50 protein-coding genes, 1 tRNA gene and 2 pseudogenes (1 of these 53 running past the window's edge) are annotated in these 57227 nt (G+C 70.1%); 39 read left to right on the top strand and 14 right to left on the bottom strand.

Annotated features, from left to right (window positions below):
* The 16 genes from AC5YDV_RS03005 to pyk form a co-directional block, all read left to right on the top strand.
* Window positions 1–510, top strand: the 3' portion of a protein-coding gene (locus tag AC5YDV_RS03005; RefSeq protein ID WP_496192328.1) for a UDP-N-acetylmuramoyl-L-alanyl-D-glutamate--2,6-diaminopimelate ligase. The gene continues 978 nt to the left of window position 1, outside the view; the window shows 510 of its 1488 coding nt (coding positions 979–1488); its start codon lies beyond the left edge, outside the window; the stop codon is at window positions 508–510.
* Between the two features lie 10 nt (window positions 511–520).
* Complete coding sequence (locus AC5YDV_RS03000) at window positions 521–1966, top strand: UDP-N-acetylmuramoyl-tripeptide--D-alanyl-D-alanine ligase (RefSeq protein ID WP_496182199.1); 1446 nt, start codon at window positions 521–523, stop codon at window positions 1964–1966.
* A gap of 2 nt (window positions 1967–1968) precedes the next feature.
* Window positions 1969–3033: a phospho-N-acetylmuramoyl-pentapeptide-transferase gene (gene mraY, locus AC5YDV_RS02995; RefSeq protein ID WP_496182198.1), complete on the top strand. Its 1065-nt coding sequence runs from the start codon at window positions 1969–1971 to the stop codon at window positions 3031–3033.
* Entirely contained in the window at window positions 3015–4502 is a 1488-nt protein-coding gene (murD, locus tag AC5YDV_RS02990; RefSeq protein WP_496182114.1) for a UDP-N-acetylmuramoyl-L-alanine--D-glutamate ligase, read from the top strand. The genes mraY and murD overlap by 19 nt, the downstream gene beginning before the upstream one ends.
* A gap of 11 nt (window positions 4503–4513) precedes the next feature.
* Window positions 4514–5794, top strand: coding sequence for a putative lipid II flippase FtsW (ftsW, locus tag AC5YDV_RS02985; RefSeq protein WP_496182113.1), 1281 nt, complete (start codon window positions 4514–4516; stop codon window positions 5792–5794).
* Window positions 5795–5804: 10 nt separating this feature from the next.
* The gene (murG, locus tag AC5YDV_RS02980; protein ID WP_496182112.1) at window positions 5805–6920 is read left to right on the top strand and encodes an undecaprenyldiphospho-muramoylpentapeptide beta-N-acetylglucosaminyltransferase; all 1116 of its coding nucleotides are present in this window, start codon (window positions 5805–5807) and stop codon (window positions 6918–6920) included.
* Between the two features lies 1 nt (window position 6921).
* The gene (murC, locus tag AC5YDV_RS02975; RefSeq protein WP_496182111.1) at window positions 6922–8340 is read left to right on the top strand and encodes a UDP-N-acetylmuramate--L-alanine ligase; all 1419 of its coding nucleotides are present in this window, start codon (window positions 6922–6924) and stop codon (window positions 8338–8340) included.
* Complete coding sequence (locus tag AC5YDV_RS02970) at window positions 8337–9059, top strand: cell division protein FtsQ/DivIB (RefSeq protein WP_496182110.1); 723 nt, start codon at window positions 8337–8339, stop codon at window positions 9057–9059. The genes murC and AC5YDV_RS02970 overlap by 4 nt, the downstream gene beginning before the upstream one ends.
* A 205-nt stretch (window positions 9060–9264) precedes the next feature.
* Window positions 9265–10464, top strand: coding sequence for a cell division protein FtsZ (ftsZ, locus tag AC5YDV_RS02965; protein ID WP_496182109.1), 1200 nt, complete (start codon window positions 9265–9267; stop codon window positions 10462–10464).
* Between the two features lie 4 nt (window positions 10465–10468).
* The gene (locus AC5YDV_RS02960) at window positions 10469–11200 is read left to right on the top strand and encodes a purine nucleoside phosphorylase YfiH/LACC1 family protein (protein ID WP_496182108.1); all 732 of its coding nucleotides are present in this window, start codon (window positions 10469–10471) and stop codon (window positions 11198–11200) included.
* A 92-nt stretch (window positions 11201–11292) separates the two neighbouring features.
* On the top strand, window positions 11293–11796 hold the full coding sequence (locus tag AC5YDV_RS02955) for a cell division protein SepF (RefSeq protein WP_496182107.1): 504 nt from the start codon (window positions 11293–11295) through the stop codon (window positions 11794–11796).
* Window positions 11797–11950: 154 nt separating this feature from the next.
* Window positions 11951–13354 carry a DivIVA domain-containing protein gene (locus AC5YDV_RS02950; protein WP_496182106.1) on the top strand — a complete coding sequence of 468 codons (1404 nt, stop codon included), beginning with the start codon at window positions 11951–11953 and terminating at the stop codon, window positions 13352–13354.
* A 112-nt stretch (window positions 13355–13466) separates the two neighbouring features.
* A complete protein-coding gene (locus tag AC5YDV_RS02945) occupies window positions 13467–13883 on the top strand; it encodes a TraR/DksA family transcriptional regulator (protein WP_496182105.1) in 417 nt (138 codons plus the stop codon).
* Window positions 13847–14449 carry a signal peptidase II gene (gene lspA / locus AC5YDV_RS02940; RefSeq protein ID WP_496182104.1) on the top strand — a complete coding sequence of 201 codons (603 nt, stop codon included), beginning with the start codon at window positions 13847–13849 and terminating at the stop codon, window positions 14447–14449. The genes AC5YDV_RS02945 and lspA overlap by 37 nt, the downstream gene beginning before the upstream one ends.
* Window positions 14446–15360, top strand: a complete 915-nt coding sequence (locus tag AC5YDV_RS02935; RefSeq protein WP_496182103.1) for an RluA family pseudouridine synthase — start codon at window positions 14446–14448, stop codon at window positions 15358–15360. The genes lspA and AC5YDV_RS02935 overlap by 4 nt, the downstream gene beginning before the upstream one ends.
* Before the next feature lie 109 nt (window positions 15361–15469).
* Complete coding sequence (pyk, locus tag AC5YDV_RS02930) at window positions 15470–16903, top strand: pyruvate kinase (protein WP_496182197.1); 1434 nt, start codon at window positions 15470–15472, stop codon at window positions 16901–16903.
* Between the two features lie 5 nt (window positions 16904–16908).
* Here pyk and AC5YDV_RS02925 read toward each other — a convergent pair.
* Window positions 16909–16991: transfer RNA gene (locus AC5YDV_RS02925), tRNA-Leu, on the bottom strand.
* A 136-nt stretch (window positions 16992–17127) separates the two neighbouring features.
* Here AC5YDV_RS02925 and AC5YDV_RS02920 point away from each other — a divergent pair.
* Window positions 17128–17736: pseudogene (locus AC5YDV_RS02920) on the top strand (ANTAR domain-containing response regulator); the annotation flags it as partial.
* Window positions 17737–17808: 72 nt separating this feature from the next.
* On the opposite strand, the gene AC5YDV_RS02915 reads toward AC5YDV_RS02920, so the two are convergent.
* Window positions 17809–18210 carry a PaaI family thioesterase gene (locus AC5YDV_RS02915; RefSeq protein ID WP_496182102.1) on the bottom strand — a complete coding sequence of 134 codons (402 nt, stop codon included), beginning with the start codon at window positions 18208–18210 and terminating at the stop codon, window positions 17809–17811.
* A gap of 39 nt (window positions 18211–18249) precedes the next feature.
* On the opposite strand from AC5YDV_RS02915, the gene polA reads away from it, so the two are divergent.
* Entirely contained in the window at window positions 18250–20943 is a 2694-nt protein-coding gene (gene polA, locus AC5YDV_RS02910; protein ID WP_496182101.1) for a DNA polymerase I, read from the top strand.
* Window positions 20922–21488 (top strand): (d)CMP kinase, encoded by a 567-nt coding sequence (locus AC5YDV_RS02905; RefSeq protein WP_496182196.1) that lies wholly within the window; start codon window positions 20922–20924, stop codon window positions 21486–21488. The genes polA and AC5YDV_RS02905 overlap by 22 nt, the downstream gene beginning before the upstream one ends.
* A 16-nt stretch (window positions 21489–21504) precedes the next feature.
* Here the strand turns inward: AC5YDV_RS02905 and AC5YDV_RS02900 are convergent, their stop codons facing one another.
* Entirely contained in the window at window positions 21505–22083 is a 579-nt protein-coding gene (locus AC5YDV_RS02900; RefSeq protein WP_496182100.1) for a maltokinase N-terminal cap-like domain-containing protein, read from the bottom strand.
* Between the two features lie 53 nt (window positions 22084–22136).
* Here AC5YDV_RS02900 and nadE point away from each other — a divergent pair, with 53 nt between their 5' ends.
* The 3 genes from nadE to rpsA all read left to right on the top strand — a co-directional run bounded on the left by nadE (window position 22137) and on the right by rpsA (window position 26333).
* The gene (nadE, locus tag AC5YDV_RS02895) at window positions 22137–22961 is read left to right on the top strand and encodes an NAD(+) synthase (protein ID WP_496182099.1); all 825 of its coding nucleotides are present in this window, start codon (window positions 22137–22139) and stop codon (window positions 22959–22961) included.
* Between the two features lie 315 nt (window positions 22962–23276).
* Window positions 23277–24647, top strand: a complete 1371-nt coding sequence (locus AC5YDV_RS02890; protein ID WP_496182098.1) for a dicarboxylate/amino acid:cation symporter — start codon at window positions 23277–23279, stop codon at window positions 24645–24647.
* Window positions 24648–24872: 225 nt separating this feature from the next.
* Entirely contained in the window at window positions 24873–26333 is a 1461-nt protein-coding gene (rpsA, locus tag AC5YDV_RS02885) for a 30S ribosomal protein S1 (protein WP_496182097.1), read from the top strand.
* 82 nt (window positions 26334–26415) lie between these two features.
* On the opposite strand, the gene AC5YDV_RS02880 is transcribed toward rpsA, so the two are convergent.
* Window positions 26416–27459: a serine hydrolase domain-containing protein gene (locus AC5YDV_RS02880; RefSeq protein WP_496182096.1), complete on the bottom strand. Its 1044-nt coding sequence runs from the start codon at window positions 27457–27459 to the stop codon at window positions 26416–26418.
* A gap of 86 nt (window positions 27460–27545) precedes the next feature.
* Here AC5YDV_RS02880 and coaE point away from each other — a divergent pair, with 86 nt between their 5' ends.
* Window positions 27546–28166 carry a dephospho-CoA kinase gene (coaE, locus tag AC5YDV_RS02875; RefSeq protein WP_496182095.1) on the top strand — a complete coding sequence of 207 codons (621 nt, stop codon included), beginning with the start codon at window positions 27546–27548 and terminating at the stop codon, window positions 28164–28166.
* Between the two features lie 25 nt (window positions 28167–28191).
* Here the strand turns inward: coaE and AC5YDV_RS02870 are convergent, their stop codons facing one another.
* A complete protein-coding gene (locus tag AC5YDV_RS02870) occupies window positions 28192–28512 on the bottom strand; it encodes a zf-HC2 domain-containing protein (protein ID WP_496182094.1) in 321 nt (106 codons plus the stop codon).
* A 28-nt stretch (window positions 28513–28540) separates the two neighbouring features.
* Between AC5YDV_RS02870 and AC5YDV_RS02865 the strand changes: the two genes are divergently transcribed.
* From AC5YDV_RS02865 to uvrB, 4 genes are all read left to right on the top strand, one after another.
* The gene (locus AC5YDV_RS02865) at window positions 28541–29122 is read left to right on the top strand and encodes a sigma-70 family RNA polymerase sigma factor (RefSeq protein WP_496182093.1); all 582 of its coding nucleotides are present in this window, start codon (window positions 28541–28543) and stop codon (window positions 29120–29122) included.
* Between the two features lie 96 nt (window positions 29123–29218).
* On the top strand, window positions 29219–30067 hold the full coding sequence (gene modA / locus AC5YDV_RS02860) for a molybdate ABC transporter substrate-binding protein (protein ID WP_496182092.1): 849 nt from the start codon (window positions 29219–29221) through the stop codon (window positions 30065–30067).
* Window positions 30064–30855, top strand: coding sequence for an ABC transporter permease (locus tag AC5YDV_RS02855; RefSeq protein WP_496182091.1), 792 nt, complete (start codon window positions 30064–30066; stop codon window positions 30853–30855). Before modA ends, AC5YDV_RS02855 begins: the two co-directional genes overlap by 4 nt.
* Window positions 30856–30921: 66 nt before the next feature.
* Window positions 30922–33000: an excinuclease ABC subunit UvrB gene (uvrB, locus tag AC5YDV_RS02850; protein WP_496182090.1), complete on the top strand. Its 2079-nt coding sequence runs from the start codon at window positions 30922–30924 to the stop codon at window positions 32998–33000.
* A 9-nt stretch (window positions 33001–33009) separates the two neighbouring features.
* Here the strand turns inward: uvrB and AC5YDV_RS02845 are convergent, their stop codons facing one another.
* Together AC5YDV_RS02845 and AC5YDV_RS02840 are read right to left on the bottom strand one after the other, a co-directional pair.
* A complete protein-coding gene (locus AC5YDV_RS02845; RefSeq protein WP_496182089.1) occupies window positions 33010–33609 on the bottom strand; it encodes an MBL fold metallo-hydrolase in 600 nt (199 codons plus the stop codon).
* A gap of 31 nt (window positions 33610–33640) precedes the next feature.
* Window positions 33641–34354 (bottom strand): maleylpyruvate isomerase family mycothiol-dependent enzyme, encoded by a 714-nt coding sequence (locus tag AC5YDV_RS02840; RefSeq protein WP_496182088.1) that lies wholly within the window; start codon window positions 34352–34354, stop codon window positions 33641–33643.
* Between the two features lie 73 nt (window positions 34355–34427).
* Here AC5YDV_RS02840 and uvrA point away from each other — a divergent pair.
* A pseudogene (gene uvrA / locus AC5YDV_RS02835) lies at window positions 34428–37268 on the top strand (excinuclease ABC subunit UvrA); the annotation flags it as partial.
* Between the two features lie 13 nt (window positions 37269–37281).
* On the opposite strand, the gene AC5YDV_RS02830 reads toward uvrA, so the two are convergent.
* Entirely contained in the window at window positions 37282–37695 is a 414-nt protein-coding gene (locus tag AC5YDV_RS02830) for a Rieske (2Fe-2S) protein (RefSeq protein WP_496182087.1), read from the bottom strand.
* A 239-nt stretch (window positions 37696–37934) separates the two neighbouring features.
* On the opposite strand from AC5YDV_RS02830, the gene uvrC reads away from it, so the two are divergent.
* From uvrC to AC5YDV_RS02785, 9 genes are all read left to right on the top strand, one after another.
* Window positions 37935–39887 carry an excinuclease ABC subunit UvrC gene (uvrC, locus tag AC5YDV_RS02825; RefSeq protein WP_496182086.1) on the top strand — a complete coding sequence of 651 codons (1953 nt, stop codon included), beginning with the start codon at window positions 37935–37937 and terminating at the stop codon, window positions 39885–39887.
* Between the two features lie 12 nt (window positions 39888–39899).
* Entirely contained in the window at window positions 39900–40763 is an 864-nt protein-coding gene (gene rapZ, locus AC5YDV_RS02820) for an RNase adapter RapZ (RefSeq protein WP_496182085.1), read from the top strand.
* Window positions 40760–41716: a gluconeogenesis factor YvcK family protein gene (locus AC5YDV_RS02815; RefSeq protein WP_496182084.1), complete on the top strand. Its 957-nt coding sequence runs from the start codon at window positions 40760–40762 to the stop codon at window positions 41714–41716. The genes rapZ and AC5YDV_RS02815 overlap by 4 nt, the downstream gene beginning before the upstream one ends.
* A gap of 10 nt (window positions 41717–41726) precedes the next feature.
* Window positions 41727–42710 (top strand): DNA-binding protein WhiA, encoded by a 984-nt coding sequence (gene whiA, locus AC5YDV_RS02810; RefSeq protein WP_496182083.1) that lies wholly within the window; start codon window positions 41727–41729, stop codon window positions 42708–42710.
* A 171-nt stretch (window positions 42711–42881) separates the two neighbouring features.
* The gene (gap, locus tag AC5YDV_RS02805; RefSeq protein WP_496182082.1) at window positions 42882–43886 is read left to right on the top strand and encodes a type I glyceraldehyde-3-phosphate dehydrogenase; all 1005 of its coding nucleotides are present in this window, start codon (window positions 42882–42884) and stop codon (window positions 43884–43886) included.
* 39 nt (window positions 43887–43925) lie between these two features.
* On the top strand, window positions 43926–45128 hold the full coding sequence (locus tag AC5YDV_RS02800; RefSeq protein WP_496182081.1) for a phosphoglycerate kinase: 1203 nt from the start codon (window positions 43926–43928) through the stop codon (window positions 45126–45128).
* Window positions 45129–45152: 24 nt separating this feature from the next.
* Complete coding sequence (gene tpiA, locus AC5YDV_RS02795; RefSeq protein WP_496182195.1) at window positions 45153–45914, top strand: triose-phosphate isomerase; 762 nt, start codon at window positions 45153–45155, stop codon at window positions 45912–45914.
* Window positions 45915–46001: 87 nt separating this feature from the next.
* Window positions 46002–46265: a preprotein translocase subunit SecG gene (gene secG / locus AC5YDV_RS02790; protein ID WP_496182194.1), complete on the top strand. Its 264-nt coding sequence runs from the start codon at window positions 46002–46004 to the stop codon at window positions 46263–46265.
* Between the two features lie 46 nt (window positions 46266–46311).
* Window positions 46312–46668, top strand: coding sequence for an RNA polymerase-binding protein RbpA (locus AC5YDV_RS02785; RefSeq protein WP_496182080.1), 357 nt, complete (start codon window positions 46312–46314; stop codon window positions 46666–46668).
* A 37-nt stretch (window positions 46669–46705) separates the two neighbouring features.
* Here AC5YDV_RS02785 and pgl read toward each other — a convergent pair whose 3' ends face one another.
* Genes pgl through tal form a run of 4 tightly spaced genes read right to left on the bottom strand, consistent with a single transcriptional unit; the run spans window position 46706 to window position 51042 of the window.
* Entirely contained in the window at window positions 46706–47446 is a 741-nt protein-coding gene (gene pgl, locus AC5YDV_RS02780) for a 6-phosphogluconolactonase (protein WP_496192327.1), read from the bottom strand.
* Window positions 47436–48344, bottom strand: a complete 909-nt coding sequence (locus AC5YDV_RS02775; RefSeq protein WP_496182078.1) for a glucose-6-phosphate dehydrogenase assembly protein OpcA — start codon at window positions 48342–48344, stop codon at window positions 47436–47438. The genes pgl and AC5YDV_RS02775 overlap by 11 nt, the downstream gene beginning before the upstream one ends.
* A gap of 18 nt (window positions 48345–48362) precedes the next feature.
* Entirely contained in the window at window positions 48363–49901 is a 1539-nt protein-coding gene (zwf, locus tag AC5YDV_RS02770; RefSeq protein WP_496182077.1) for a glucose-6-phosphate dehydrogenase, read from the bottom strand.
* Window positions 49902–49938: 37 nt separating this feature from the next.
* On the bottom strand, window positions 49939–51042 hold the full coding sequence (tal, locus tag AC5YDV_RS02765) for a transaldolase (RefSeq protein WP_496182076.1): 1104 nt from the start codon (window positions 51040–51042) through the stop codon (window positions 49939–49941).
* 213 nt (window positions 51043–51255) lie between these two features.
* Between tal and AC5YDV_RS02760 the strand changes: the two genes are divergently transcribed.
* Complete coding sequence (locus tag AC5YDV_RS02760) at window positions 51256–52182, top strand: heme o synthase (RefSeq protein WP_496182075.1); 927 nt, start codon at window positions 51256–51258, stop codon at window positions 52180–52182.
* Between the two features lie 59 nt (window positions 52183–52241).
* On the opposite strand, the gene AC5YDV_RS02755 is transcribed toward AC5YDV_RS02760, so the two are convergent.
* Entirely contained in the window at window positions 52242–53687 is a 1446-nt protein-coding gene (locus tag AC5YDV_RS02755; RefSeq protein ID WP_496182074.1) for a TlpA family protein disulfide reductase, read from the bottom strand.
* Between the two features lie 183 nt (window positions 53688–53870).
* On the opposite strand from AC5YDV_RS02755, the gene AC5YDV_RS02750 reads away from it, so the two are divergent.
* A complete protein-coding gene (locus AC5YDV_RS02750; RefSeq protein WP_496182073.1) occupies window positions 53871–55943 on the top strand; it encodes a PhoX family protein in 2073 nt (690 codons plus the stop codon).
* Between the two features lie 245 nt (window positions 55944–56188).
* On the opposite strand, the gene AC5YDV_RS02745 is transcribed toward AC5YDV_RS02750, so the two are convergent.
* The gene (locus tag AC5YDV_RS02745) at window positions 56189–56866 is read right to left on the bottom strand and encodes a transmembrane-type terpene cyclase (protein WP_496182072.1); all 678 of its coding nucleotides are present in this window, start codon (window positions 56864–56866) and stop codon (window positions 56189–56191) included.
* Window positions 56867–57227: the final 361 nt, after the last annotated feature.

Raw genomic sequence — 57227 nt, 5'->3', positions numbered from 1 at the left:
CCGGTGGCGGACGCCGCGGCCGGGCTCGCCGACGCGCAGGTGCCCGGGCGCATGCAGCGCGTCGACCTGGGCCCGGACGCCCCGCACGCCGTCGTGGACTTCGCCCACACGCCGCAGGCGGTGGCCGCCGCGCTGGCCGCGTTGCCGCGCACCGGTCGTCGCATCGCCGTCCTCGGGGCCGGCGGGGACCGGGACACCACCAAGCGGGTCCCGATGGGCCGGGCCGCCGCCGAGGCGTCCGACATCGTGGTGGTGACGGACGACAACCCGCGCAGCGAGGAGCCCGCCGCGATCCGCGCCGCCGTGCTCGCGGGCGCGCGTGAGGTCGGCGGCACCGAGGTCGTGGACGGCGGGGACCGGCGATCCGCCATCGCCACCGCGCTGCGCCTGGCCCGTCCCGGGGACTGGGTCGCCGTCCTCGGCAAGGGACACGAGACCGGCCAGGACGTCGCCGGCACCATCAGTCCGTTCGACGACGTCGCGGTGATCCGCGAGATCTGGGGGAATTGACGTGGAACCGATCACGCTCACGGACCTGGCCGCGGCCGCGGGGGGACGTCTCGTGCGGGCGTCCGACCCCGGGACGCTCGTGGGGCCGGACGTCGTCATCGACTCCCGGCTGGTGTCGCCGGGTTCGCTCTTCGTGGCCTTCGCGGGGGACCGGGTGGACGGACACGACTTCGTGGCGGCTGCGGCGTCCGCCGGTGCGGGTGCCGCGCTGGTCACGCGTGAGGTGGACGCCGACCTGCCGCAGGTGGTCGTGGACGAGTCGGTCGAAAGCCTCTCCCGGCTCGCCCGGACCATCGTCGACGCGGCGGCCGCACGCGGGCTCGTGGTCGTCGGGGTGACCGGGTCGTCCGGGAAGACCTCGACCAAGGACCTCATCGCGCAGGTGCTGTCCGCGTCCGGGCCGACGGTCGGGCCGCCCGGGTCGTTCAACAACGAGATCGGCGCGCCGCTGACCGCGTGCCGCGTGGACGCCGGGACCGCCTTCCTCGTCAGCGAGATGGGGGCGCGCGGCATCGGCCACATCCGCCACCTGACCGAGATCACCCCGCCCGCCATCGGAGCCGTGCTGAACGTGGGGCACGCCCACGTCGGGGAGTTCGGCTCGGTCGAGGGCACCGCCCGCGCCAAGGGGGAGCTCGTCGAGGCGCTGGACGCCGACGGCTGGGCCGTCCTGAACGCCGACGACCCGCTGGTCTCCGCGATGTCCGCCCGGACGCCCGCCCGCATCGCGGCGTTCAGCCTGGCGGGGGAGCCCGGGGACGTCGGGGGCCGGACGGCCGAACTCCGCGTGTGGGCCGAGGACATCACCGCCGACGAACTGCAGCGGTTCTCGTTCGTGCTGCGCGCGTCGCGCGCTGGGGCCGACACCGACCTCCGGGCGCCGGTCACCCTCCGCGTCCTCGGCCGCCACAACGTGGCCAATGCGCTCGCCGCGGCGGCGGTCGGCCTCGCCGCCGGCCTCGAGCTGGACGCCGTGGCCACGGCCCTCAGCGCCGCCACGTCGCTGTCCCGCTGGCGCATGGAACTCACGACGCGGGCCGACGGCCTCGCGATCCTCAACGACTCCTACAACGCCAACCCCGACTCGACGGCGGCCGCCCTGCGCAGCCTCGCCGGCATGCGCCGTGCCGGTGGACGCCTCGTGGCGGCGCTGGGCGACATGCTCGAACTCGGCGACACCGCGATCGACGCCCACCGCGAGGTGGGGGAGCTGGCCGCCGAGCTCGGCATCGACGAGGTGCTGACGATCGGCGAGTTTGGCAACCGGACACTGGAGGGAGTTGCCGCGCGCGGCGGTCACGGCCAGTATCAGGAGAGCAAGGACCAACTCATCGCCTCCCTGCGCGCTCTGCTCGGCCCACGCGACGTGGTGCTGGTGAAGGCGTCCCGAGGCTTGGCACTGGACACCGTGGCTGCCGCCCTGGCGGCGCAGGACGAAGGAGACGCGCACCCGTGATCATGATGCTGCTGGCCGGGGCGCTCGGCCTGCTGGGCACGCTGGTGGGTACGCGCCTGGCCATCCACGTCCTCGTCAGCAAGGGGTACGGGCAGTACGTCCGCGACGACGGCCCGAAGGAACACCTCAAGAAGGCGGGCACCCCGACGATGGGGGGCATCGCCATCATCCTGTCGGTCCTGCTGGCGTACGCCCTCGCCCACCTGATCCTGTGGCGTCCGCCCACGGCGTCCGGCCTGCTGCTGCTGGGCCTGTTCACGGCCCTGGGCTTCGTGGGTTTCCTGGACGACTGGCTCAAGATCTCCCGGGCCCGCAGCCTGGGCCTCAACAGCCGGGCCAAGCTGATCCTCCAGACGATCATCGCCATCGCGTTCGGCTGGGCGATCTTCCAGTTCCCCAACCAGCGGGGGCTCACGCCCGGTTCGACGTTCGTGTCCTTCCTGCGGGACATCCCGTGGCTGGACCTCGGCCCCTGGTTGGGCCTGGCCTGGGTGGTGTTCATCATCGCGGCCCTCTCCAACGGCGTGAACCTGTCCGACGGGCTCGACGGCCTGGCCACCGGCCTGAGCACGATGGTGTTCGCCGCGTACGCGCTGGTGAACCTGTGGCAGTACAGCCAGTGGTGCGCACGCCTCTCCACGGCGGGACCGCAGTGCTACGACGTGCGCGACCCCAACGACCTCGCGGCCATCTCGATGGCGCTGGCGGGCGCGTGCTTCGGCTTCCTGTGGTGGAACGCCTCCCCGGCGAAGATCTTCATGGGTGACTCCGGGTCGCTCGCGCTCGGCGGCGCCGTGGCCGGTCTCGCCATCCTCACCCGCACCGAACTCCTCGTCACCATCCTCGGCGGCATGTTCGTCGTGATCACCCTGTCGGTGATCCTGCAGGTGGGCTACTTCAAGGTGACCAAGGGCAAGCGCCTGTTCAAGATGGCGCCCCTGCACCACCACTTCGAACTGGTGGGTTGGGCCGAGCAGACGGTGGTCGTCCGCTTCTGGATCATCTGCGGCCTTCTCGTCGCCCTGGGCACGGGTATCTTCTACGCCGAGTGGGTGAGCGCCCAGTGAGCCTCGACTGGATGCCCACGGCCGACCGCCTGTCCCCCTGGGGGGAGGCCACCGTCGTGGTGGCCGGCCTCGGGACGTCCGGGTACGCCGCCGCCGACGGACTCATGGCACTGGGTGCCGGCCGCATCGTCGTCCTCGACGAGGCCGACACGGACGCCAACCGCGAAAAGGCGGACCTGCTGCGCGCCCTCGATGTCGAGGTCACCCTCGGCGCGGGGGCCACGGCGACGCTGCCCGAGGGCGTCGACCTGGTCGTCACCTCGCCCGGCTGGCGACCGATCGCGCCGCTGCTGGCCCAGGCCGCCGAGCGGGGCGTCCCGATCTGGGGCGAGGTCGAGCTGGCGTGGCGCATGATGCAGCCCGATCGGGTCGTCCCGTGGCTCGGGGTCACCGGCACCAACGGCAAGACCACGACCACGAACATGCTGGAGGCGATCCTGCTCGCCGCCGGGCTGAAGACGTCCGCGGTCGGCAACGTGGGGCGTCCGATCATCGAGGCGATCCTCGACGAGGTGGAGTACGACGTGCTGGCGGTCGAGCTGTCCAGCTTCCAGTTGCACTGGACCGAGTCCGTGGCGCTCCACTCGGCGGCGGTGCTGAACCTGCACGCCGACCACCTCGAGTGGTACGCCCACGAGGACGACCCCTACGCGGCGTACGCCGCGGACAAGGCCAAGATCTACGAGCGGGTCACGCACTCCTGCGTCTACAACGCCGCCGACCCGGCCACCGAGCGCATGGTGGAGGAGGCGGACGTGGCCGAGGGGGCCCGTGCGATCGGGTTCCGCCTCGAGATCCCCGCGCCGTCGATGCTCGGTGTCGTGGACGACCTGATCGTCGACCGCGCCTTCATCGAGCAGCGCCGCGACTCGGCGATGCCGCTGGCCGAGCTGACGGACGTCCGCCCGTTCGCGCCCCACAACGTGGAGAACGCCCTGGCGGCGGCGGCGCTCGCCCGCAGCTTCGGCGTCCCGCCCCAGGCGGTGGCCCAGGGCCTGCGCGACCTCGAGATCGGCGACCATCGCATCCAGACCGTCGCCCAGGCCGGTGGGATCACCTGGGTGGACGACTCCAAGGCGACGAACCCGCACGCGGCGGCGTCCTCGATGCGGGCGTTCGACTCGATCGTCTGGATCGCCGGCGGGCAGGCCAAGGGGACGAGCTTCGACGACCTCGTCACCACCTACGGTCCCAAGCTCAAGGGCGCGGTCCTGCTCGGCGTCGACCGCGTGGTCATCGCTGAGGCGCTGGCCCGACACGCGCCCGACGTCCCCGTGATCGTCATCGACTCGGGCGAGACTGGAGCCATGGCCGAGGCCGTGGCGGCCGCGGCGGGCCTGGCTTCCCCGGGCGACACGGTCCTGATGGCGCCCGGATGTGCCAGCAAGGACATGTGGTCGGGGTACGACGCCCGTGGACGCGACTTCACCGACGCGGCCCGACGCATGGCCGGCCGGCGGCAGGAGTAAGGAGGACGATCGTGGCGACCCTGACCCCCACCAGGCCAGCCCGACCGTCCGGACGCCGGCGTGACCAACGCCAGACCTCACTGGTCGACACCGCCTCGGGCTGGCTGAGCCATCCGATGGCGGACACCTACCTGGTGCTCGTCCCGACCATGATCCTGGTCATCCTCGGCGTGCTCATGGTCTGGTCAGCCTCGACCGTCTTCGCGTACCGGCAGTTCGACGACGCCTACTACTTCATGCAGCGCCACCTGGTGTTCCTCGCGTTCTCGGTCGTCGTCGGGTGGATCGCCTCGCGCGTCCCCACCGAGAAGCTGCGGTCGTGGGCCTGGGTGATCTACCTCGGCGCCGGCCTGTTGCTCGTCCTCACGTTCACGCCCCTCGGCTACGGCGTGGGCGGCAACAAGAACTGGCTGAACTTCGGTGGCCCGGGGCAGATGCTGCGCCTGCAACCGGCCGAACTCGCCAAGATCGCCCTCATCGTGTGGGGCAGCGCCCTGCTGGCGAACAAGCGCAAGCTCCTGGATCAGCCCAAGCACCTGCTGGTCCCGTACCTGCCGTTGTCCCTGGTGATGATCGGGCTCGTCGTCATGCAGCGCGACCTCGGCACGGCGATGATCATGGGCGCGATGGTGCTGGCCATCCTGTGGTGCGTCGGGGCGCCCCTGCGCGTGCTCTTCGCGCTGGTGATGTCGGTCGGGGCCTCCGTCGCGGTGCTCGTCGCGATGAACCAGTCCCGGGTCGCGCGCATCCTCGGCTTCCTCGACCCGACCGCCGACCCGACGGGCATCAACCACCAGCCGTTGCAGGCGCTCTACGGCCTGGCCACCGGGGGGTGGCTCGGCGTCGGGCTGGGGCGGAGCCGACAGAAGTGGGGGAGCCTCTCGGAGGCGCACACCGACTACGTGCTCGCGATCATCGGCGAGGAGCTCGGCGTCTTCGGCACCCTGCTGGTCCTCGTGCTCTTCGTGGTCCTCGCGTGGGGTGGCGTCCGCATCGCGCTGCGGAGTTCCACCTTCTTCAACCGGCTGCTGGCGTCCGGCATCACCACTTGGCTGGCGCTGCAGGCGCTGGTCAACGTGATGGTCGTGCTGCGCCTCGTCCCCGTGCTGGGTGTGCCGCTGCCTTTCCTCTCCTATGGTGGATCCGCGCTGCTCGCCAACGTGAGCGCCGTCGGCATCCTCATCGCGTGTGCCCGTGAGGAGCCGGCCGCCACGACGTGGCTGGCCAAGCGCGCCAAGGCCAAGGGGCCTCGGCGCCGCATCTCGGCGGTCCTCCCGGGTCGCCGTCCGTAGAAGGAGACCCATGGTTCCGTCCGGTTCGACCCTGTCGATCGTCCTGGCCGGCGGTGGCACCGCTGGGCACACGTCCCCGCTGATCGCCACCGCCGAGCGCCTGCGCGAGCAGGCCCCGGGGGTCCGGCTCACGGCGGTGGGCACGGCCAAGGGCCTGGAGACGCGGGTGATCCCCGCCGCGGGCCTCGACCTGCGGCTGATCCCGCCGGTGCCCCTGCCCCGGAAGCTCACCCCCGAGCTGGTCGCCGTGCCCGGACGCCTCGCCGGCGCCGTCCAACAGGCCATGCTCATCCTCAAGGAACTCGACGCGGACGCCGTGGTCGGCTTCGGCGGGTACGTGTCGCTTCCGGTCTACCTCGCGGCGCTGGTCCGCCGCGTCCCCGTGGTCCTGCACGAGCAGAACGCCGTGCCGGGGCTGGCCAACAAGATCGCCGCGGCGTTCGCCCGCGTCGTGGCGGTGTCGTTCCCGAACACGCCGCTGCGCGGGGCGCGCTATGTCGGGCTCCCGGTGCGGGCCGCCATCGCCGACCTCGACCGGAACGCGGCGCGCGAGCGGGCCCGCGCCGACCTCGGGTTCGAGACCGATCGCCCGTTGTTGCTCGTCTCGGGGGGTTCGCAGGGCGCGGTCGCGATCAACAACGCCACCGAGGCCGCCCGCGACCAACTCCTCGCGACCGGCATCGACGTGCTGCACGTCCTGGGACCGAAGAACCTCACCGACGCCCACCGCGTCGTCACCCACCCGGTCACGGGTGCGCGCTACGTGCCGGTCGGCTACGTGGACGCCATGGAGCAGGCCTACGCCGCCGCGGACCTGATGGTCGGCCGCTCGGGTGCCGGCACCGTCGTCGAGACCGCGACCGTCGGCCTGCCCGTGGTGTTCGTCCCCCTGCCGCACGGCAACGGGGAGCAGGCCCGCAACGCCGACTTCATCATCGAGGCCGGCGCCGGGGTGCTCGTCCCCAACGCCGAGCTGGACGGCCCGCGCCTGCTCGCCGAGGCGCTCCCGCTGCTGACCGATCCGGAGCGCCTGGCCGCCATGCGCGGCAAGCTCGCCGGGCTGGTGCCGGCCGACGCGGCCGCCGACCTGGCGCGGATCGTCCTCGACATCGCGCGGGAGGGCTGAGATGGGCCTGGTGGAACCGGTCGAACTCGTGCCGGCGGCCGAGGTCGGGCCCGTGCACTTCATCGCCATCGGCGGAGCCGGTATGAGTGGCATCGCGCAGGCCTACGCCGACCTCGGCGTGTCCGTCTCCGGCTCCGACCGGGACGACTCGGACGCCCTGGCCAAACTCGCCGCCTCCGGCGTCCGGACCCACGTGGGCCATGCCGCCGACCAGCTCGGCGACGCCCGGACGGTCGTGGTCTCCTCGGCGATCAAGCCCGGGAACCCCGAGCTCGACGAGGCCCACCGCCGCGGCCTGCGCGTGTGGCACCGTTCCGCGGCCCTGGGCGCCCTCATGCTCGGACGCCGCGGCGTCGCCATCACGGGCACGCACGGCAAGACCACGACCACGGGCATGGTCGCCACCATGCTGACCGCCGTCGGCGCCGACCCGGGCTACGTCATCGGCTCGCCCTTGGCCGCCACGGGGGAGAGCGCCGCGCTCGGCACCGGCGAGGCGTTCGTGGTCGAGGCCGACGAGTCGGACGGCTCCTTCCTGCAGTACCCCGCGCAGGTGGTGGTGATCACCAACATCGAGGTCGACCACCTCGACAACTGGGGGACGCCCGCCGCGTACGTCGACGGCTTCGTCCGTCTGGGTGGGGCCGACGCGGTCGAGGTGGTCATCATGACCGCCGACGAGCGCACGTCGCGCGAGGTCGCGGCCGTCCTGCGGGACCGCGGCAAGACCGTCGTCACCTACGGCGAGGCCCCGGACGCCGACATCCGGCTCACCGGTCTCGAACTCACCCCCGACACGACCGCCGCGACGCTGACCGCGGACGGCGACACCGGACGCCTCGCCCTGGCGGTCCCCGGACGGTTCAACCTGCACAACGCCGCGGCCGCCTACGCGGTGGGCCGCACCTTCGGGCTGGCGGGCCCTGCCCTCCGTGCAGCGCTCGGGGAGTTCACCGGAACGCGGCGGCGCTTCGAGGCGAAGGGGGAGGCGCACGGCGTCCGCGTGTTCGACGACTACGCCCACCACCCGACCGAGGTGGCGGCGGTGCTGCGAGCGGCGCGGCCCCGCGTGGCGGACGGGGGACGCCTGGTCGCCTGCTTCCAGCCGCACCTGTTCAGCCGTACGCGGGACTTCCTCGACGAGTTCGCCGCCGCGCTGACCCTGGCCGACGTGATCGTGGTCGCCGGGATCTATCCCGCCCGCGAGCTCGCCGAGGACTTCCCGGGCGTCACCGCGTCCGCTCTCTCCGAGCGGGTCCGGTCGCTGGGGCGCGACGTGACGGTGGTGGAGGACCTCGTGGACGTCGCCCCTGCGCTCGACGGCCTCGTCCGCTCCGGCGACCTCGTCCTCACGATCGGCGCCGGCAGTGTCACCGCGGTGGGCCCCGACCTCGTCTCCCGCCTGCGGGAGCGCGGGTGACCGAACCGCTGGTCGACGTCACCGGGGCCCGACGACGTCGGGCCCGCGCACGCCTGCGCCGGCGCCTCCAGGTGGGTGGGGCGGTGGTCGGCGTGCTGGCGCTCGTCGGCGGCGCGCTGTGGGTGGTGTTCGGCTCCTCGCTGCTGGCGGCGCAGGAGGTTCGCGTCACCGGGACCGCCATCCTGACCCCCGACCAGGTGGTCCGGGCAGCGGCGATCCCGCTGGGCGGTCCGCTGGCGCAGGTGGACATTGCCGGGGCGGAGCAGCGACTGCGGGACGCCCTGCCGGCCGTGGCGTCCGCGCGGGTGGTGCGTGCCTGGCCGAACACCGTGGAGGTCGAGGTGACCGAGGCGACACCGCGCGTCGTGATCCCCCTTCCGGGCACCTGGGTGTGGGTGTCCGGCGACGGCCGTTCCTTCCACGCGACGCCCGAGCGTCCCCCCGGCATCCCGGAGGCCCAGGGCGACCTGGCGGACGCGGACGTGCTCCAGACCGTGGTGCGGGTCGCGGACGAGTTGCCCCCCGAGGTGGCCGCCCAGACCACGGCGATCCGAGCCGGGTCGGTGGACTCCGTCGTGCTCGTGCTCACCGAGGGACGGCACGTCGTCTGGGGCAGTGCCGAGGACGGCGCCCTCAAGGCGGACGTCCTGGTCCCGCTGTTGAAGGTGAGGGCGTCCGAGTACGACGTGTCCGCACCCACCCATCCGACGACGCGCTGAGTCGAACCCTCGAGGGTTCGGGCCCAACTCTCAACCCGAGGTTGAGGGGCTCGCCGGGCAAGAGGGGGGTGATGGATCATGACCTTGTCGACTGCATAATCTGGACGCCAGCCCCGGTGCCTGCGTCGTTTGCCTTCCCACTCGGAACGCCGAGGTGGGGGCTGCAAGACCTTTGGCAACGCTCCAGACAGAACGGGTACCGAACGTGGCTAATGCATCCCAGAATTACCTGGCGATCATCAAGGTCGTCGGCGTCGGCGGCGGCGGGGTCAACGCCGTCAATCGGATGATCGAGGCCGGCCTGCGTGGCGTGGAGTTCGTCGCCGTGAACACCGACGCCCAGGCCCTGCTGATGAGCGATGCGGACGTGAAGCTCGACATCGGCCGCGACCTGACGCGCGGCCTGGGTGCCGGCGCCGACCCTGACAAGGGGCGCCAAGCGGCCGAGGACCACTCCGACGAGATCGAGGAGGTCCTCAAGGGGGCCGACATGGTCTTCGTCACCGCGGGCGAGGGCGGTGGAACCGGCACCGGCGGTGCGCCCGTCGTGGCGCGCATCGCCCGCTCGCTCGGCGCACTGACGATCGGCGTCGTGACCCGCCCGTTCTCCTTCGAGGGTCGACGTCGCTCGAACCAGGCCGAGGACGGCATCACGAAGCTCCGCGAAGAGGTCGACACGCTCATCGTGATCCCCAACGACAAGTTGCTGGAGATGACCGACCACCACGTGGCGATCCTGGATGCCTTCAAGCAGGCCGACCAGGTGCTGATGCAGGGCGTGTCGGGCATCACCGACCTCATCACCACGCCAGGCCTGATCAACCTCGACTTCGCCGACGTCAAGGCGGTCATGAGCAACGCCGGCTCGGCGCTCATGGGCATCGGCTCGGCCCGTGGCGAGGATCGCGCCCGCGCGGCGGCCGAGATGGCCGTCAGCTCCCCGCTGCTCGAGGCGTCCATCGACGGCGCCCACGGCGTCCTGCTGTCGATCGCCGGTGGCTCGGACCTGGGCCTCTTCGAGGTCTCGGCCGCGGCCAACCTCATCGAGGAGGCCGCCCACGAGGACGCCAACATCATCTTCGGCACGGTCATCGACGACGCGCTCGGCGACGAGGTGCGGGTCACGGTCATCGCGGCCGGGTTCGACGGGGGCTCGCCGCCCCGCCGCCAGCCCGGCATCACGCGCCAGCCCGACCTGCGCAAGACCCAGCAACCGGCGACCCAGCAGCCTGCGACCCAGCAGCCGGGGGCCCAGCGCCAGCCCGAGCCGCAGTACCGCCAGGCTGAGCCGCAGCAGCGCCAGGAGGTGCCGGTGCAGCCGCCGGTCCACCAGCAGCACCGGCCGGCCCACCGTCCCGAGCCCATCGACGACGACGAGCTCGACGTCCCTGACTTCTTGAAGTAGGCCGATGTTCGTCCACCGCCGTGACCCTGACGCCCACCTCGGCGTCGGGGTCGCGTTCACCTCGGCCGACCTCGACCTGGGCGATCGCCAGGACCCGGCCGCGCGCGCCGCGGCCTACGCCCGCCTGTCGGACGCGCTGGGCGTCCCGGTCGCCATCGCCGCCCAGGTGCACGGCACGAACGTCCTGAGGGTCGGTGAGGTGGGCACGACGTCGGGTCTCATCGACCTCACGGGCCACCGGGCCGACGCCCTGGTCACGCGCGAGGCCGGCGTGGCGGTGGCCGTCCGTGTCGCGGACTGCGTGCCGCTGTGCATCGCCGCGGTGGACGCCTCGGCCGTGGCCGCCGTGCACGCCGGGCGTCGAGGCCTGCTGGACGGCGTCATCCCGTCCGCCGTCACCGCGTTGCGTGAGCTGACGGACGCCGACCTCGTGGCGTGGATCGGCCCGCACGTGTGCGGCACGTGCTACGAGGTGCCCCACGAGATGGCGGTGGACGCCTCCCGGCGCCTGGGCGTGCCCGTCCCCGTCACCCGGTGGGGGACCGAGGGGATCGACCTGGGCGCAGCCACGCGTCTCCAGTTGGAGGATCTCGGGGTGAGGATCACGGACGTGTCGGAGTGCACCCTGGAGGACGGCCACCTGCACTCCCATCGCCGCGACGCGGACACGGCCGGCCGCATGGTGGGCCTGGTCTGGATCGCGCCGGCTGAGAACGCTGGTCGGGCAGGGGTGTGATGCCCGCCCCGTCGCTCCTGACATGGGCGTGCCGCCCCGGACCCGGCGGGTCCCCGCGCTAATGTTGTCCCGATCCCTGAACGGAGGAACCCATGGCCGAAGGTTTCAAGAAGGCCGCCGTCTGGCTGGGGCTCATGTCGGACGCTCCCTACACCGACGAGGAGCGTGACGACGAGCTCACCGAAGCTGTGCAGCCGATGCGTGACGACCGTCGCGAGCGGCGCGACGACCGCCGCGAGGAACGCGCGGTCGCAGCGCAGGACGCCAGCGTCACGGCCCTGGAGCCACGCAGGCCGGCCCCGGTGCCACGCACCGCGGACCTGAGCCGCATCGTGACCGTCCATCCACGGACGTACAACGAGGCCCGCACCATCGGCGAGCACTTCCGTGACGGTGTCCCCGTGATCATGAACCTGTCCGACATGGAGGACGCCGACGCCAAGCGCCTGGTGGACTTCGCCGCCGGACTGATCTTCGGCCTCCACGGCACGATCGAGCGCGTGACGAGCAAGGTCTTCCTGCTCTCGCCGGCGGACGTCAACGTGACCGCAGAGGACAAGGAGCGCATCGCAGGAGGCTTCTTCAACCAGAGTTGATCGCGCCGACAAGGCGCGCAGGGGGCCCGCGGAACTTTCACCGGTTCTGCGGGCTTCTTGGCGCAGGGAAAGCGGGTGGACTACCCTGAGGGTTCGGGTGCCCTTGGGCATGCGACTGTTCTGATGTCCCCTGTCCATCACGTGAGGTGAACCGATGACCTTGACCATCGAGCAGGTGCGCGACACGCGTTTCCACCTGGCCCGGCGCAACGGCTACGACCCGCAGGACGTCGACACCTTCGTCGACAAGGTCGAGACGACGCTCATCGCGCTGGCCGAGGAGAACGCGACCCTGCAGCAGCAGGTGGCGACGCTGTCGTCCGGTGGCTCCCAGGGGGACGACGAGCTGCGTGCCCGCCTGGAGAAGCGCGATGGTGAGGTGGAGTCCCTGCGTCGTGAGTTGCAGGAGGCCCGGGCCCAGTTGCAGGGCAAGGACGAGCAGCTGCGGTCGGCCGCTGAGGGCCGGGACGCGAGTGCCCGCGAACTCATCGAGGGCAAGGATGCCGAGCTCCGCGCCAAGGACGACGCCCTGCGGGCGAAAGACGAGGAACTGCGGCAACTGAACGAAGCCCTCCGTGGCAAGGAGGAGGAACTCGGTCGCAAGAACGAGGAAGTCCAGCACCTCAACCAGTCCCTGGCCGGTGGCGGGGACGAGGCGCAGCACCTCCGTTGGGAGCTGGAGCAGCGCCAGAACGAGATCAACGGCCTCCGCGGCGAGCTCGATGACCTGCGCCAGCAGCTGGCCCAGCGCGACGACGAGCTCAACGGCCTCCGCGGTGAGGTCGAGTCCCTGCGCAAGGCCGCCGAGGCCCCCGCTCCCGTCGCCTTCGCCGCAGGCGAGGGTGCCCAGGAAATCGTTGTCAGGACCGCCGCCGAGGCCTCCCCGGCCGTCACCCGTCTCCTGCAGATGGCGACCGAGCAGGCCGAGCGTCTCGTCTTCGAGGCGCAGGAGGAGGCGCGGCGACTCACCGCCGACGCCGGCGCCGAGGCCGAGCGGGTCACCACCGAGGCCAACGCCAACGCCGAGCGCGTCACCACCGAGGCGAACGCCTTCGCCGAGCGGGTGACCACCGAGGCCCAGCAGAACGCCGAGCGCGTCAACGCCGAGGCTGAACAGTCGGCGCGCCAGATCGTCGCGGATGCCCAGGGCCGGAGCGAGCAGCTCACGAACGAGGCCCGCACGACGGCCGAGAAGGTCACCAACGAGGCCAACGCGACGGCCGAGAAGGTCACGAACGACGCCAACGCGCACGCCGAGTGGGTGACCTCGGAGGCGACCGCTCGGGCTGAGCAGGTCGACAAGGATGCCGTGGCGCGGCGGGCTGAGCTGTTCAGCGCGCTCGAGGCCGAGCGCGATGTCCTGACGAAGCGCGTCGACCACCTGCGGGCCTTCGAGGGCAAGTTCCGCGAGACCTTCCTGAACGACCTCGAGCGTCAGATCGAAGCCCTGCGGTCCGGCAAGTTCGCTCCGGAGCACCTCCCGGACCTGCTGCGCGAGGGCGTCCGCGGCACGTCGGCCACCCCGCGCCTGGACGCGTTGCTGAACAAGGACCTCTGAGCGAAGCACCGGTCGCGGCCTGTGGCCGCGACCGGAATCTTCGCCCATTTCCTCTTCCTGGTCCCTGTGGTGGTACTGTCTGCGCTCACGATCACCTGAAGGGGGTGGCAACATGGCCAAGACCGCCGATGGCGACGTCAGCGTTCCCGTCCTCGAGGGCGAGGATCCGTGGACGGCTGAAGAGCTCGCCGAGGTCCGCGAGGACCTGGTCCTCGACATCCAGCGCATGCAGCGCGCCATCCAGACCGCGGAAAAGGGTCTGGAGAGGCTGTTCGACGACGGCACCGAGGGGGCCGGTCGTGATCCCGCCGATGTGGGCTCCACGAACTTCGAGCGGGACCAGGAGATGTCGCTGGTCCAGAATGCGCGCGACCTCCTCGACCAGGCCACCAACGCGCTGCGGTTGTTCGACGCCGGTCAGTACGGCTGGTGCGAGGTCTGCGGGCAGCCCATCGGCAAGGACCGCCTCATGGTCTTCCCGCGCGCGACGATGTGCGTGAGCTGCAAGCAGCGGGAGGAGCGGCGCTGAACGTCCCGTCACCCCGGGGTGTCCTGTCGGCTCGCGCCGCCGGGGCCCTGGCGCTGTCCATCGGCGTGGTGGGGTTCGGCATCGACCTGCTCACCAAGGAGTTGGCCCTCGCGTACCTCGACCCGACCGACCCGCCGGTGCTCCTCGGCGGGCTGCTCCGCCTCCAACTGATCCGGAACCCCGGCGCTGCCTTCAGCATGGGGGAGGACTTCACGGTCGTCCTCACGCTCGTGGCGATCACGGCCCTGGTCCTGGTGCTCGCGTGGCTGGTGCCGCGGACGCGGCACGTGGGCTGGGCGGTCGGGCTCGGCCTGCTGCTGGCCGGCATCCTGGGCAACCTCACCGACCGGCTCACGCGCCCCCCGGCGCCGCTGCACGGTCACGTGATCGACTTCCTGCAGGTGCCGAACTTCGCGATCTTCAACGTCGCCGACATGTGCATCACGTTCGCCGCGATCACCATCATCTGGCTCGTGGTGATCACGCAGGTCGACCTGGCCGGCGCCTCCACCAAGGAGTCGAAGGACCCGGACGAGCTGCCCACCCGGGCCCCGGGCGACGCGTGAGCGTCCACCTCGTTCCGGACGGGCTGGCCGGCGAGCGCGTGGACGCCGCCGCCTCCCGCATGACCGGCATCAGTCGCACCCGCTTGGCCGAGCTGCTCACCGACGGGCTCGTGCGGCTCAATGGGCAGGTGGTCTCCAAGTCGGCCCGCGTGTCCGGCGGGGACATGTTGGAGTTGGAGATCCCCGCCCCCCGGGTGGCCACGGTCACCCCGCGCGAGGTCGAGGGCATCCGCATCGTCCACGACGACGCCCACATCGTCGTGATCGACAAGCCGGCCGGCGTCGCGGCGCACCCGTCGCTGGGCTGGGACGGGCCGGACGTGGTGTCGCACCTCGCCGCCGCCGGCTTCCGCATCTCGACGTCGGGCGCGCCGGAGCGCCAGGGCATCGTCCAGCGGCTGGACGTGGGAACGTCGGGCCTCATGGTCATCGCCAAGAGCGAGCCCGCCTACACCGCGCTCAAGCGGGCCTTCCGCGAGCGGGAGGTCTCGAAGATCTACCACGCGCTCGTCCAGGGGCACCCGGACCCCTTCACCGGCACGGTGGACGCGCCCATCGGGCGTCACCCCGGGCACGACTGGAAGATGGCCATCGTCGACGGTGGGCGCCACTCGATCACCCACTACGACACCATCGAGGCGTTCCGCTCGACCACCCTCCTCCAGGTGCACCTGGAGACGGGGCGCACGCACCAGATCCGGGTGCACATGGCGGCGCTGCGCCACCCCTGCGTCGGCGACCCGCTGTACGGCTCCGACCCGGCGCTCTCAGCCCGTCTCGGGCTCGACCGGCAGTGGCTGCACGCCGTCGAACTCGGGCTCGAGCACCCCGCCACGGGAGACTGGGTCGTGTTCACCTCGGAGTACCCCGAGGACCTCGCCCGGGCACTGGATCTCGCCGCGGCGATGTGAGCTCCACGGGACCCGGCCCGCGATCCCCACCCGGTTGCCAGCGATTGCCAACGGATGTCACCCACGGGAAATGTCGAGGAAACGGCCGTGCGCTAGTGTCGGCCGCGTGGTGAACCTGAAGAACGATGGACTGCCCGCACGCCGCGCGAAGATCGTGTGCACGCTCGGCCCCGCGACCGACACCTTCGAGGCTGTCATGGAGCTGGTGGAAGCCGGAATGAACGTCGCGCGGCTCAACATGAGCCACGGCGACCACGAGACCCACCTGCGCCGGCTGAACGCCGTGCGCCAGGCCGCGCAGGCGGCGGGACGGCCCATCGGTGTCTTCGCCGACCTCCAGGGCCCCAAGATCCGTCTGGGCAAGTTCGCGAACGGTTCCGAGGTCATCGAGGTGGGTGACCGCTTCACCATCACCACGGAGGACGTGTTGGGCACCAAGGAGCGTGCCGGTACGACCCTCCACACGCTCACCGACGACGTGACCCCGGGCGACCAGATCCTCATCAACGACGGCGCCATCGAACTGCGCGCCCTCGAGGTCAACGACACCGATGTCGTCACGGAGGTGGTCGTCGGGGGCAAGGTCAGTGACCACAAGGGCATCAACCTGCCCGGCGTCGCGGTCTCCGTCCCCGCCCTGACAGAGAAGGACGCCGAGGACCTGCGCTGGGCGCTGACCAACGGTGTCGACTTCGTCGCCCTGTCGTTCGTCCGCAACGCCACCGACATCAACGACGTGCACGCGATCATGGACGAGTTCGGCAAGCGCCTGCCGGTCATCGCCAAGATCGAGAAGCCGCAGGCCGTCGAGAACCTGCAGGACATCGTCATGGCCTTCGACGCGATCATGGTGGCCCGCGGTGATCTCGGTGTCGAGCTGCCGCTGGAGGACGTCCCGGGCGTCCAGAAGCGCATCATCACGGCGGCGCGCCTCGTCGCGAAGCCCGTGATCGTCGCGACCCAGATGCTCGAGTCGATGATCTCCGCCCCGCGCCCGACGCGCGCCGAGGCGTCCGACGTCGCCAACGCGATCCTCGACGGCGCGGATGCCGTCATGCTGTCCGGTGAGACCGCGGTCGGCGACTGGCCGATCGTGACCGTCGACACGATGGGCCGGATCGTCCGCAAGATCGAGTCGCTGGGCATCGACAAGATCGCCCCGATCGACTGGGATCCGCACACCACGTCCGGCATCATCGCCAAGGCCGCGGTGGAGGTGGCCGAGCGCGTCGGCGCGAAGTACCTCGTCGCCTTCACCAAGACCGGCGACACGGCCATGCGCCTGACCCGCCTGCGTTCCTCGATCCCGGTGTGCACGTTCAGCCCCAACATCGAGACGGCCCAGCGGATGACGCTCGCGTGGGGCATCAAGGCCTTCACCACGCCGGAGTTCCTCTCCATCGACTCGATGGTCGACGCGGTACAGAACTCGCTGTTGGGCACGGGCCTGGTCGAGAGCGGCGACAGAATCGTCATCGTCGCGGGCAACCCGCGGCACTCCGCCGGCAAGACCAACTCGCTGCGGGTCGCCCAGATCCCCTGATCCGGTACCGGGAAGGGGATTCGAACCCCTACGGGCTTGCGCCCAGACGGGTTTGAGCCGTCCGCGTATACCATTCCGCCACCCCGGCGCGTGAAGCGCGTGAAACATAGTGCCACAAATGGGCGCGGAGGGTGCACACGGCCCATGGTGTGTGGACGTACGAGGTGTAGTGTTCCGATCCGAACGGACGAGAACATGACGACGAAGATGGCGACAAGGAAGTGGTGATCCCCGTGAGTGGCAAGGTGTCCCCGAACGATCGTCCGCGAGTTCTCGTGGCCGAGGACGAGGCGCTCATCCGACTCGACCTGGTCGAGCTGCTGACGGGCGAGGGCTACGACGTGGTCGGCGAGGCGGGTGACGGTGAGGAGGCCCTCCGGCTGGCCCGTGAGCTTGAGCCCGACCTCGTGGTCATGGACGTCAAGATGCCGAAGATGGACGGCATCACCGCGGCCACCGCGATCGCGGAGGACCGCATCGCCCCCGTCGTCATGCTGACGGCGTTCAGCCAGCGCGAGTTGGTCGACCGGGCCCGGGACGCCGGCGCCATGGCCTACGTCGTCAAGCCGTTCGACGCCTCCGACGTGGTGCCCGCGATCGAACTCGCCATGGCACGCTTCGCCGAGATCCGCCAACTGGACGACGAGGTCGCCGACCTCGAGGAGCGGCTGGCCTCCCGCAAGGCCGTCGACCAGGCCAAGGGCCTGCTGCAGGAGGGGCTGGGCCTGTCCGAGGCCGAGGCGTTCCGGTGGATCCAGAAGACGGCCATGGACCTGCGCAAGTCGATGCGCGAGGTCGCCGAGGGCGTCATCGACCACAGCAAGGCCGGCAAGGGGCCCAAGGGCGACAAGAAGCCGAAGAAGGCCAAGAAGGTCGAGCTGGACGAGGAGTTGGACGAGGCCTGATCAGGTCTTCGCCCTGCGCAGGGCACACGTGACGCGGGCGGTGCAGATGCGCCGCCCGTCCTCGTCGGTGATCACGACCTCCCAGGTGCCGAGTGTGCCGCCGATGCGGATCGCGCGCGCCTCGCCGGTGATCCAGCCGTGGCGGGCCGACTCGTGGTGGGTGGCGTTGAGCTCGATGCCGAACGCCGCCCCGTTCGGCCCCGCGGCCGCCACCGCGGCCAGGGACGCCAGCGACTCCGCCAGCACGCAGGAGGCGCCGCCGTGCAGCACGCCGTAGGGCTGGGTGTTGCCCTCCACCGGCATGCGGCCGCGGGCCAACTCGGGGCTCAACTCCAGCAGTTCGATGCCCATGCGCGCGTTGAGGCCCTGGTCGGAGATCGCCTGCCACTCACTCAGCTCCATGCGGGCCATCCTGTCAGACCCACGGGCTAGGCTGCTCGGGTGACCCAGACCACCGCACCAGCGGCGTCGCCGCGCCTGTTGCTCATCGACGGCCACTCCGTGGCGTACCGCGCGTTCTTCGCCCTCCCGGTGGAGAACTTCGCGACCGCGACGGGGCAGCACACCAACGCGGTCTTCGGGTTCACCTCCATGTTGATCAACGTGCTGCGCGACGAGCAGCCCACCCACCTCGCCGTGGCGTTCGACGTGAGCCGGCAGACGTTCCGCACGGAGTCCTACCCCGAGTACAAGGCGAACCGATCGGCGTCCCCGGAGGAGTTCAAGGGCCAGGTCGCCCTCGTCAAGGAGGTGCTGGACGCGCTGCGCATCGTGCACGTCGAGGTCGACGGGTACGAGGCGGACGACATCATCGCGACGCTCGCGCGCCAGGCGCAGGGCGCGGGGTGGGAGACCCTGATCTGCACCGGTGACCGCGACACGCTGCAGTTGGTGGATGGCACGACCACCGTCCTCTACCCGCGCAAGGGCGTGAGTGACCTGGCGCGCATGACGCCCACCTCGGTGGAGGAGAAGTACCTCGTGGCCCCCACCCGGTATCCCGAGTTGGCGGCGCTGGTGGGGGAGACCTCAGACAACCTGCCCGGCGTGCCGGGCGTCGGGCCCAAGACGGCCGCGAAGTGGCTGGGCGAGTACGACGGTCTGGAGAACCTCCTGGCCCATTCCGGGGAGCTGCGCGGCAAGGCGGGGGAGTCGCTGCGCGACCGCATCGAGGACGTCCGGCGCAACCGTCGCCTCAACGCGCTGGTGGGCGACCTGGAGCTGCCCGTCGCGCTCGGCGACCTGGAGCGTCGGGACTGGGACCGGGAAGCCGTCCACACCCTGTTCGACAGCCTCGAGTTCCGGGTCCTCCGCGAGCGCCTGCTCGAATCCCTGCCGCAGGAGGTCCCCGAGCCCGAGGGCGGCTTCGACGTGGCCGGGGCCGTCCTGGAGCCGGGTGCGCTGGCCGCGTGGCTCGACGAGCATGCGACCGGGCTCGTGGGCATCCAGCCCGAGGGGCACTGGCACGGCGGGCAGGGCGACGTGACCGGGCTCGCGCTGGCGTCCCTCGACGGTGCCGCCGCCTGGGTGCGCACGACGGAGCTGACTCCCGAGGACGACGCCGTGCTGGCCGCCTGGCTGGCCGACCCCGACCGCCCGAAGGCGATGCACGACGCCAAGGGGCCGATCCAGGCCCTGTGGTCGCGGGGCTGGGAGCTGGCGGGGCTGGCGTCCGACACGATGCTCGCTGCCTACCTGCTCCGCCCCGACCAGCGCACCTACGACCTGGCGGACCTGACGGTCCGCCACCTCCGTCGTGAGCTCGCGGCCGATGGGGCCGCGTCCGTCGATGACTCCCAGTTGGCCCTCGACTTCGGCGACCCCGACGAGGGGCAGGCCGCCATGGTCCGGGCGCGAGCGGTGGCCGAGTTGGCCGGCGCGCTGGACGGCGAGCTGGCGGCCGCCGGCGGGGCGTCCCTGCTGCAGGAGGTGGAGCTGCCGCTGCAGCGCACCCTCGCCGTGATGGAGCGGAACGGCATCGCGCTCGACATGGCGTCCCTGGACGGGCTGTGGGCCGAGTTCGACGTCGAGGTGCGTCGCGCCGAGCAGGAGGCGTACGACGCGATCGGCAAGCCGATCAACCTCGGCTCGCCCAAGCAGTTGCAGGTCGTCCTGTTCGACGAGCTGAACATGCCCAAGACGCGCAGGACGCGCACGGGCTACACCACCGACGCGGACGCGCTGGAGGGGCTGTACGAGAAGACGGAGCACCCGTTCCTCGCCGCGCTGTTGCGGCACCGCGACCAGATCAGGCTGCGCCAGACCGTGGAGGGGCTGCAGAAGTCCGTGGCGGACGACGGACGCGTGCACACCACGTACCTGCAGACCGTCGCCGCGACGGGGCGCCTGAGCTCCACGGATCCGAACCTGCAGAACATCCCGATCCGCACGGAGGCGGGGCGGCGCATCCGTGAGGCCTTCGTGGTGGGCACGGGGTTCGAGTCGCTGATGACCGCCGACTACTCCCAGATCGAGATGCGCATCATGGCCCACGCCTCCGAGGACGCCGGGCTGATCGACGCATTCAATTCCGGGGCGGACTTCCACACCGTCATGGCAGCGCGCGTGTTCGGAGTCGAACCGGGCGCGGTCGACGGCGCCATGCGCGCCAAGATCAAGGCGATGAACTACGGCCTGGCCTACGGGTTGAGCGCGTTCGGCCTGTCGGGGCAGCTCCGCATCTCCGTGTCCGAGGCGAAGGGCCTGATGGAGGAGTACTTCGAGCGGTTCGGCCACGTCCGCGACTACCTGTCCGGCATCGTCGACGACGCCCGCCGGACCGGTTTCACCGAGACGATCCTCGGCCGTCGCCGCTACCTGCCTGACCTGACGTCCTCCAACCGGCAGCGCCGCGAGATGGCCGAGCGCATGGCGCTCAACGCGCCCATCCAGGGTTCGGCGGCCGACATCATCAAGGTCGCGATGCTGGACGTGGAATCGGGCATCGCCCGAGCCGGGCTGTCCTCGCGGATGCTGTTGCAGGTGCACGACGAACTCGTGTTCGAGGTCGCGCCCGGTGAGGCGGAGGCGCTCGAGGCGATCGTGCGCGAGCAGATGGGCCACGCGGTCGAGTTGGCCGTCCCGCTGGACGTGAGCGTCGGTGTGGGCCGGAGCTGGCACGAGGCGGCCCACTGACCGGGCAGCCGGAGGACCGGGATCTCGTCGTCGCCGCCGCGCTGGCGTCCGAGCCGCGTTGCGGCGGCGTCCGGGTCGTCGCGATCGACGGGCCATCCGGCTCCGGCAAGTCCACGCTGGCGGACGCCGTGGCGTCCGACCTCGACTGTCCAATCATGCGTCTCGACCTGCTCTACCCGGGGTGGGAAGGCCTGGCGGAGGGCGTCCGACTGCTGCACGAGCAGGTGTTGGTGCCGCTCTCCCAGGGCCGGCGCGCCCACTTCCGCATTTGGGACTGGGCCGCCGACGACTGGGGTGCCGAACGGTACCTGGACCCGACGCCGCTCCTCGTGGTCGAGGGGTGCGGTTCCGCCACGGGGGCGGCCGGGGAGTTCGCGTCCGTGCGCGTGTGGTTGGAGGCCCCCGCCGACGTCCGCCGCATGCGCGCCCTGGCGCGGGACGGCGAGGTGTACGCGCCCTGGTGGGAGACCTGGGCCGCCCAGGAGCGGGCTCTGTTCGGCGCAGACCGGACGCGCGAACGCGCCGACCTGCACCTCGGCGGTTGAGCCGCCGGGGCGGCCCTCAGCGGAGGACGGCCAGGACGTCCTCGCGTTCCGCGCCCTCGTGGGTCCACGTGGCCACCAGCATGCCCCGGGCGGCGTGCGTGTCCTCGTGCTCGGCGTCCAGGACGCGGATGAGCCGCACCTGGCCCAGCGCGTCCACGCCGGGGGTGACGCCGGAGCCGGCGGCCTTGACGTCCTCGGGCAGGAGTTCCTGGGTCTCGATGTTGCGCATCTGGGACGACGTGTCGCCCTCGCGGATGATCCGCACCAGTTCGGCGACGTAGACCGGGTCGGTGGGGGCGTCGTAGCAGTAGCGGGTGCCGAGCATGCCGTGTTCCAGCGTCCCGATGAGCTCACCCTCGGCCAGTTCGGCGGCCCGCCACGTGACCGGCACGTGGAACACCTGCCCCTTCGAGGCGATCAGCATCGAGTCGAGCCCCACCTCGCCGTCGGGGTCGACGAACCGGAAGTGCCCGACGCGCGTCAGGTCGGCGGCGTCGCCTGTGAACCATTCCTGCTGCTCCAGCCACGGAGCCAGGAGCTCGAGCTTGGTCGGCTGGAGGCTGGTCTGGGTGTAGATGTCCGCGGTACGGCTCATGGCGTGATCTCCGTTGTGTCGGTGGTGGCTCCACGCTAGGCCACAATGGGCCCATGCGTGAGCTGCAACAGACCATTGTCGACGAGTTCGGCGTGAAGCCCGAGATCGACCCGGCCGCCGAGGTCGAGGCACGCGTCCAGTTCCTGGTCGACTACCTCACCACGGTCGGCGCCAAGGGCTACGTCCTCGGGATCTCCGGTGGCTTGGACTCGACCCTGGCCGGACGTATGGCCCAGTTGGCCGTGGAGCGCGTCCGCGCGTCCGGTCGCGAGGCGACGTTCGTCGCCATGCGGTTGCCGTACAAGGTGCAGCAGGACGAGTCGGACGCCGCCGCCGCGATCGCCTTCATCGACGCCGACGAGACCATCACATTCAACATCGCCGCGGGTGTCGATGCCTTCGAGGCCGAGTACGACGCCGCGGTGGGCCAACCCATCGGCGACTTCAACAAGGGCAACATCAAGGCACGCCTGCGCATGGTCGCCCAGTACGCCGTGGCGGGAGAGCGTGGCCTCATGGTGATCGGCACCGACCACGGGGCGGAGTCGGTGACGGGGTTCTTCACCAAGTTCGGTGACGGTGCGGCCGACATCCTGCCGCTGTTCGGGCTCGACAAGCGCCAGAACCGGGAACTCCTGCGCTCGTTGGGGGCGTCCGAGCGGCTGTGGGCCAAGGTCCCCACCGCGGACCTGCTGGACGACAAGCCCGGCCGCACCGACGAGGACGAACTGGGCCTGCGCTACGTGGACATCGACGCGTACCTGGAGGGCCGCGAGGTGCCGGAGGCGGCGGCGGAGCGCATCGAGACCATCTGGCGTCGCACCCGGCACAAGCGCACCACCCCCGTCACGCCGTTCGACACGTGGTGGCGGTCCTGACCGGATCGGCAGCGGCTGGACAAGTTGAGCGGTTGCGCGGTCCGCGGTTGCACGCGACTTGAGGGCGGACCTGACAACGGCGTAAGGTTCAAATGTCAACCTGTTTGAGGAGGTGCTGCATGCCGGGCTTCTGGCGTCGACTGGACGTCGACTTCTGCCTGCGCAGCACCTGTGGGTGTCGGGGCTGATCCTCGCCCGCAACCCCGTTCCACCGCGCCTCCCGGCGCCCACGCATCGATTCGTACCCGCCGCGCCCTGAGGCGTGTGCGGATGCCCGCTGCGTGAACCCCCATCACCACCGCGAAAGGCACACCCATGTCCTCCTCCGCAGCGGCGTCGACCGACGCCGCCACAAGGGCCCCGAAGGCCCGCAAGAAGTTCCCGTTCTGGGCCCAGGTCCTCGTCGGCCTCGCCGCCGGCGTCGTCCTCGGCTGGCTCGCCCGCACCTACGACGTGGCGTGGCTCAAGGAGCTCCTCAGCACCGTCGGCACGATCTTCGTGCAGCTGCTGCGCGTCATCGTCGTCCCGCTCGTCCTGACCGCCCTCATCGTGTCGATCACCCAGCTGCGCCACGTCGCCAACGCTGCCAAGCTGGCCGTCCAGACGCTGGTCTGGTTCGCCATCACGGCCTTGATCTCGGTGTTGATCGGCATCGGCCTGGGCGTCCTGACCAACCCGGGCGCCTCGGCATCCATCGGCACCGAGGGTGCCAGGGCCGTCGCGACCCAGGGCACGTGGCTCGACTTCATCAAGGGCCTCGTCCCGGTCAACATCCTCGGCATCGAGGCGTCCAGCAGGTTCAACGCCGACGCCTCCACCGTCGCGACCAGCCTGAACTTCAATGTCCTGCAGCTCGTCGTCCTCGGCATCGTGCTGGGCGCCGCCGCGCTCGCGGTGGGCAAGAAGGCCGACCCGTTCGTCGAGCTCGCCACCTCGCTGCTCGCCGTGTTCCAGAAGCTCGTCTGGTGGGTGATCCTGCTGGCCCCGATCGGCACGGCCGCGCTCATCGGTCGCGCCGTGGCCACCTACGGCTGGGACCTGATTGCGCCGCTGGGCATCTTCACCCTCGACGTGTACCTCGGTTGCGCCTTGGTCACGTTCGGCCTGTACCCGATCCTGCTCAAGGTGCACGGACTGTCGGTCCGCCGCTGGTTCGCCGGCGCGTGGGAGTCGATCACGCTGGCCTTCGTCACCCGTAGCTCGATCGGCACCCTGCCCGTCACCCAGAGCAACACGATCAACAAGCTGGGCGTGCCCCAGACGTACGCGTCGTTCGCCGTCCCGCTGGGCGCCACCACCAAGATGGACGGTTGCGCCGCCATCTACCCGGCCCTGGCGGCGATCACCGTCGCGCAGTTGTTCGGCATCGAGCTGGGCCTGCAGCACTACGTCCTGATCGCCTTCGTCGCCGTCGTCGGATCGGCCGCCACGGCGGGCCTCACCGGCGCGATCGTCATGCTGACCCTCACGCTGTCGACCCTGGGCCTGCCCCTGGAGGGCGTCGGCCTGCTGCTCGCCATCGACCCGATCCTCGACATGGCCCGCACCGCGACCAACGTGGCCGGCCAGTCGCTGATCCCGACCATCGTGGCCAAGCGCAACGGCATCCTCGACGAGGACGTCTACAACGGCCGCACCCCGGCGGACGCCGCGGCGTCCGGCCAGCCGGAGCTCGCCCACGCCTGACCCGGTCCGAGTGCCCGTCCGTGCGACGCCTCGAACTCCTGGGGATTCGAACTCCTGGAGACGGAACGACGCACGGGCGGGCACCCGGGCAGCCTTTGCCTCATCCCTCGTCCACGCAGTAGTCTGGTGACCCGGTGCAGTCTGCCCATCTCCGGACGGAGTGGGGTGGGTGCCAAGGGCTGCACCAGTCCACCAGAACATCATCCACAATCGGAGCCCTACTACATGACCTCCACTCCTGAGGCCGCTCAGGTCGCAGTCGACGATTTCCAGACCGCCGAAGAATTCGCGCAGGCCGTCGACGCCACAATCAAGTACTTCAACGACGGTGACATCGTCACCGGCACCGTCGTCAAGGTCGACCGGGACGAGGTCCTCCTCGACATCGGTTACAAGACCGAAGGTGTCATTCCTTCCAAGGAACTCTCCATCAAGCACGACGTCGACCCGTTCGACGTGGTTTCCGTGGGTGATGTGATCGAGGCCCTCGTCCAGACGAAGGAGGACAAGGAAGGCCGCCTGATCCTCTCCAAGAAGCGTGCGCAGTACGAGCGCGCCTGGGGCACGATCGAGAAGGTCAAGGAAGAGGACGGTGTCGTCACCGGCCGCGTCATCGAGGTCGTCAAGGGCGGCCTCATCGTCGACATCGGCCTGCGTGGCTTCCTGCCCGCGTCGCTGGTCGAGATGCGCCGCGTCCGCGACCTCCAGCCCTACGTGGGCCAGGAGCTCGAGGCCAAGATCATCGAGCTGGACAAGAACCGCAACAACGTGGTCCTGTCCCGCCGTGCGTGGCTGGAGCAGACGCAGTCCGAGGTGCGCCACACGTTCCTCAACCAGCTGCAGAAGGGCCAGATCCGCAAGGGTGTCGTGTCCTCGATCGTCAACTTCGGTGCGTTCGTCGACCTGGGCGGCGTGGACGGCCTCGTGCACGTGTCCGAGCTGTCCTGGAAGCACATCGACCACCCGTCCGAGGTCGTCGAGGTGGGCCTGGAGGTCACCGTCGAGGTGCTCGACGTCGACATGGACCGCGAGCGCGTCTCCCTGTCGCTGAAGGCCACCCAGGAGGATCCCTGGCAGACCTTCGCCCGCACCCACCAGATCGGTCACATCGTGCCCGGCAAGGTCACCAAGCTGGTGCCGTTCGGTGCGTTCGTCCGCGTGGGCGACGGCATCGAGGGCCTCGTGCACGTCTCCGAGCTGGCCGAGCGCCACGTCGAGATCCCCGAGCAGGTCGTCGCGGTCAACGACGACGTCATGGTCAAGATCATCGACATCGACCTCGAGCGTCGCCGCATCTCCCTGTCGCTCAAGCAGGCCAACGAGGGCGTCGACATCGCCTCGGAGGACTTCGACCCGTCGCTGTACGGCATGACCGCCAACTACGACGACCAGGGCAACTACATCTACCCCGAGGGCTTCGATCCGGAGCTCCAGGAGTGGAAGCCCGGCTACGAGGAGCAGCAGCGCGCCTGGGAGCAGCAGTACGCCGAGGCGCAGGCCCGCTGGATGGCCCACAAGGAGCAGGTCGCCCAGGCCGAGGCCGCCGAGTCGCAGGCCGCCGTCGAGGCCGTCTCGACTGCGTCCTACTCGGCCGGCGGCTCGAGCGACGCGGCCCCCGAGGGTTCGCTGGCGTCCGACGAGGCCCTGCAGGCACTCCGCGACAAGCTGACCGGCGGCGCCAACTGAGGCACCGGTTGCTGAACCACGAACGGCGCTCCCACCTCACGGTGGGGGCGCCGTTCGGCGTTTCCGGTGGGAAGTCCCTCCACTACCCGCGGCGCAGGAGGGCCAGCACCTCGATGAACAGGCGGAAGCTGGTGGCCATCCGGCGGGTGTCGCCGAGGTTGATCACGATGTCGGTGCCGGTGGTCGGGTCGTGCCACAGGTGGGCCGCGGTGATCCCGATGTGGCCCACCAAGCGCGGGTAACCGCGCAGCCACGGGGCGAATCCCTCGATCATCGCCGTCATCGTGCCCGCGCCGTACGCGAGCCCCGGTCGGAACTTGTTCCGGGGGCGGGACATGACGGCCATCGACTCGGGTGCCACGAGGGTCCCGTCGTGCAGGGCCGCGCCGAGGCGCGCCAGGTCGGACGCCGTCGCGGCCATCCCCCCGCCTGCCCAGTCGATGGTGAGGCTCGGGGCCGCGCTCACGTCGGTTCGGTCCAGCAGGAGGGGTGCCAACGTGGTGGTGCCGTCCGCCGGCGTGCTGCGGAAGGGGTAGAACGCGCTCGCCAGGCGCACCCGGTCGAAGATCCGGCGGTGGGCGAGGGTGACGAAGTCCTCGCCGGTGGTCTCCTCGAGGATGCGTCCGAGCAGGACGAAGCCGGTGTCGCTGTAGGAGAACTTATGCCCGGCGCGTCCGACCGGGACCTGACGCTCGCGGCTCACCCGCAGGAGGTCGTCGGGCGTCCAGATCCGCTGGGGCTCGGCGATGGCCTGCCTGTAGGCCTTGACGCCGCTGGTCACCCTGCCCTCGAAGTAGTCCGCGACCCCGGAGGTGTGGGTGAGCAGGTGCTCGACGGTGGCGGGCGCACCCGGCAGGAACAGGCCCGCGATCTCGCCCGCGGGCAGGACGTCGGCGACCGGCGTGTCGAGGCGCAGCCTGCCGTCCTCCACGCACTGCAGGACCAGGGCGGCGGTGATGATCTTGCCCACGCTCGCCGCGTGGAAGGGCTCTGCCGCGGGTCCCGCGTGGTAGGTGAGGTCGAGCCGGGGCGCACGAACGAAGACGTGGGGCGTGCGGCCGAGCTTCCGCTCCAGGCGGGAGAGGCGGGGGGCGAGGGCTTCGGTGAAGCGGGCGGAGGCGTCCATCCGACAAGATCCTATGGCACCAGCGCCCACCGGCCGCTCGACCGGCTGCGGGACTGCGCCGCCTCGGCTGATGGCACGATGGACGCATGACCCCACCGCGCTCCATCGCCCTCACCGGCGGCATCGGATCCGGCAAGTCGACCGTCGCGGACCTCCTCGCGGCCAAGGGTGCCGTCATCATCGACTCCGATGTCCTGGCCCGCGAGGTCGTCGAGCCGGGCACGGGCGGGCTGGTCGCCGTGGTCGAGCGCTTCGGCGACGGCGTCCTCACCGAGGACGGGTCGCTGGACCGGCCGGCGCTGGGCCGGCTGGTGTTCGCCGACGACGCGGCGCGCGCGGACCTCAACGCGATCGTCCACCCCCGCGTCCGGGCCCGTGCCCGCCAGCTGCGGGCCGCGGCCCTGGCGTCCGACCCGGACGCCGTGGTCATCGACGTCATCCCCCTGTTGGTGGAGACGGGGCTGGCGGATCGCTACGACGTCGTGATCGTGGTGGACGTCCCGGTCGAGGCCCAGGTCGAGCGGGTCATGGCCCGCAACGGGCTCAGCCGAGAGGACGTCGAGGCGCGCATCGCCGCCCAGGCGTCGCGCGCGGAGCGACTGGCGGCGGCGGACGTCGTCATCGACAATGCCCGCACCCTCTCCGCGCTGCTGGACCAGGTGGACGCCGCATGGGCCCACCTCACCGGGACGGACCGCGGGGCTTAGGCCTCCCGCGTGGGACGCCGCCGCCTCAGCCGGCTGCGACGCCGGGTTTGCACGTGCAGGTCGGACACTGGCAGTCGGTGCAGGCGCACGGGCCACCGGTGCGGCACGCACAGATGTGGGCCTCGGAGGCGTTCACGAGCATGCTGGTGAGGTCAGGCGCGCGCAGGCCGTCCTCGCGCAGCTCGCGGGTCATGGACCGGGCCCGGGCGAGCCACTCGCGACACTCCCCGCAACTCGTCAGGTGGGCGTCCAGCTGCGCGGCTGGGACGGACGACGGCTCACCGTCGATCCGGGCCGACAGCGCGCGTCGCCAGCGGCGGGGCTGCGGGCAGGGCGGCTGGGGCACGTCCTGAGCCTAGCGCTAGGGTGCTGACGTGCCCCGTGTGCCCGCCAGCGATCGCTCCCGCCGCGATGCGGAGGTGACGGCGCTCGCGCTGGCCGCCGGTCGCGGCGACCGGCCGGCTTTGGGGGAGTTCATCCGGCTCACCCAGGCCGACGTGTGGAGGTTCGTCGCCCACCTGGCAGGCACGGACGCCGCCGACGACCTCACCCAGGACACCTACCTGCGCGCGATGGACGCCCTCCCCACGTTCCGGGGGGAGGCGCCGGCGCGCGTGTGGCTGCTGACGATCGCTCGTCGGACGGCCGCCGACCGCGTCCGTCGCCAGATCGCCCGGCCGACGGTGCCCTGCGCGGCCGCCGACTGCGGTCAGCGCGTGCTCGGTGACGCGTCCGCTGCGGTGGAGATCTCGGCGATGCTCGCATCGCTCGACCCGGATCGCCGAGAGGCACTCGTCCTCACGCAGGTGGTGGGCTACACGTACGCCGAGGCGGCGGAGATCGCCGGTGTGCCGGTGGGCACGATCCGGTCCCGGGTCGCGCGAGCCCGTGCGGACCTGGTGGAGCACTGGTCGGACGCCGCCACCCACGTGGAATCGCTCCTCCGCGCGGGCTGACGCGCCCGGGCCCGCCGAAAAACTCTGCGTCGCGATCGACGGGAACTTCTGCGCCGCGGCGGACGACTCCTGGGGTGAACCTGAGGAGGAATCATCGTGTCCCTTTCCCGTCGAGGCCTGTTGGCCGCGCTCGCCCTCGTCCCTCTGGCGCCCCTCGCCGCGTGCAGCCAGCCGGCCACGACGCCCGCCCCGGCGGCGTCCACCCCGGCGGCGAGCGCCGCCTCCGGAGCCGGCGCGGTGCCCACGGCGTCCGGCGAGGTCGTGGTCTACCTGCCCGGCGCCATGGCCACCCAGTCGAAGGCGCTCGCGGCCGCGTTCGCGGCCAGCGGGGCGACGGCGTCCATCGAGGTGGGCCACACCCCGATCCAGCGCGAGCAACTCACCAAGGGCGCCACACCGGACGTGTGGATCGCCGCGAACCCGGCCGACATGAAGTCCACCGCCGAGGCAGGGCTCGTCGTCGCCGACCAGGTCCAGGACCTCGCCCGCACCGAACTCGTCGTCGTGGTCGCGCCCGGCAACCCCGGCCAGGTGCGGAAGGTCCAGGACCTGGCGAACCCGGGGGTGGACGTGCTCCTGGCCGCCGAGACGCTGCCGATCTGGATGACCACCGCCAAGGCGTTCGCCTCGATCGAGGCGGCGACCTCCGGCTTCACCGAGAAGGTGGAGGCCAACACGGTGAGCCGCGAGATGGGCGTCCAACCGATCATCACGAAGGTCACGAAGGGCGAGGCGGACGCCGGCATCGTCTTCGTCACCGACGTTGGGCCCGACGCGGAGACCGTGGCCATCCCGGATGAGCTCAACGCCCGACTCACCCTGTCGATCGCCCCGGTCAAGGCCGGGAAGAACCCCGCCGGTGCGGAGGCGTTCATCACGTTCATGACGTCCGGGGAGGGCAGGACCATCCTTGACGAGGCCGGATACCTGCCGCCCTCCGCGTGACGACGCGGGCCCGACCGCGGGAGGTCCTCCCGTTCGCCATCCCGGCGGCCCTGCTGGTCGGGCTCCTCGCCGTCCCCCTGGCCGGGCTGGTCTGGCTCGCCGTCAGCGGTGACCTCGGCCAGTACCTGCGCGACCCGGCCGTGCATGCCGCCGTGCGCCTGTCCGTGGGCACGTCGGCCGTCAGCGCCGCGCTCATCGTCGCCTTCGGGACGCCGCTGGCCTACGCCTTGGCGCGATGGCGGTTCCCCGGCCGGACGGTGGTCCAGTTGCTGGTCGACCTGCCCATCGTGCTGCCGCCCATGGTGGCCGGCATCGCCCTGCTGGAGGTGTTCGGGCGCAACGGCTGGCTGGGGAACCCGTTGGCGGCCGTGGGGGTGTCGCTGCCCTTCACCACGACCGCCGTGGTGGTCTCCCAGGTGTTCGTGGCCGGACCGTTCTACGTGCGCGCCGCCCGGGTGGGCTTCGCCGACATCGATCCGACGATCGCCGAGGCGGCTGTCGTCGACGGGGCCTCCGAGGTGAAGCTGTTCGCGCACATCATGGTCCCGGGCGCGCGTCGGGCGATCATGAGCGGGCTGGTCCTGGCCTGGGCGCGCGCGCTGGGGGAGTTCGGCGCCACGATCTTCTTCGCCGGCAACCGCGAGGGGGTCACGCAGACCATGCCGCTGGCGATCTTCATCGGGTTCGAGTCGAACCTCAGCCTGGCGGTCGGCCTCTCGTTCGTGCTGTTGGTCACCAGCGTGGTGGTGCTGATGGTGGCGTGGGTGCTCGACGGCCGGTTCGAGTGACCTTCGTCCGCACGACCTGACGGGGCCCCACGCTGATTGTCCGAGGCGCCGCCTACGCTGGGAACCATGCGTCCCACCACCGACATCCAGCGCCGCGTGGCCCCGTTCAAGGTCCACGCCGACTTCGAGCCCGGCGGCGACCAGCCGACCGCGATCGCCGAGTTGGAGCGCCGCATCATGGCCGGGGAGCAGGACGTCGTGCTGCTGGGTGCCACCGGCACGGGCAAGACGGCCACGGTGGCCTGGCTCGCCGAGCGGCTCCAGCGTCCGATGCTCGTGATGCAGCCCAACAAGACGCTGGCGGCCCAGTTCGCGAACGAGTTGCGCCAGTTCTTCCCCGACAACGCGGTGGAGTACTTCGTCAGCTACTACGACTACTACCAGCCCGAGGCGTACGTCCCGCAGTCGGACACCTACATCGAGAAGGACAGCTCGCTGAACGAAGAGGTCGAGCGCCTGCGGCACTCGGCCACCAACTCGCTGCTGACCCGCCGCGACGTGATCGTGGTGGCGACCGTGTCCGCCATCTACGGTCTGGGCACGCCGCAGGAGTACGTGGATCGCATGATCCGCCTCCGGGTGGGGGAGAGCCACGACATGGAGGGGCTGGCCCGCCGGCTCGTGAGCAACCAGTACGGGCGCAACGACCTCGCGGCCACCCGCGGCACCTTCCGGGTCCGCGGCGACACGATGGAGATCTTCCCGATGTACGAGGAGAACGCCGTCCGGGTCGAGTTCTTCGGCGACGAGATCGAGGCGCTCTCCACACTCCACCCCCTGACCGGCGAGGTGCTGAGTGAGGACCAGGAGGTCTACGTCTTCCCGGCGTCGCACTACGTGGCGGGCCCCCAGCGCATGGAGCGCGCGATGGCCGACATCGAGGTCGAGCTCGAGCAGCGGCTCACCGATCTCGAGGCGTCCAACAAGCTGCTCGAGGCCCAGCGCTTGCGCATGCGGACGAGCTACGACCTGGAGATGATGCGCCAGATCGGCACCTGCTCCGGCATCGAGAACTACTCGCGCCACATCGACGGGCGCGGTCCCGGCACGCCCCCGAACTGCCTGCTCGACTACTTCCCGGAGGACTTCGTGCTCGTCGTCGACGAGTCCCACGTCACCGTTCCGCAGATCGGCGGCATGTACGAGGGCGACATGTCCCGCAAGCGGACGCTGGTCGACTACGGGTTCCGCCTGCCCAGCGCGATGGACAACCGGCCGCTGCGCTTCGAGGAGTTCGTCGAGCGCATCGGCCAGACGGTGTACCTGTCGGCGACGCCCGGCCCGTACGAGATGGCGAAGTCGGACGGCTTCGTCGAACAGGTCATCCGCCCCACCGGCCTGGTCGACCCCGAGGTGATCGTGAAGCCCACGAAGGGGCAGATCGACGACCTCATGGGTGAGATCAAGGAGCGCGTCGTGAAGAACGAACGCATCCTGGTGACGACCCTCACCAAGAAGATGGCCGAGGACCTCACCGACTACCTCATGGAGAACGGAATCCGGACGCGGTACCTCCACTCCGAGGTCGACACGCTGCGCCGGATCGAGTTGCTGCGCGAACTGCGGCTCGGCGAGTACGACGTCCTCGTGGGCATCAACCTCTTGCGCGAGGGCCTCGACCTGCCCGAGGTGTCGCTCGTCGCGATCCTGGACGCCGACAAGGAGGGCTTCCTGCGGTCGGAACGGTCGCTGATCCAGACGATCGGTCGCGCCGCTCGCAACGTGGCCGGGCAGGTGCACATGTACGCCGACAAGATGACCCCGTCGATGGTGGCCGCCATCGACGAGACCAACCGTCGGCGAGCGCTTCAGACCGCCTACAACACCGAACGCGGCATCGATCCGCAGCCGCTGCGCAAGAAGATCGCCGACATCACCGACATGCTAGCCCGGGAGGACGCCGACACCCGCGACGTGGTCGGCAGGTTCGGCGACAAGGCCACAGCGCCGGTGCCCCACCTCAGGAAGGGCGACCGCGACCTCGGCTCGCTCCCAACCTCGGAGCTGGCCCAGCTCGTCCACGAGCTGTCGGACCAGATGCACGAGGCCGCGCGCGAGCTCCAGTTCGAGACGGCCGCCCGCCTGCGCGACGAGATCGCCGAGCTGAAGAAGACCATCCGGCAGGTGGTGGAGGCCACCAAGTAGGCCGCCGGCTCACCAACCGCGTTCGCGCCACTCCGCCAGGTGGGGGCGCTCCGCGCCCAAGGTCGTGGGGTCGCCGTGGCCCGGTGAGACGGTCGTGTCGTCGCCGAAGCGGTCGAAGAGCTTGTGGGTGACGTCGTCGAGCAGGGAGGAGAAGTCCTCCGGGTTGTGGGTCCTGCCGACGCCCCCGGGGAACAGGGAATCCCCGGTGAAGAGGTGGGCCTTGCCGCGGGTCGGTGTGTGGGCCAGCGCGATGGAGCCCGGGGTGTGGCCGACCAGCCCGACCACCTCGAGTTCGACGTCCCCGACGCGGACGGTGTCGCCGTCCCAGACCCGTTCGTCGATCGTGACGCCCGTGGCCTCGGCGATGGCGTCGGCGTCCGGCGCCCCGGCGATCAGTCGTGCGCCGGTGTGCGAGGCGACCGTGGCCAGGGCGGCGATGTGGTCGGGGTGGCGATGGGTCGTGACGATGGCGCGGATGGGGGTGTCGCCGATGAGGGCGAGCAGCGCGATCGGGTCATCAGCGGCGTCGATGAGCAGGCCCTCGCCCGAGTCGACCAGCAGGTACGCGTTGTTCGCCATCGAGCCGACGACGGCGCTCGTGATCTCCATGGTCGCACCCTAGCCGGGCGGGCTCTCGGCGTCAGCCCGCGATAGGCCAGGTGATGCCGCCGGTGTCGGCCAATCCGTCGCCCTGGGTGCGGCCGGTCACCCACGCCCACAGGGCGGCGTCGGGCCCGGTGACGGTGATGCGCTCGCCGACGCTCCCCAGCGAGGCGGTGAGGCCGGAGTCCGACACGATGTCGACGGCGGGGAGTGACTCGTCGTCGCGGAGCAGGAGGAGCATCCAGTCCAGCATCCAGCGGGCGGGGACGAGCGCGACGTCCTCCCAGGTGAGGCCGGCGTCCAGGTCGAGGTGGTGCAGGGTGAGCTCGTGGAGCCGGATCAGGGTCACCAACGACAGGGGGAACTCGCCGTCGAGGAGCCGGACGGGCGCGAGCCAGTCCTCGACCCGGTCCGTCAGGGTGGCCAACTCGGCGGCCGAGGTGTCGAGGTCGACGTGGAGCTCGAGGCCGGAGCGCTCCGCCCCCCGCTCGATGTCGTTGAACTTCGCGGCCTGGGACGGGTACAGGGGTGAGGGGTCACCCGTCCGCGCGGCCGCGATGACCCGGCGCAGCGCGTCCGCGTTGCGGCTGAGATGGGTGGCGACGTGCGCGCGCGACCAGCCCGGGAGCAGCGAGGGCGCGTGCCACGCCTCCTCGTCGAGGTCCAGGGTGTGGCGCAGCAGGGCCTGCGTCGCCACCGCGATGCGCTTGAGGACCGGCTCGACCTGGCCTTGGTTCAGGATCGAGAGCATGGCGTCACCCTAGCCGTACTGTCGGTCGCTGCAAGGCCTGCCCATGCAGGAACCGTCGGAGCACGCGCCTACCATGGGGCGGGTGACCGAACGTCTGATCGTCGCGGGTGCGCGCGAGCACAACCTGCGGAACGTGAGCCTGGAACTTCCGCGGGATTCCCTGATCGTCTTCACCGGGCTGTCGGGATCGGGAAAGTCGTCCCTGGCGTTCGACACGATCTTCGCCGAGGGCCAGCGGCGCTACGTGGAGTCGCTGTCGGCGTACGCCCGGCAGTTCCTGGGGCAGATGGACAAGCCGGACGTCGACTTCATCGAGGGCCTCTCTCCCGCCGTCGCGATCGACCAGAAGTCGACCAGCCGCAACCCGCGGTCCACCGTCGGCACCATCACCGAGGTCTACGACTACCTGCGCCTCCTGTACGCCCGCATCGGGCACCCGCACTGCCCGGAATGCGGGGAGCCGATCAGCCGCCAGTCCCCGCAGCAGATCGTCGATCGGCTGCTGGAGTTGCCCGAGGGCACCAAGTTCATGGTGCTCGCCCCGGTCGTCCGCGGCCGCAAGGGTGAGCACATCGACCTCATGCGGTCCTACATCACGCAGGGCTTCACCCGCGTCCGGGTGGACGGGGAGATCCACCAGTTGACGAGCCCCCCGACGCTGGACAAGCAGATCCGCCACAACATCGAGGTGGTGGTCGACCGGCTCGCGGCCAAGGCGTCCATCAAGCAGCGCCTGACCGACTCGGTCGAGACGGCGCTCAACCTGGCCTCCGGCGTGGTCGAGCTCGAGTTCGTCGACGTCCCCGAGGGGGATCCGGGCCGGCACCGGCGCTACTCCGAGAAGCTGGCCTGCCCGAACAACCACGACATCTCCCTGGAGGAGCTCGAGCCCCGCCAGTTCTCGTTCAACGCCCCGTGGGGCGCCTGCCCGACGTGTTCAGGCCTGGGCACGCGCATGGAGGTCGACCCCGACCTCGTCGTTCCGGACCGCAGCAAGAGCCTCGCCGAGAACGCGGTCGTGCCGTGGAACTCCGTCTACGTCTCGGGCTATTTCCAGGCGATCTTCCGGACGCTCGCGGCCGAGTACGGCTTCTCGGTGAACACGCCTTGGGCCGAACTGCCCACCAGGATCCAGGGCATGATCCTCAACGGGGTGAAGGGCACGTTGCGGGTCACCAACACCAACCGGCACGGGCGGACGACGAGCTACAACGCGACGTTCGAGGGGGCGTTGCCCTTCGTCCGGCGTCGCTTCACCGAGGCGGAGAGCGACAACGCCCGTGACCGGTTCGCCGGGTTCATGCGGGAGCGGCCCTGCGACGCGTGCCACGGGGCCCGGCTCAAGCCGACCTCGCTGGCGGTGACCCTCGGGGGTCTCAACATCGCCGAGGTGTCCAACCTGTCGATCGGCGAGTGCCTCACCTTCATGCGGGGCCTCACGTTGTCCGAGCGCGAGGCGGCCATCGCCGAGCGGGTCGTCAAGGAGGTCAACGAGCGCCTCCGGTTCCTGGTGGACGTCGGCCTGGACTACCTCACGCTGGCCCGGTCGGCGGGCAGCCTGTCCGGTGGTGAGGCCCAGCGCATCCGGCTGGCCACCCAGATCGGGTCGGGGCTGGTCGGCGTCCTGTACGTGCTGGACGAGCCGTCCATCGGCCTGCACCAGCGCGACAACCGGCGCCTCATCGACACGCTGATCCGGTTGAGGGACCTGGGCAACACCCTGATCGTCGTCGAGCACGACGAGGACACGATCCGCACCGCGGACCACGTCGTCGACATCGGCCCGGGCGCGGGTGAGCACGGCGGCAACGTGATCGTGTCGGGGTCGGTGGCGGAGCTGCTCGCCGACGAGAAGTCGCTCACGGGGGCGTACCTGTCGGGGCGGCGGAGCATCCCCGTCCCGGCGGTCCGACGCCCGGGCAACGGCAAGCGGCTGACGATCGAGGGGGCGTCCGAGAACAACCTCAAGAGCGTCACGGTCGACTTCCCGCTGGGCTGCATGGTGGCCGTGACGGGCGTGTCCGGGTCGGGCAAGAGCTCGCTGGTGAACCACATCTTGAGCAAGGCGTTGGCGCGGCACCTGTACTCGGCCAAGGACGTACCGGGCCGCCACACGAAGATCGCCGGCCTGGAGAACGTCGACAAGGCGATCCACGTCGACCAGAGCCCGATCGGGCGGACGCCACGGTCCAACCCCGCGACGTACACCGGCGTGTTCGACCGCATCCGGAAGCTCTTCGCCGAGACCCCCGAGGCGAAGGTTCGCGGGTACCAACCGGGCCGGTTCTCCTTCAACGTCAAGGGCGGCCGGTGCGAGAACTGCGCGGGCGACGGCACCATCAAGATCGAGATGAACTTCCTGCCCGACGTGTACGTGCCCTGCGAGGTCTGCAACGGCGCCCGCTACAACCGCGAGACCCTCGAGGTGCACTACAAGGGCAAGACCATCGCCCAGGTCCTCGACATGCCGATCGAGGAGGCGGCCGAGTTCTTCGCCCCGATCAACGCGATCTCCCGCTACATGACGACGCTCGTCGACGTCGGCTTGGGTTACGTCCGCCTGGGCCAGCCGGCGACGACGCTGTCTGGTGGTGAGGCGCAGCGCGTCAAGCTCGCCACCGAACTGCAGCGCCGTTCCACCGGCAAGACCGTCTACATCCTCGACGAGCCCACCACGGGCCTGCACTTCGAGGACATCAGCAAGCTCCTGACGGTGCTCAACCGCCTCGTCGACCAGGGCAACTCGATCATCGTGATCGAGCACAACCTCGACGTGATCAAGACCGCGGACTGGGTCATCGACATGGGGCCCGAGGGCGGCTCCGGTGGCGGGACGGTCGTCGGCATCGGCACGCCGGAGGAGATCGCGGTCAACCCGGACAGCTACACCGGGCAGTTCCTCAAGCCGATGCTGGAGCGCTGAGGGGTCAGACCGACACCTGCACCTGGTCGCCGTCCACGACCGCCTTGGCGGCCTTGAGCGGCTTGGCCGCGGGCCCGTTGGTGACGGAGCCGTCCACGATCGAGAACCTGGCGCCGTGGCACCTGCAATGGATGTCCTGCCCGCGGATCTCCGACACCGGGCAGCCCTGGTGGGTGCACGTCTTGCTGAACGCCTTGAACTCGCCGGCGGTGGGCTGCGTCACCACGAAGTTGGCCTCGTCCAGGATCACGCCACCACCGACCGGGATGCGGTTGGTCGGGATGGACAGCGTCTTGCCGGTCGGAGGAGCGCCGGGCGAGGTGCGGGTCGGGGCACTGCAGCCCGCCAGGGCTCCGGTGCCCACGGCGAGTGCGGCCAGCCCGGCCCCGGTCAGGAAGGTTCGACGGTCGGGAGTCATGCACTCATCCTAGTCCGACGGTGGCGAGCCCCCGTCACGGAAGGAGCAGGGTGACAGAAGGCCCTGCGCGTGGAGTCCGACGGGGTGTGGTCGGGGACTGTGGGAGTGATGCAGGTGTGCATCACTCGTACAGGTGTTTGATGAGGTGGTTGATGAGGGTGCCGGGTCCGGAGGAGGCGCCCGGCCAGGCCCTCGGCGGGATCGGGCAGCTGTCGGCGCCGCGACCTAAGCTGGAGGGTATGGCTGACCCGGCGTCCTACAGACCGGCGCCCGGCACGATCCCGACCGATCCCGGCGTCTACCGCTTCAGTGATCCGTCCGGCACGGTCATCTATGTCGGCAAGGCGAAGAACCTGCGCCAGCGCTTGAACTCGTACTTCGCCGACCCGGCCGGGCTGCACTTCCGCACCCAGACGATGGTGCGGACGGCGGCGAAGGTCGAGTGGACGGTCGTCCAGAACGAGTTGGAGTCGCTGCAGCTCGAGTACACGTGGATCAAGCAGTTCGACCCGCGGTTCAACATCAAGTACCGCGACGACAAGTCCTACCCGTGGGTGTGCGTGACGTGGGGCGACGAGATCCCGCGCGTGTTCGTCGGCCGTGGTGCCAAGCGCAAGGGCAACCGCTACTACGGTCCCTACGCGCAGGCGTGGGCCATTCGCGAGACGATCGACTCCCTGCTGCGCGTGTTCCCGATGCGGTCGTGCACGAACGGTGTGTTCCGCAACGCGCAGGCGTCCGGCCGTCCCTGCCTGCTCGCGCACATCGGCAAGTGCGCCGCCCCCTGCGTGGGGTGGATCGACCCGGTCGCCCACCGCGAACTGGTCAGCGACGTCTGCGACTTCCTCGCCGGCAACACCAACCAGCTCACGCGTCGCATCAAGCACGCGATGCTGCAGGCGTCCGACAACCTCGAGTTCGAGAAGGCTGCCGTCCTGCGCGACAAGCTCGCCGCGCTCACCTCGGCCACCGAGCGCAACGCGATCGTCCTCGGCGACGCCACGGACGCCGACGTGATCGCCGTGGCCGCCGACGAGCTCGAGGTGGCGATCCAGGTGTTCCACGTCCGTCACGGTCGGGTCCTCGGCCAGCGCGGCTGGGTGGCCGATCGCGCGGACGACTCCACGCTCGAGGAGGTCATCGAGAACTTCTGCCTGCAGCTGTACGCCGACCCCGACCTGGCCGACATCTCCGGCGGCATCCCCCGCGAGGTCCTGGTTCCGGTGCGGCCGGCGTCCGGGCACGCGCTGGCAGACCTGCTCACCGACGTCCGTGGCTCCCGCGTCACGGTCAACGTGCCCCAGCGCGGCGACAAGCGCGTCCTCATGGACACCGTCGCCCGCAACGCCGGCGAGGCGCTCGCGCTGCACAAGACCAAGCGCGCGTCCGACCTCTCCACCCGCAACCGCGCCCTGGAGGAACTGCAGGACGCCCTCGGCCTCGAATCCCCGCCCCTGCGCATCGAGTGCTACGACATCTCGCACCTGCAGGGCACCGAGGTCGTCGGCTCGATGGTCGTCTTCGAGGACGGCCTGGCCCGCAAGTCGGAGTACCGCCGCTTCGTGATCCGGACGGTCGAGGGCTCGGACGACGTCGGCAGCATCCACGAGGTGATCACGCGCCGGTTCCGTCGGTACCTGGAGGACCAGGCCTCCCTGACGGGTGAGGATGCCGTGCTCGTCGACGCCACCACCGGTGTCGCGCGCAAGTTCGCCTACAAGCCCAGCCTCCTGGTCGTCGACGGCGGCGCACCCCAGGTCGCGGCGGCCCAGGCGGCCATGGACGAGCTGGGCATCACCGACGTGCCGCTGATCGGCCTGGCCAAGCGGCTGGAGGAGGTGTGGCTCCCCGGCGAGGAGTTCCCGCTGATCCTGCCGCGGTCCTCCGAGGGGCTGTACCTGCTCCAGCGGGCCCGCGACGAGGCCCACCGCTTCGCCATCAACCACCACCGCGGGCGTCGCAGCAAGTCGATGGTCGATTCCCTGCTGGACGGGGTGCCCGGCCTGGGAGAGCTCCGCCGCAAGGCGCTGGTCAAGCACTTCGGCAGCCTGAAGAAGCTGCGCGAGGCCGACGTCGACGACATCGCGCGGGTGCCGGGCTTCGGGCCGAAGACCGCCCAGGCCGTCAAGGCGGCCCTCGCGGCCCGGGAACCCGGGGACGTCATCAACACCGCGACCGGCGAAGTGACCTGACATGATGTCTGCATGAGCGTTGCCTCCACCCGTTTCGTGGCCATCACCGGAATGTCGGGCGCGGGTCGCCGGACCGCGGCGCACGCGTTGGAGGATCTCGGTTGGTACGTCGTCGACAACCTGCCGCCCACCCTGCTGGACGAGTTGATCCAGACCGCCAGCGAGTCCGGGTTCGACAAGGTCGCGGTGGTCCTCGACGTGCGCACCCGCAACGAGTTCGACCAGATCCCGACGGCCTTCGACGCCCTCGCCCAGATGGGCGTGTGGCCGCAGATCCTGTTCGTGGAGGCCAACGACCAGGTGATCGTGAAGCGACAGGAGCACGTCCGCCGCCCCCACCCGCTGCAGGGGGAGGGCCGCCTGCTGGACGGCATCCAGCGCGAGCGTGAGCTGCTCGCCACGCTGCGCGGTGCCGCCGACCTCGTGGTCGACACCTCCGAGCTTACGGTGCACCAGCTCTCCAACCGCGTCGCGTACGCCTTCAACACCGCCGACGACCGCGAGATGCGGCTGACGATCATGTCGTTCGGCTTCAAGAACGGGCTGCCCATCGACGCCGACATGGTCTTGGACGTCCGGTTCCTGCCCAACCCGCACTGGGTGCCTGAACTGCGTCCGCAGAACGGCCTGTCCAAGCCGGTGTCGTCGTACGTGCTGGGCCAGTCCGACGCCGGCCCGTGGCTGGACGCCGTTGAGGCGATGCTCACCACGGTGGTGCCCGGCTACGTGCGCGAAGGCAAGCGCCTGGCCACGGTCGCGGTGGGCTGCACCGGCGGCAAGCACCGGTCCACCGCGATCGTCGAGGAGCTCGCACGCCGCATGCGGGAGGCAGGCATCGGCGTGCACGTGATCCACAGGGACCTGGGGCTCGAGTGAAACCCGAGATCGACGGGGGCCTGCCGTCCGTCGTTGCGCTCGGTGGTGGGCACGGGTTGGCGGCCTCCCTGCGCGCGTTGCGCCGGGTGACGAGCAGGATCACCGCCGTGGTGACGGTCGCGGACGACGGGGGGTCGTCGGGACGCCTCCGTGACGAGTTCGACATCCTCCCGCCCGGCGACCTGCGGATGGCCCTGGCGGCCCTGTGCGGTGACGACGAGGACGGACGCATCTGGGCCGATGTGTTGCAGTCGCGCTTCGAGGGGGTCGGTCCGCTCGGCGGGCACGCCATCGGCAACCTCCTGATCGCGGGCATCTGGCAGCGGCTGGGCGATCCGGTGGCGGGTCTCGACATGGTCGGCAAGCTGCTGGGGGCGCAGGGCCGGGTGCTGCCCATGGCGGGGGTCCCGCTGGAGATCGAGGCGGACGTCATCGGCGTGGACCCGCTGCGTCCGGACGAGGTCACGCGGGTGAGGGGGCAGGCCAGCGTCGCCAAGTGCCGCGGCCTGGTGCGGGAGGTGCGCCTGCTGCCCGACGGGCCGCCCGCCCGACCTGAGGCGATCGAGGCGTTCATGGCCGCCGACCACGTCGTGCTCGGTCCGGGATCGTGGTTCACATCGGTGCTCGTGCACCTGCTGGTTCCCGAGCTGGCCGACGCGATCTGCACGACGGGGGCCCGGCGGATCCTGACCATGAACCTGGTCGCGGCGGACGAGACGGACGGCTTCTCGGCGTCCGCGCACCTGGAGGCGTTGGCCGATCACGCGCCGAGCCTCCGTCTGGACTCCATCGTCTGCGACCCCTCCTACGCGCAGGGCGACCCGCACCTCGCGACGTACGCGGCGTCGCTGGGGGCGGAGCTGGTCATCGCGCCCGTGCGCGCCAAGGACGGCAGTCCGCGCCATGACGTCAACCGCCTCGCGGGCGTCTACGCGGACTTGATGGGACGTTAGGCTGGCGCGCATGGCACTGACCGCAGACGTGAAGGCAGAGCTGGCCAACGTGCCGGTGACCAAGCCCGCCGTACGCAAGGCCGAGGTCGCCTCCCTGCTGCGGTTCGCGGGGAGCCTGCACCTCGCCGGGGGGAAGATCATCGTCGAGGTCGACCTGGACACGGGTGCGGCCGCCCGTCGGCTCCGGACTGCCATCGCCGACCTGTTCGGCTTCACCTGCGAGTTCGTCGTGGTCACCCCGAGCGGCCTCCGCCGCGGGACGCGCTACGTCGTCCGCCTCATCAAGGACGGGGACTCCCTCGCCCGCCAGACCGGCCTCATCGACTCGCGCGGACGCCCGGTGCGCGGCCTGCCCGCCGCCGTCGTGTCGGGCGGTCTCGACGTGGCCACCGCCGTGTGGCGCGGCGCCTTCCTGGCCCACGGTTCCCTGACCGAGCCCGGTCGGTCGATGTCGATGGAGGTCACCTGCCCCGGTTCCGAGGCTGCGCTCGCCCTCGTGGGTGCCGCCCGTCGGCTCGGCATCCAGGCGAAGGCGCGCGAGGTGCGCGGGGTGGACCGCGTCGTCATCCGGGACGGTGACGCCATCTCCGCCATGCTCACCCGGTTGGGTGCCCACGAGACGCTGCTGGCCTGGGAGGACCGCCGGATGCGCCGGGAGATCAAGGCGTCCGCGAACCGCCTGGCCAACTTCGACGACGCCAACCTGCGCCGTTCCGCCCAGGCCGCCGTGGCGGCCGGGGCCCGTGTGCAGCGCGCGTTGGAGATCCTGGGCGAGGACGTCCCCGAGCACCTGCGGGACGCGGGGTTGCTGCGTCTGGAGCACAAGCAGGCGAGCCTGGAGGAGTTGGGTCAACTGCACCAGCCGCCGTTGACCAAGGACGCGGTGGCCGGCCGCATCCGCCGCCTGCTGGCGACCGCGGACAAGCGGGCCCAGGAGCTGGGGATCCCCGGCACGGAGGCGTCCTTGACACCCGAGATGCTCGACCACGACTGAGGCGGGCCGCCTCGGGGACGGCCAATACTACGGCACGTCGTGATGTGGCGGTTCCGCTTGCCGGACAACTGGTCCACGGGTCCTTGGGCCCCCGCGATTTTGGGTAGGGTGGACTCGTCCAGTTCTCGTCACGAGCGGGCGAGATTCCTTATCTCAAGGAGACCCACTTTCATGACTGTCAAGGTAGGCATCAACGGCTTCGGTCGCATTGGTCGCAACTTCTACCGCGCCCTCATCGCCTCCGGCGCTGACGTCGAGGTCGTCGCCGTCAACGACCTCACCGACAACAAGACTCTCGCCCACCTCCTCAAGTACGACTCGATCCTGGGCCGTTTCGAGGGTGACGTGACGTTCGACGACGAGTCCATCACCGCCAACGGCAAGCAGATCAAGGCGTTCGCCGAGAAGGATCCGGCCAACCTGCCCTGGGGCGAGCTCGGTGTCGACATCGTCGTGGAGTCCACCGGCTTCTTCACCGACGCCACCAAGGCCAAGGCCCACATCGACGCCGGCGCCAAGAAGGTCCTGATCTCCGCCCCGGCGAAGAACGAGGACATCACCATCGTCATGGGCGTCAACGACAACCTGTACGACGGGTCGCAGACGATCATCTCCAACGCGTCCTGCACCACGAACTGCCTCGCCCCGATGGCCAAGGCGCTCAACGACAACCTCGGTATCGTCAAGGGCCTCATGACCACCATCCACGCCTACACGCAGGACCAGAACCTGCAGGACGGCCCGCACAAGGACCTGCGTCGCTCGCGCGCCGCGGCCCTGAACATGGTCCCGACCACGACCGGCGCCGCCAAGGCCGTCGCGCTCGTGCTGCCCGAGCTCAAGGGCAAGCTGGATGGCTACGCCATGCGCGTCCCGACCCCGACCGGTTCCGCCACCGACCTCACCTTCGAGGCCGCCCGCGAGACCACCGTCGAAGAGGTCAACGAGATCATCAAGAAGGCCGCTTCCGAGGGTCCGCTCAAGGGCATCCTCGTCTACACCGAGGACCCGATCGTGTCCAAGGACATCGAGACCGATCCGGCCGCCTCGATCTTCGACGCCGGCCTCACCAAGGTCATCGGCAACCAGGTCAAGGTCGTCTCGTGGTACGACAACGAGTGGGGCTACTCGAACCAGCTGGTGAAGCTCACCGAGCTCGTCGCGTCCAAGCTCTGACCACACCCACCACCACCGAATCCTGAAAGGCGAACCCAGGTGAAGTCCATCAATGATCTCGGGGATCTCAAGGGCCGGCGCGTCCTGATCCGCTGTGATTTCAATGTCCCGCTGGACGGCGAGACCATCACCGATGACGGCCGTATCAAGGCCGCCCTCCCGACGCTGAAGCAGCTCACGGAGGCCGGTGCGAAGGTCGTCGTGATGGCTCACCTGGGTCGCCCCAAGGGTGAGGTCAACCCCAAGTACTCCCTCGCCCCGGCCGCCAAGCGGCTCGGCGAGCTCATCGACGCCAAGGTCACGCTGGCCGAGGACGTGGTGGGCGAGTCGGCCAAGGCAGCCGTGGCGTCCATGGAGGATGGCGACATCGTCATGCTCGAGAACGTCCGCTACGAGCCCGCCGAGGAGTCCAAGGTGGACACCGAGCGCGAGGACCTGGCGGCCAAGTACGCGGAGTTCGGTGACGTGTTCGTCTCCGACGGCTTCGGTGTCGTGCACCGCAAGCAGGCCTCCGTCTACGACGTCGCCAAGATGCTGCCCAACGCGGCCGGCCACCTCGTCGCGAAGGAGGTCGAGGTGCTCAAGAAGCTCACCGAGACCCCGGAGCGCCCCTACGTGGTCGTGCTCGGTGGCGCCAAGGTCGCCGACAAGCTGAGCGTCATCGACAACCTGCTCAAGGTCGCCGACACCCTGATCATCGGCGGCGGCATGGGCTACACCTTCCAGAAGGCCAAGGGTTACGAGGTCGGCACCTCGCTCCTGGACGCCGAGAAGGTCGACGCCGTCAACGGCTACATGAAGGACGCCGAGGCCCAGGGCAAGAAGCTCCTCATCCCGTCGGACGCCCTCGTGTCGCCGAGCTTCCCGTCCGGTGACGGCCCCTACGAGAAGACGGTCGTGGCCGCCGACGCGATGCCGGCCGACCAGATGGGCCTCGACATCGGTCCCGACACCGCCAAGGCGTACGCCGAGGCCATCAAGGGCGCGAAGACCGTCTTCTGGAACGGCCCGATGGGCGTGTTCGAGGTCGCCGACTTCGCCGAGGGCACCCGGGCGGTCGCCCAGGCCCTGGCCGAGACCGACGCCTTCACGGTCGTCGGTGGCGGTGACTCCGCCGCGGCCGTCCGTCAGCTCGGCTTCGCCGACGACCAGTTCGGTCACATCTCGACCGGCGGCGGCGCGTCGTTGGAGTACCTCGAGGGCAAGACGCTCCCGGGCCTGGCCGTCCTCGAAGGGAACTGACCCGTGGCAAACCGCGTCCCGCTGATGGCGGGCAACTGGAAGATGAACCTGAACCACGTCGAGGCGGCCGGGGTCGTCCAGAAGCTGGCGTGGTCGCTGAAGGATGCCAAGTACGACCCGGCCCAGGCCGAGGCGTCCGTGATGGTCCCCTTCACCGACCTGCGGACGGTCCAGACGCTGGTGGAGGGCGACAAGCTCACCATCACCTATGGCGCGCAGGACGTCTCGGTGCACGACAAGGGCGCCTACACCGGTGAGGTGTCGGCGGAGATGCTGTCCAAGCTCAAGTGCGCCTACGTGGTCGTCGGCCACTCCGAGCGACGCGACTACCACGCGGAGTCGGACGAGCTGGTCAACGAGAAGGCCAAGGTCGTGCTCGCGGCCGGGATGACCCCGATCATCTGCGTCGGTGAGAAGCTCGACGTGCGCAAGGCGGGGGAGCAGGTGCCGTTCGTGCTCGCCCAGGTCGACAAGGTGCTCGCCGGGTTGTCGGCCGAGCAGGTGGGCGGGCTGGTCATCGCCTACGAGCCCGTCTGGGCCATCGGCACCGGCGAGGTCGCCACCCCCGACGACGCGCAGGAGGTCTGTGGTGCGATCCGCGGCCGCGTGCGCGAGTTGCTGGGTGACCGGGCCGCGGACGCCGTGCGCATCCAGTACGGCGGTTCGGTGAAGTCGGGCAACATCGTGGACATCATGGCGCAGCCCGATGTCGACGGTGCCCTGGTCGGCGGCGCGAGCCTCGATCCGGAGGAGTTCGCGAAGATCGTCCTCTTCTACCAGAACTGATCGGACAGAACCCGAGGGGCCGGTGACCACGTGGTCACCGGCCCCTCGCGCTTGGGTTAAACTCCTCGGGTGACCATTGCTCCCCTCATGACCTGGCCGATCCTCTCCGTGTCGATCCTCCTGGTCCTGACGTCCCTGGCCCTGGCCATGTTCGTGTTGCTCCACAAGAACAGGGGCGGCGGCATGTCCGATCTCTTCGGTGGCGGCATGTCGACCAGCCATGGGGGCTCTTCGGTCGCCGAGCGGAACCTCGATCGGCTCACGATCATCGTCGGCCTCGTGTGGCTGGCCTGCATCCTCATGTTGCTGGCCCTGTACCGCTGGTTCCCCGACGTGGGCGTCCTCGGCTGACAGCCGCAAGCCCCTCTACTCAGACGCAAGCAAGGAGTTCTCAACAGTGGTCGGTGGTAGCGCCATCCGCGGCAGCCGTGTCGGTGCGGGTCCCATGGGCGAGGCGGAGCGCGGTGACTCCGCGCCGCGCCTGTACGTGTCCTTCTACTGCAGCAACGGGCACGAGACGCGTCCCGCCTTCGCGGCGGACGCCGTGCTCCCCGAGGAGTGGGACTGCCCGCGCTGCGGTCTCCCCGCGAACTGCGACGCGGAGAACCCGCCTCCCCCGCCGCGGATCACCCCGTACAAGACGCACCTCGCCTATGTGAAGGAGCGCCGTACGGACGCCGAGGCCGAGGCCATCCTCGCCGAGGCTCTCGCCGGCCTGCGCGCGCGTCGCGCCGCCGGTGAGGTCATCTACTGACGCTGGCCCCGACGGCGCCCCTGCGCACGACGGCAGCTCAGAAGCTGCACTCGTGGTAGGGGATGCCTGAGGCTGCGGCCTTGTCCAGGAACCACAGGGTCCGCTCGGTGCCCCGTACGACCCCGGCCGGAAGGCTGGGGTCGCCCGCGTAGGAGCGGGCCACGGCGTCCGCCTTGTTGGAGCCGCTCACCAGAAACCACACCTCGCGGCTGCGGCTGAGCGTGGGTACGGTCAGGCTGATGCGGGACGCCGGTGGCTTGGGGGAGTCGCTCACGCCGATCACGGTGTGCGAGGTCTCCTCGAAGGACGGGTGGTTCGGGAAGATGGACGCCACGTGGCCGTCCTCGCCCATGCCCAGCAGGCAGATGTCGAACACGGTGTCGCCGAGCTCCTTGGCATACGTCAGCGCGGAGGCCTCGTTGTCGGTGACGCCGTCCGCCGCCGACATGGCGTGGGTGTGGGCCGAACTCACCTGCAGGGTCCGGGCCAGGATGGCGAGGGCATGGCCGGCGTTGCGGTCCGGGTCCTCGGTCGGGACGAAGCGTTCGTCCCCCCACCAGAGTTCGATCCGTTCGGAGTCCAGGCCGGAACCCTCCACGAGGTCGGCGAACGCGTCGTAGATCCGGTTGGCGATCCGCCCACCCGTGAGGCACAGGTGTACCGATCCCTCGGTGGCGGACTGGAGCTCGACGAGCCGGGACATCAGGCGCTCGGCCACCCCGTCCGTGAGGTCGGTTCCGCTCGCCCAACGCAGGATCTGTTCCACGTCAGTTCCCACCCGTCATGATCGTTCGGAGGCACGACATCGACTCCAGGAAGACCTTGTCGGTGTCGAGGCGGCGCAGTTCCTCACCCAGCAGTGCACTGAGCTCACGGCGACGCAGCGCCACGGATCGGGGCGGCGTCCGGGGTGCGGTGAACGTGGCCATCTTGCCGTCCGGACGCTTCAGCGTGATGTCGCCGTCGGCGGTGGTGAGGATGACCCCCGTGATGCCGGGACCCCCGTCCGCTTCGAACTCGACATGGACGCCCAGGCGCGACCGCAGCCACGCGGCCAGCAACAGCCCGCCGGCGTTGTCGGGGGCGGCCGTCACCTTGGCGGACAGGACGGGCACCTCGTGGTTGTCCAGCGCCGAGGCGAGCAGGGCGCGCCACGGGGTGAGGCGGGTCCAAGTGAGGTCGGTGTCACCGGGGGCGAGGGTGTCCGCCCGCGCCACGAGGGTGCCCAGCGGGTCATCGGTGCCCATGGCGTCCGTGATGCGACGGACGGCCAGCCTGCCGATCCTGTCCTCCGACACGGACGCCGGCGCCTTGCCGGGCCACCACGCGATGACGGGGGAGTCCGGCAGCAGCAGGGGCAGCATGGCCGAGGTCTTGTGGTGCATGAGCTCGCCGTGGAACTTCAGCGCGATCACCTCACCGGGGATCTCGTCGCCGATGTGGAGTTCAGCGTCCAGGCGATCGGTGCGCGCGGACCCGTCCGTGGCGATGATGATGCGCGAGGGGTGCTCGCGTCCCGCGTCGACGCAGGCGTCGAAGACGTCGTCGAACTCGTCGGCGGTCGGGACCGCCAGCATCGTGAACACCATGCCGGACGCCGCGCCGACGCTCTGGCGAGCCTGGGTGATGGCGACCTGGATCTTGGCGGACGTCGTGTCCTTGAGGGTCGTGATCATGGTTGTCTCCTAGCCGCCTTAAGGACGTCGCCACGCGAAGCCGTCGCGCTCCAGCATCGCCGCGCCCGAGGGCGGGCCCCACGTGCCAGCCGCATACCCCTCGGGCTGGTGCTCCTTCTGGGCCCAGTAGTCGAGGATCGGGTCGAGGATCATCCACGACAACTCGACCTCACGGTGCTGGGGGAACAGCGGCGGATCGCCGAGCAGGACGTCGAGGATGAGCCGCTCGTACGCCTCGGGGCTCGACTCGGCGAAGCTGGTGCCGTAGTCGAAGTCCATCGTGACGTCGCGGAGTTCCATCGGGGTCGCGGGCACCTTCGCGCCGAAGCGGAGCGTGATGCCCTCGTTCGGCTGGATCCGGAGCACCAACGCGTTGACGCCGAGTTGTTCGGTGTCGGACATCTGGAACGGCAGGTGCGGGGCCGGACGCATCATGAACGCGACCTCGGTCACCCGGCGCGGCATGCGCTTCGCCGCGCGCAGGTAGAAGGGGACGCCAGCCCAGCGCCGGTTGTCGATGTCGACGCGGAACGCCGCGTACGTCTCGGTCTGGGAGTCGGCCGGGATGCCGTCCTCCTCCAGGAAGCCCCGCACCTTCTGGCCGCCCGCCCATCCGGCGGTGTACTGGCCGCGGGCGGTGTGGTGCTTCAGGTTGCGGGGGGCGCGGGCCGCGGCCAGCACCTTCTCCTTCTCGGCCCGCAGGTTGCCCGCGTCGAACGAGGAGGGCTCCTCCATGGCGGCGAGGGCCAGCAACTGGAGGAGGTGGTTCTGGATGACGTCGCGCGCGGCGCCGATGCCGTCGTAGTAGCCCGCGCGGGAGCCGATGCCGATGTCCTCGGCCATGGTGATCTGCACGTGGCTCACGTAGTTGCGGTTCCACACCGGCTCGAACAGCTGGTTGGCGAAGCGGAACGCCAACATGTTCTGGACCGTCTCCTTGCCCAGGTAATGGTCGATGCGGAACACCGAGTCGGAGTTGAAGACGGACGCGACCTTGCGCTCCAGTTCCTGTGCGCTGGCGAGGTCGTGGCCGAACGGCTTCTCGATGACCACACGGTTCCAGGGCACGGACTTGGACTTGTCGACCAGGCCGTGCTTGCTCAACTGCTCGATGACCTGGTCGAAGCCGGCGGGCGGGATCGAGAGGTAGAAGGCGTGGTTGCCCTCGGTGCCCTGAGTCTCGTCGAGTTCCCGGAGCCTCTCCTTGAGCGTCTCGAAGCCCTCGTCGTCGTTGAACGCGCCGCTGACGAACCGGAGGCCCTCAGCGAGCTGGCGCCACACCTCGGGACGGTACTTCGTCCGGGCGTTCTCCTTGACCGACTCCAGGAAGTAGTCGGCGAACGCCTCGTCGTCCCAGTCGCGCCGTCCGTACCCCACGAAGCTGAAACCGGGGGGCAACAGGCCCCGATTGGCGAGGTCGTAGACGGCGGGCATGAGCTTCTTGCGTGCAAGATCGCCGGTCACCCCGAACATGACGAGGGCACAGGGCCCTGCGACTCGGGGCAACCGGCGATCCTGGGGATCACGCAAGGGGTTGGTGTAGGGAACGCTCGTCACGCGAACACCCTAGCGCCCGCCCCCGGGTGACCAAGGGTCACTTCTCGGTGGCGAGGGCCTTCTCGACGGCGGTCACCAGCTCGCTGTCCCACGAGGCCTGGAACTTGGCCACGCCCTCGGACTCAAGCACGTTGAACACGTCGGTCAGGTCGACACCGACCGCGTCGATGGCGTCCAGCACCTTGACGCCCTCGGCGCCCGTGCCCTCGATCGGGGCGCCGAGCTCACCGTGGTCGGCGAACGCCAGCAGGGTCTTCTCGGGCATGGTGTTGACCACGCCGCGGGCGACCAGGTCGGACACGTACAGGGTGTCGGAGTACTCGGGGTTCTTGGTGCCGGTGGACGCCCACAGCGGACGCTGCTTGTTCGCACCCTTGGCCTCGAGGGCCTTGAAGCGGTCGGAGGAGAAGACCTCCTCGAAGGCGGCGAAGGCGACCTGGCCGTTGGCGACGGCGGCCTTGCCCTTGAGGGCCTTGGCCTCGTCGGTGCCGATCTCGTCCAGGCGCTTGTCGATCTCGGTGTCGACGCGGCTGATGAAGAAGGAGGCGACGGAGTGGATCTTCGACAGGTCCTTGCCGGCGGCGTCCGCCTGCTCCAGGCCCGCGAGGTAGGCGTCCATGACGGCGCGGTAGCGGTCCTCGGAGAAGATCAGGGTCACGTTGACGGAGATGCCGCGGCCGAGGGTCTCGGTGATCGCGGGCAGGCCCTCGAGCGTGGCGGGGATCTTGATCAGGACGTTCTCGCGGTTGACCAGGTCGTACAGCTCCTGGGCCTCGTCGATGGTGGCCTGGGTGTTGTAGGCCAGGCCCGGGGCGACCTCGATGGAGACGCGGCCGTCGACCCCGTTGGTGGAGTCGTAGATGCCCTTGAAGAGGTCGCAGGCGTCCTCGACGTCCTTGGCCCAGAGCTGCTTGATCGCCGACGCGGTGGTGGTGTCGTCGGGCAGCGCGACGATGTCGTCGTGGTACTGGTGGCCGCTGGTCAGGGCCGCGGCGAAGATGGTCGGGTTGGTCGTGACGCCCGTGACCGACTTGTCGTCGATGAGCTCCTGGAGATTGCCGCTCTGCAGACGAGCGCGCGACAGGTCGTCGAGCCAGATCGACACGCCGGCGTCGGCGAGTGCCTTCATACGAGAGTTCATTGCGTTCTCCTGTGGGTCAGCGGTCCGGGCGCGTCCGTCGACGCCCGCACCCTCGACTCTACTAACCCGGTTGTCAGCGGGGCGGGAGAGTTGCCGAAACCGCCCCCTGCGGGTCAGGCGGGGGAAGGAGCTCTGGAGGCTGTCGGTTAGACTGCTCGGAAAGGGTCGTGCCCCGTGCGCTCGGCCGGTCCCACTCTCGCCGGAGGTCACGCCATGCACCCAGCCAGGACGGAGGCCCCGGCCCCCGCCCAGAGTGGAATCCTGGGCACCCTCAAGGCCTACGTCGGGCTGACGAAACCCCGCATCATCGAGTTGTTGCTGGTGACCACGTTCCCGGCGATGTTCCTGGCGGCGGACGGTTTCCCCCCGCTCGGGCTGGCCGCCATCACCTTCGTGGGCGGCACCCTCTCGGCGGCGTCCGCGAACGTGTTCAACTCGGTGCTGGACGCCGACATCGACGAGCAGATGCGTCGGACGCGTCGGCGTCCGATGGTGCGCGAGCAGGTGTCGCGCCGCTCCGCCTACGTCTTCGGCGTGGTGCTCGGCATCGCCTCGACGCTCATGCTGGGCTTCGGCGCCAACTGGCTGTCCGCGGCGCTGTCGGTGACCGCGATCCTCTACTACGTCTTCATCTACACGGTGTGGCTCAAGCGCCGGACGGCCCAGAACATCGTCTGGGGTGGCGTGGCCGGCTGCTTCCCGCCGCTGATCGGATGGACGGCCGTGGCAGGATCGATCTCGTGGCCGCCGATCATCCTCTTCCTGATCGTCTTCTTCTGGACGCCGCCCCACACCTGGGCCTTGGGCCTGCGCTACCGCGAGGACTACGCCTCCGTCGACGTGCCCATGCTGCCCGTGGTGAAGGACGCGCCGTACGTGGCCCGTCAGATCTTGGTCTACTCGGTGCTGACCGTGCTGACCTCGCTCGCGCTCTGGCCCGTCGCCGGGACGGGGTGGCTCTACCCCGTGATCGCCGCCGGAGCCGGCGGGTGGCTCATCTGGGAGTCCGTCGCCCTGCTGCGCCGCGCGAACGCCGGCCTGCTGGACGCCGCGCTCAAGCCCATGAAGCTGTTCCACTGGTCCAACAGCTACCTGGCGATCGTCTTCATCGCCGCTGCTGTTGATCCGCTGATCTTCTGAGGGCTGGTCGGGCGGGGTCCCGGCCAAGGCGCCTTGACGACCCGGACGCCCCTAAACGATCAGGACGCCTCGGCGAGCTGGGCCTCGATGTCGGACACGAAGCCCTCGATCTCCTCCAAGCCCTGGACGGGACCACCGGCGAGCAGACCGTCCGCACCGACGAGGACCGCCATCGGGCTCTGGTGCATCCCGAGCGCGCGCTGGGCCAGCCCGGCATGGTCGTACAGGACGCCCTCGGTGGGACGGAGGTCCTCGGGGATGGAGTCGGCCTTCAGGGTGCTCAGGAGCCCCACCTCGAGGGCTGGGAGGCGTTCGCGCCAGCCGTCCACGGCGGCGGAGGCCTCCTGAGAGGTGCCGCACAGACAGTTGATGCTGACGAGCAGGGCGGCCTTCTCGGTGACGAGCTCGCGGATCGTCCGCGGACCCTCGGCCCCGATGACCACGGCGTCCGGGATTGGCCGGCGCACGTAGGGCAATTCGACGTCCTCCGGGGCGTCCGCGGTCGTCTCCACCGGGGCTTCCTGTGCGCCCTCGTCCTCGGCTGCCTCCTGGGTGGACACGGCAGGAGCTCCCAGCGAGGCGATCAGTTCGCGCACGGACCCCGCACCGACCACGGGGTCGGCGAGCAGGACGCCGCGGGCGTCCACGAGGAGGGCCGTCGGGGTGGCCGTGGCGAGGATGCCCATGAGGTTGCCGTAGGGATCCAGGAGCGCATCGGTCTGGACCGCCGCCGGGCGGGTGCGCAGCTCGTCCGCCACCCGGTCGCTCACCACCGGACGGATGGTCACGCCCGGAGCGGAGGCGCGGAGGCTGTCGAGGTCCTCCATGAGGGAAGCGCAGGGGCCGCACCACAGGCTCAGGACCAGCAGGATCGTCCGGTCGCCACCCAGGTTCTGGAGTGACACCTGCTGGCCGGTGCTGGCGTCCAGCATGGTGCCCCTCAGGACCTGCCCGGCGACGAGGTCCCGGCCGCTGGGCTGGGACGTCTGGCCTCGTCCGAGCACGAACAGGGCCACGGCACCGGTCAGGGCCGCCATCAGCAGCCAGCCAAGGGTTGATCCGGGAGCGGCCGCCACGGTGCCCGGGACCGACACGCCCACGCTGACGGCGACGATGCCGAGCGTGGCGGTGGCCACGAGGATGGCGTTGCGGGTCAGCGTCCGGGTCGAGACACCCTCGTCGCCGAGTTTCCCGAAGCAGTTGCAGGAGACCTTCTCGTCGAAGCCGAGCGCCCGGCGGATGACCACGAGGTAGATCGAGAACAGCACCAATGTGGCCACCACACCCAAGGCGAGCAGCCAACCCGAGGTGACGAGCAGCAAGATGCCCAGCACGATCTCTCCCCAGGGCAGGAGCGCGGGGGCGGGGGACTTGGCCAGCGCGGCGGGCAGCCGCAGCGCGACGAACGCGTCCCGGGTCGCGGCGGGCTCACGCACCTTGGCGACGCCGCTCACCAGCAGGACCGCGGCGGACACCACCAAGGGGATGACGAGGAACGAGAGCACGGGCCCATCCTCGCAGCAGGGGTGCTGACACCCCAAAGCGTCCGGTTGGGCCGCCAGAGCAGACCGACCCCGTCACGGTCACGGAATTCGCCCAGAGTTCACCTCGCGTTCAACCGGGCTTGGGCCGGGGCGTCGGCAGAGTCGTTAGCGTGCGTCGCAGCACATCCTCTTGAAAGGTCCACCATGGCAGACTCCCGCCGCCGGCTCCTCAACCTGCTGGCGCCCGCGCCCGTCCACGGCAACCGTTCCTCGCTGACCTGCCGCTTCAAGTGCGGCGACGCCTGTTTCCACGAGGTGCCGAACACCTCCGACAACGAGTACTTCGGTGACATCGTCGACGCGGTCATCTCCCGCCGTGGCCTCATGAAGGTCGGTGCGGTCGCCGCCGGTGCGGCCGCCGTCGCCGGCTCCGGCGCCGCCGCGTTCGTCAACGCTCCGCAGGCTGTCGCCCTCGACACCAAGGGCTCGCTGCCCGGCCTCGGCTGGACGCCCATCGCCCCGGCCAACACCGACTCGGTCGTCATTCCGAAGGGCTTCGCGCAGGCCATCGTGATCCGTTGGGGCGACCCGATCCTCGCGGGTGCGCCGAAGTTCGACCCCTACAAGCAGACCGGCGCCTCGCAGGCCGGGCAGTTCGGCTACAACTGCGACTACCTCGGTTTCTTCCCGCTGGACCAGCAGCACGAGGTCATGGTCGTGAACCACGAGTACACCGACGAAGTCATCATGTTCCCCGGCTTCGACGAGGAGAACCCGACCCGAGACCAGGTCGAGGTGGCCTGGGCCGCGCACGGCCTGTCGGTGGTCGTCGTCAAGAAGAACCAGGGCAACGGCAAGCTGACCCCGGTCGTGGGTCACAAGCTGAACCGTCGGATCACCGCGTCCACGGTTTGCGAGGTCACCGGCCCGGCCCGCGGCTCGAGGTACCTGAAGACCACGGCAGACCCGAGTGGTTCCAAGGTGCTCGGCACCCTGAACAACTGCGCCGGCGGCAACACCCCGTGGGGCACCGTCCTGTCGGGCGAGGAGAACTTCAACCAGTACTTCGCCAACGGGGACGCCGTTCAGGGCGGCCTGGAGAAGCAGGCCATCAAGCGCTACGGGATTCCGGGCAAGGGCTCGGAGCGCAAGTGGGAGCGATTCGACACCCGCTTCGACCTCGCCGAGGAGCCGAACGAGGTCCTGCGCCAAGGGTGGGTGCTCGAGGTCGATCCGTACGACCCGACCGCCGCCCCCAAGAAGCGGACGATGCTGGGCCGCACCAAGCACGAGGCGGGCACCGCGGTCGTGGCCAAGGACGGCCGGGCGGTCGTCTACTCCGGCGACGACGAGCGCTTCGACTACCTGTACAAGTTCGTCTCCGCCAAGAAGGTCCAGCCCGGCGGCGCCAAGGCGAACGCCGACCTGCTCGACTCGGGCACGCTGTACGTGGCCCGCTTCACGGGTGACTCCCCGGCCGCCGAGATCGACGGCACCGGCAAGTTGCCCACCGACGGCGCCTTCGACGGCACCGGCGAGTGGATCGCGCTGTGCACCGACCAGGAGTCCTACGTCCCCGGCATGACCGTCGAGGAGGTGCTCGTCTTCACGCGCCTCGCGGCCGACAAGATGGGCGCCACCAAGATGGACCGGCCCGAGGATGTCGAGACCAACCCGGTCAACGGCAAGGTCTACATGGCGCTGACGAACAACACCAACCGCACGACGGCCCAGGTCGACGAGGCCAACCCGCGCGGGTTCGTGGCCGGTGACAGCAAGAAGGTCGGCTCCAACAAGCACGGTCACGTCATGGAGATGTCCGAGGCGGGCATGGACCCGGCCGCGACCTCGTTCGGGTGGAACATCCTCCTGCTGTGCGGTGACCCCAACGACCCGAACACCTACTTCGCGGGTGCCGACAAGTCGAAGGTCTCGCCGATTTCGTGCCCCGACAACATTGCGTTCGACGAGCACGGCAATCTGTGGATCTCCACCGACGGCAACCAGCTCGGCGCGCACGACGGCCTGTACGCCGTGCCGCTGGCCGGGGAGCATCGTGGTGAGGTGCGGCAGTTCCTGTCGGTTCCGAAGGGTGCCGAGACCTGCGGTCCGTGGATCACCGAGGAGCGCGTGAACATCTGCGTGCAGCACCCGGGCGAGACCAACGATTCGACCTTCGGGTCGCCCTCGTCGAACTGGCCCGACGGTGGCACCTCGATCCCGCGTCCGTCCGTGGTGACGGTGTGGCAGCAGGGCAAGTCGGCCGCGAACCGCTGACGCGGCACGAAGGCTGCGATCTGACCGACGAGGCCCCCTCCCGCAGCATCGCTGAGGGAGGGGGTCTCTGCGTCTGCGCCGAGGGCTCGGGTTGGGGACGCCGAGGGCTCGGGTTGGGGACGCCGAGGGCTCGGGTTGGGGACGCCGAGGGCTCGGGTTACTTGCGCCGAGGGCTCGGCTTGGGGACGCCGAGGGCTCGGGTTCGTTGCGCCGAGGGCTCGGGTTGGGGACGCCGAGGGCTCGGGTTACTTGTGCTGAGCGCCGCCCAACCGCACCCGGGGCGTCCGCTGTGCTGTCGGGACCGGACGGACCGACCGCAGTGCGACGACGTAGATCAGGTCGAAGACCAGGCACAGGATGCCGAGCACGGCCACGTAGGGGTCAAACCCCGACAGGAAGCCCATGCTGAGCGTCGGCGCGAGCGTGCCGATGAGCTTCGCGACGGCGATGACCATCGACTGGCCGGCGCGGCCTGAGCGGCGGATCAGCATGTCGATGAACAAGATCGACATCAACAGGTTCTGCGCAAAGGCCGTGTAGACGGGGGCGTGGCGTGGTCCGAACTCGATGAAGAACACGGCCTGCACCGCTGCGCCGACCACCAGGGCCGACGCGCCCATGAAGATCACGAGCGAGCGGCCCAGCTGCGGCCAAGCTTGCCGGCCGAATGCGAAAAAGGTCCACAGGAGCACCAGATCGAAGGCCGCCCAGACAGCATTGATCACCGATTGTGTCTGACCGAAGGCCCCGTAGCGCGTGAAGTGCATGAATCCGTCGACGCTGTAGAGGACCTCCCACGCCAGGTTCAGCCCGAGGGCGAACACAGGCATGGCATAGATGCGGTCCTTGAAGGACACCCGGATGGCCTCGATGTACACGAGGGTCCAGCAGAGTCCACTGACGATCGCCAAGGCTATGGACATGCCTCAGTATTGGCGACCCGAGCCCTCGGCGCTTCGAAGCCGAGCCCTCGGGGGTGAGAGGCTCCTATTCCGTGTCAAGCGGCGTTGAGCCATTCTCGGTAGCGCACTGCGAGTTCGGGGTTGGGGCGTCTGCCGAGTTCGAGTTCTCCGATTCGTGCGGGCCATACGCCGAGGTGTTGGGCTGCCGCGGTGAGCGTGAGGTTCTTGGCTCGTCTGGCTGGTCTGAGGTCGGAGTGGATATTGCGCTTGCTGAGGGCCGGTGTTCCGCTGGGGGGTGAGCCAGTGTTCCGGGGATCGGTGGGCCACGTCGACGGGATGGGTTGCCATGGTGCTGGGGCGGCCGCTTGGGCCGCCCCAGCGC

It is taken from the genome of Propioniciclava sp. LT432 (assembly GCF_059515965.1).
The sequence above is the reverse complement of the archived record's forward strand: the minus strand, read 5'-3'. Positions and strand labels throughout refer to the sequence as shown.

What these genes read in the sequence shown, in the direction of transcription:
- AC5YDV_RS02955 (WP_496182107.1), top strand. Translation starts at nt 11,293, where the DNA reads ATGGCCGAAGGTTTCAAGAAGGCCGCCGTCTGGCTGGGGCTCATGTCG.
- secG (WP_496182194.1), top strand. Translation starts at nt 46,002, where the DNA reads ATGACCTGGCCGATCCTCTCCGTGTCGATCCTCCTGGTCCTGACGTCC.
- AC5YDV_RS02950 (WP_496182106.1), top strand. Translation starts at nt 11,951, where the DNA reads ATGACCTTGACCATCGAGCAGGTGCGCGACACGCGTTTCCACCTGGCC.
- nadE (WP_496182099.1), top strand. Translation starts at nt 22,137, where the DNA reads ATGCGTGAGCTGCAACAGACCATTGTCGACGAGTTCGGCGTGAAGCCC.
- rapZ (WP_496182085.1), top strand. Translation starts at nt 39,900, where the DNA reads ATGAGCGTTGCCTCCACCCGTTTCGTGGCCATCACCGGAATGTCGGGC.
- AC5YDV_RS02830 (WP_496182087.1), bottom strand. Translation starts at nt 37,695, where the DNA reads ATGACTCCCGACCGTCGAACCTTCCTGACCGGGGCCGGGCTGGCCGCA.
- murG (WP_496182112.1), top strand. Translation starts at nt 5,805, where the DNA reads ATGGTTCCGTCCGGTTCGACCCTGTCGATCGTCCTGGCCGGCGGTGGC.
- AC5YDV_RS02880 (WP_496182096.1), bottom strand. Translation starts at nt 27,459, where the DNA reads ATGGACGCCTCCGCCCGCTTCACCGAAGCCCTCGCCCCCCGCCTCTCC.
- AC5YDV_RS02945 (WP_496182105.1), top strand. Translation starts at nt 13,467, where the DNA reads ATGGCCAAGACCGCCGATGGCGACGTCAGCGTTCCCGTCCTCGAGGGC.
- murC (WP_496182111.1), top strand. Translation starts at nt 6,922, where the DNA reads ATGGGCCTGGTGGAACCGGTCGAACTCGTGCCGGCGGCCGAGGTCGGG.
- AC5YDV_RS02900 (WP_496182100.1), bottom strand. Translation starts at nt 22,083, where the DNA reads ATGAGCCGTACCGCGGACATCTACACCCAGACCAGCCTCCAGCCGACC.
- AC5YDV_RS02845 (WP_496182089.1), bottom strand. Translation starts at nt 33,609, where the DNA reads ATGGAGATCACGAGCGCCGTCGTCGGCTCGATGGCGAACAACGCGTAC.
- coaE (WP_496182095.1), top strand. Translation starts at nt 27,546, where the DNA reads ATGACCCCACCGCGCTCCATCGCCCTCACCGGCGGCATCGGATCCGGC.
- uvrB (WP_496182090.1), top strand. Translation starts at nt 30,922, where the DNA reads ATGCGTCCCACCACCGACATCCAGCGCCGCGTGGCCCCGTTCAAGGTC.
- AC5YDV_RS02915 (WP_496182102.1), bottom strand. Translation starts at nt 18,210, where the DNA reads ATGGAGCTGAGTGAGTGGCAGGCGATCTCCGACCAGGGCCTCAACGCG.
- gap (WP_496182082.1), top strand. Translation starts at nt 42,882, where the DNA reads ATGACTGTCAAGGTAGGCATCAACGGCTTCGGTCGCATTGGTCGCAAC.
- whiA (WP_496182083.1), top strand. Translation starts at nt 41,727, where the DNA reads ATGGCACTGACCGCAGACGTGAAGGCAGAGCTGGCCAACGTGCCGGTG.
- mraY (WP_496182198.1), top strand. Translation starts at nt 1,969, where the DNA reads ATGATGCTGCTGGCCGGGGCGCTCGGCCTGCTGGGCACGCTGGTGGGT.
- AC5YDV_RS02745 (WP_496182072.1), bottom strand. Translation starts at nt 56,866, where the DNA reads ATGTCCATAGCCTTGGCGATCGTCAGTGGACTCTGCTGGACCCTCGTG.
- rpsA (WP_496182097.1), top strand. Translation starts at nt 24,873, where the DNA reads ATGACCTCCACTCCTGAGGCCGCTCAGGTCGCAGTCGACGATTTCCAG.
- AC5YDV_RS02775 (WP_496182078.1), bottom strand. Translation starts at nt 48,344, where the DNA reads ATGATCACGACCCTCAAGGACACGACGTCCGCCAAGATCCAGGTCGCC.
- AC5YDV_RS02840 (WP_496182088.1), bottom strand. Translation starts at nt 34,354, where the DNA reads ATGCTCTCGATCCTGAACCAAGGCCAGGTCGAGCCGGTCCTCAAGCGC.
- uvrC (WP_496182086.1), top strand. Translation starts at nt 37,935, where the DNA reads ATGGCTGACCCGGCGTCCTACAGACCGGCGCCCGGCACGATCCCGACC.
- tpiA (WP_496182195.1), top strand. Translation starts at nt 45,153, where the DNA reads ATGGCGGGCAACTGGAAGATGAACCTGAACCACGTCGAGGCGGCCGGG.
- AC5YDV_RS02760 (WP_496182075.1), top strand. Translation starts at nt 51,256, where the DNA reads ATGCACCCAGCCAGGACGGAGGCCCCGGCCCCCGCCCAGAGTGGAATC.
- AC5YDV_RS02890 (WP_496182098.1), top strand. Translation starts at nt 23,277, where the DNA reads ATGTCCTCCTCCGCAGCGGCGTCGACCGACGCCGCCACAAGGGCCCCG.
- AC5YDV_RS02960 (WP_496182108.1), top strand. Translation starts at nt 10,469, where the DNA reads ATGTTCGTCCACCGCCGTGACCCTGACGCCCACCTCGGCGTCGGGGTC.
- AC5YDV_RS02750 (WP_496182073.1), top strand. Translation starts at nt 53,871, where the DNA reads ATGGCAGACTCCCGCCGCCGGCTCCTCAACCTGCTGGCGCCCGCGCCC.
- tal (WP_496182076.1), bottom strand. Translation starts at nt 51,042, where the DNA reads ATGAACTCTCGTATGAAGGCACTCGCCGACGCCGGCGTGTCGATCTGG.